The organism is Microbacterium aurum (assembly GCF_016907815.1).
GTDB lineage: Bacteria > Actinomycetota > Actinomycetes > Actinomycetales > Microbacteriaceae > Microbacterium > Microbacterium aurum.
Genome location: NZ_JAFBCQ010000001.1, coordinates 1970231 through 2027901, shown reverse-complemented (window position 1 = coordinate 2027901; position 57671 = coordinate 1970231). Strand labels below are relative to the sequence as shown.

Sequence of the window (57671 nt, the reverse complement as noted above, 5' to 3'; positions counted from 1 at the left end):
CCTCGGTCGCCGGCGCCGACTCATCGCGGTGTCCCTGGCGGACGGGAACGGGATGCTGCTCGTGCGTGGCAGGGGTCTGGTTGTCGTCGTTCATGTTGTCTCCTCCGAGTCGGGGCCGGTCATCGCCGGCCGGGCGAACCAGCGGCCCACCGTGGACGGGTGCACGCCCAGGTGGCGGGCGATCTGCTTGTTCGACCAGCCCTCCTCGTCCCGCAGCAGCACCGCCGCCTCACGCCCCTCACCCCGCGATACCGCCGCCGTCGCCACCGGGACGGACGGCATCACCGGCTGACCCACGGGGACATCCGCCGCTGTCGGCGGCTCGGCAGAAGGGTCGGATGCGGGCGCGGGGACGGGGCGGGTGAGGATGACGGTGAGGTGGGTGATCGCCAGCAGCACCAGCGGGGGCACCGCCGCGACGGACGCGGCGAGCACCGCCGGCACGTCGGCGTCGGCGGCGACGACGGCATGGATCGCGTTGGCCGTCACCGACACCACCGCTCCGGCGGCCAGCAGCCCCCACGGGTACCACGCCTGCCGGTGCCCGGCCAGGGCGACCACGGCGACGGTTGCGACCACGATGATGCCGTCCACGATCAGCGGCCACGCCCACGCCTGCCCCGCCTCGATCCCGGAACGCCGGGCCAGGTCCGCCAGAGCGGTGAACGACAGCCAGAACGCTCCCGCGGCGATGAACACCGTCCCGCCCGCCGCGGTCACCACCGCCCACCGCCTCCCCGCCTGAACCGCCATCACAACCCCCTCCCCGGTACGGCCGGGCGGGCCGACCCGGGGCGGCGGTCGAACCAGCCGACCCCTGCCGGTGACGCGGTCTGCGTCGCGGAGGTCGTCGTGCGCCTGACGGGGTCGGGGTGAACGGCGCGGTAGGCGGATCGGACGGTCGCGGTGATCTCCCGCGGCCCAAAGTCCGACTTCGCTGCCGTCAGCACCGCATCGAGGGCATCAGCGAGCGGGACGCCGCCTTCGGCCAGTCGGCACGACGCCCAGAACAGTTTGAGATTGCGGTCGGTGTCCTGCCGGTCCACCCACCGCGCCAACCGCTCCGCATCCTCCCGACCCACCCGCTGCCCGCCGACCGGACGGGGGCGGATCGGAGGGTGGGGGTCGAGGAAGTCCCGCAACCTGCCCGCATCCGGCTCGCGTCCCGGGCCGGGGGCGACCTGGACAATGCGGTATCCGACCGTGGCGGCGCCGATGGGTCGGGACGAGGGCGGGACGATGATGTATCCGCCGTCGCCACGGAAATCGACTCCCGCGCGCCCGGCCTGCCAGGACCGTTGCGCGGTGCCCGGTGTCGCCGGGTAGTAGGCGTGCATGCCGCCCGTGGGGGTGCGCACCAGCAGCTCCCAACCCTCGACCAGACCCGCGTCGCCGGCACGGCGGAAGCTCGCCCGCCCGTCGACCGGGCCGTGCACGTCCACATCCACCACCACCAGCCCGGACGGCGCCCCCGTGGGGACGGCGATGTTCGCGCCCGGCCACCGTCGCCACCACGCCGACACCTGGGCGGGATCGGTGCTCGCGTCGTGGAACCCGTGCCCGGTCAGGGGGCGCTTGCCGCCCGGCACGCACGGGAACACCGGCACCCCAGCGTCCGCGAACCGTGCCGCGGCCGCAGGCAACGGCAGGCCCGCTGCCTCGGTGAACAGCGACGCGGCCCGCATCACAAGCCCCTCACCGCGGTATCCGCCGCCCGAGACGCCCGCGCCGGCTCCACCCGCGCCGCCGTCGCAGGCCGCTCCGCCCGCGCAGGGCGTTCGGTACGCGGGGCGTCGCGGTTCAGGCCGGGCGGGTCGCCTCCGCCGAGCTGCACGGTCGGGAGGGCATCGAGGATCGCCCCGGCGGTCTTGCGGACCCGCTCTCCGGTGGCCTGCACCACCTCGGCGGGGTCCTTGTCCTTCACCGTCCCGGCCCACCCCGACACATACGGGATCGTGTACGAGCTGGTGTCCATGCCGTGCGCGGCGCCGATCATCAACGCCACCGACTCCGCCTCCACCTCCCCGATCCCGCGATGCCGTGTCGCATCCGGGTTGTCGGGGCCGTGCAGGCGCACATGCGCGAGCTCGTGCGCGAGGGTCTTCACCTGCGCGGCATCGTCCATGTCCATCCGCACCGAGACCGTGCGATTCGTGTAGTCGGTCAGGCCGTTCGCGCCGTGGATCAGCCCGGCGCGCTCGACCCGCAGCACCGCGAATCCTTCCGCTTCCACCAGGCCGGCCAAGCCCTCCCATAGCCCTTCGGGCGCGGCGCCTTCCAGCAGCACCGGCGCAGCGCGCTCAGGGATCGGATCACCCGTCGTCTGCGACACGTCCCAGACATAGGCCGGCTTCGCGCCGACCATCCGGGAGCGCACCGCCTCGCCCGGCTTCGGCTTCTCGAACCGCCCCAGCCGGCGCCACGACAACGAGTCCCGCGGGGTCGAGGACGCGAACCGGCCCGTCACCGGGGCGAAGATCATGTACCCCGGCTGGCCCTTCTCCACCTGACGGCCGAGTGTCTGCCACTGCTTGTACCCGGCGACATACGTCGGCTCCGGCGCCGACACCCGCCCCTGCTCGAAAGCGTCGAGATGCTGAGCCCAGATCAGCAGCGTGTTCCCAAACGACCGCGACCGGAACCGGGCTGCGAACTCGAGCGCGCGACGCCAGTCGTCCCCGGAGGAAAGCTGACCGACCGCAGCCGCCAGCCGTTCATGCAGCGCGTCGAGCTTCGCATCCCGCGCGGCCCGCTGATCCTCGGTCGCGGCCATCGGTGTCCTCCTCCCGGCGTGTCACACCGCACACGGCGGATGACTCCTGCGACCAGAAGGTGCGCCAAGAGGAACAGCGAAGGTCGAGACGGACGACGGGCAAAGTTGGCGACCGCCAGGCGCAGCGCTGAACCCGACGTGGTGACGTCCCCTGGGGTGGTGGGTTTTCCGGCAGGGTCGTCGGCGTCGTAGACGTTGGTGAGCCATCGTGCGATGGTCAGTGAGTACCGATCAAAGTCACTCACAGGAAGACACAAACGCACGATGGCTCTTAACCAGTCTGCCCTCCTCGAGCTCCTCGGGGAACTGAAACTCACCGATGTCACCGACCGGATCCGAGTCGCGACCGAGACGCTCTATCAGGAGCTGATCGACGCGGAAGCGGCGGCGTTCATCGGCGCCGCCCCGTATGAGCGCACCGAGGGCCGCGTCGCGGTCCGCAACGGCTCCAGGCCCCGCACCCTGTCGACGACAGCCGGGGATCTGGAGCTGCGGATCCCGAAGCTGCGGGCCGGGTCCTTCTTCCCGTCGCTGCTGGAACGCCGCCGGAGGGTCGATCAGGCGTTGTTCGCGGTCGTGATGGAGGCCTACGTCCACGGCGTCTCGACCCGCAAGGTCGACGACCTCGTCAAGGCGCTGGGCGCGGACACCGGCATCTCCAAGTCGGAGGTGTCGCGGATCTGCGGCAACCTCGACGAGGACGTCGCGGCGTTCCGGGACCGGCCCCTCGCCGACAGCGCCTACCCGTACGTGTTCCTCGACGCGACCTATTGCAAGGCCCGGGTCGGCCGGCGGGTGGTCTCGCAGGCGGTCGTCGTTGCCGTGGGAGTCGCGGCCGACGGGCGGCGGGAGGTGCTCGGCTTCGAGGTCGGAGACACCGAGTCGCAGCCGTTCTGGACCACGTTCCTGCGCTCGTTGAAGGCGCGTGGGCTGGACGGGGTGAAGCTCGTGATCAGCGACGCGCACACCGGGCTGATCGCAGCGATCGAGACCGTGTTCGTCGGCTCCGCCTGGCAACGCTGCCGAGTGCATTTCATGCGGAACGTGCTCGCCAACGTCCCGAAGACGGCTGGCCCGATGGTCGCGTCGATCATCCGCACGATCTTCGCGCAGCCGGACACGGAGCACGTGTTCGCGCAGTTCCACGAGGTCGTCCGCATGCTCGCCAGGTCGCATCCGAAGGTCGCGGACATGCTCGAGGACGCCAAGAACGACATCCTCGCGTTCTGCGGATTCCCGCAGCAGCACTGGCGGCAGATCTGGTCCACGAACCCGCTCGAACGCGTCAACAAGGAGATCAAACGCCGCACCGACGTCGTCGGAACCTTCCCCAACCCCGCCGCGCTACTGCGCCTGGCCGGGCACGTCCTCATCGAGCAACACGACGAATGGGACGGCGCCGACCGCCGCTACTTCAGCGAACACTCCATGAAGCTCCTGCAAGTCGAAGCAGAGGAGGTCGCGATCCCCGAACTCGCTGCGGCATAATCACAGAAGCTGACCCGCACGGTGTCGAGAAACTCCACCAACCAGCGGGACGTCACCCCCGACGTGGTCAAACTCGGTCTACATCATCCGCTGGCGCCCTGGCGATCTGAGCACCAAAACATGAGCGTTTCGCCTGGGCATACGCGCGTTCAGTCAGGGTTTGAGCGTGCCGGAGCACCACTGCTGATTCTGCGATACTCCGACGGGCACACGCCGATGCTCCTGCGGAACTGACGTGCAGCGAAGTCAGGGTCGTTCCAACCCACCCTGGCGGCGATGTCCGAGATAGGTGAATTCTCCACGCGCAGGAGGTGGGCCATTCGTTCGGCACGGAGCATCGTCAGGTACGAGATCGGCGATTTCCCAAACGCATCGACGAAAACTCGACGCAGCTGAGACACCGACAGATGCGCTCGCGCCGCGAGCTCGGTCACCGTCCAATGACGATCCAACTCCACACGCAAGGACCGTGCAATATCCAACGCCTCAGGACGTACAGGGCGGAAGAGGCGATGCCGCGGCACGGTGGGAACCGACGCGTTTCGCCGCGCGACAGCGGTTCCCTCATTGGCGACCACGAGAAACGGAACCAAGACATCGAATACGGCAGAAACTAGCGATTGCGCCCGATAGAAACGATCAGGAGGCACGCCCTCGACACTCAACGCAGCCAACTCGTCAAGCCACGGCATCATCAGCCCCGCCCGGTGCTTACCGATGCGCAGAACCTGGGTGGGTTCCGCATAATGCGTATCGAGGAACTGGCTCGCGTCGAGTCGCTCTTGGAACCGTGAAGCGTACTGCCAAAACACTTGGTCAATGACATAGTCTCGGTCGAGATAGAGCGTCGTGGTCGCTACCCACCCGTCGGGTTCAGCACCACAGAGAGTGTTTGCCGCCAGAACAACGACATCACCGACGCTGACAAAGTGCGCGCCAAACTCACTGAAGAGTCGAGCCCGACCCGCCCGTATGACAATGAACTTGACGCAATCGAAAGCGATTGGCTCAACCGGATCGTGCGCGACTTGCGTTCGGGCGAGCAACGGCGAGAACGCGGCCACCGGCGCCGCCGGCACACCAGCAGACTCCGTAGGCCCCTCCCACCGAACATCGCCAGTCATAGTTGGCAATCGAAGGGCACTCGCGTCTGAGAATCGAGTACCCCTAACGGTACTCATATGACGCTTGCCAGAACCCTAACGGCTACCTCACGTTGAACAGTTTGCGTGCAGTTTGCGCCGAGGTAAGGTCACCAGACCATCGGGAGGAGAGATGCGAGGAATCCTACTGCTGCGGTGCAGAGCATGGTGATCGCTAGGGTCTGGCAGAGACGTTCCGGGTGGGAGCGTTTGTGCAGGCGGAGTCGGTCGGGCCGGCGTTCGGGAACGTATCCGGTGACGGTGGTCGAATCGTGGTCGCGAAGATCATCGCGGGGTGTGAGGGGGCGCGTATAGGTGCGTTCCTTCGCGCTCCATATCGCGATCTGCTGCTGATCGAGGTCCTCGACGATGGTGACGTTCGTTGGGGTGCGCGGACCATCGATGGCGGCGATGATGAGCGCTGCGATCAGGAAGGGGATGCCGATGATTGCACCGATCCAGGACAGCATTTCGCCAATGATGCCGATGGTGTCGGTGATGCTCATCGCTGCGGCGTGCTTTGAGGCTAGATGGTCATGCCGTCGAGCCGGTAGCCCATGCCGGGTTCGGTGAGCAGGTGGGCAGGGTTGCTGGGGTCTTCTTCGAGTTTGCGGCGGAGTTGGGAGACATAGAGGCGGAGGTAGCCGGTGTCTTCGGCGTGTTCGGTGCCCCAGATGGTGGTGAGGATGGTTTGGCGGGTGACGAGTTTCCCGGCGTTGCGGATGAGGATGTCGATGAACTGCCACTCGGTGGGGGTGAGCCGAATCTGTTTCTGCCCGTCGGAGGTGTCGCGGGTGACGCTGTGGGCGGCGAGGTCGATGGTGACGTTGCCGAGGTGCACCACGGGCGTAGCGTCTTCTTGGGGAACACGCCGTGTAAGGGCGCGGATGCGAGCGAGGAGTTCTTCGACGGCGAAGGGTTTGGTGATGTAGTCGTCGGCGCCGGCATCGAGGGCTTCGACCTTGTCGGCGGCACCGGCGCGGCCGGACACGACGAGGATGGGGGCCTGGGACCAGCCGCGGATGCCGTGGATGACTTCGATGCCGTCGAGTTCGGGCATGCCGAGGTCGATGAGGAAGATGTCCGGGTGATGGTCGATGGCTGCCGTAATCGCCTGGGCGCCGTCGGCTGCGGTGAAGATCTGGTACCCCTTGGCGGTGAGGGTGATGCGCAGGGCGCGGAGGATCTGGGGGTCGTCGTCGGCGATGAGGATCTTCATGACGGCTCCTGGCTCGTGGAGATCGTGGGGAGGGAGATGACCATGGTGAGTCCGCCACCGGGGGTGTCCTCGGGGGTGAGGGTGCCGTGCATGGCTTCGATAAAACCGCGCGAGAGGGCAAGGCCCAGGCCCAGGCCGGTGGTGTTGTCGGTGTCGCCGAGGCGTTGGAACGGCAGGAAGATATCGTCCAGTTTCTCGGGCGGGATGCCGGGTCCGCGGTCGACGATACGGATTTCGAGACGGTCTCCGAACGTGCTGGTGCTGACGTGGATGGGGGTGCCGGCCGGGCTGTAGCGGTGCGCATTGGTGAGGAGGTTGACGAGCACACGTTGAAGCAGGACCGGGTCGGCATGCGCCACCGCGTCACCGTGATTCAGCGCGAGAGTCACGTCGGTGGGCCCGAGGTGGAGTTCGTCGAGGGCGGGCGCGATGGTCTCGGCGGGATCGGTCGGGATCTCCGCGATAGTGAGCACGCCCGCCTGCAGCCTGCTGACATCGAGGAGGTCAGTGACCAGAGTCGCGAGAGCGCCGAGGCTCTCCTCGGCGGTGTCGAGCAGTTCCCTCTTCTGCGCGGACGCCAAGTCGGGCCCTGCCGCTTTGAGACCCCCGACAGCGGCGGATGCAGCCGCGAGCGGGCGACGCAGATCATGACTGAGCGCGGACAGGAGCGCACCGCGCACCCGATCCGATGCCGCGATCGGCTCGATCTGCTTCGCCGTCTCGGTGAGGTGCTCGTGTTCCAAGGTCGCGGCGAGTTGCGCGGTGACGACGGCAAGGAGGCGTTGCTCGGACGCGGCAAGGTCCGGGCCGTGCAGTTCTAAGGTGGTGTCGTCGGTGATCCGGATACTGGCGTGATAATTGTCGGGCAGCGGTTCCCCGGACCGGGCGAGGACGTCTTCGCCGCGCATGAGCCGCACGCCGGGGAGTTGGAAGGCTTCGCGGGTGCGGTCGATGAGTGCTTGGATCGCGTTGTCTCCGCGAAGGACGCTGCCAGCGATGGTCTGGATGAGTTCAGATTCGGCGGCGGAGCGTCGGGCGGCTCGGGTGTAACGGGCAGCCCGGTCGACGACGAAACTCACCAGGCCCGCGATAAGGACGTACAGGACCAGGGACAGCAGATGATGCGGCTGGTGAATGTGGATCGTGTACAGCGGTTCGATGAACAGGAAATCGAGCGTGATCCCCGACAGGACGGCGGCGAACAGGGCTGGCCAGATCCCTCCGACAAGTGCGACGACGACGACCAGGAGCTGGTAACTGAGGACGTCGGTGGTGATCGAGTCTTCGCTGCGGAACACGCTCAGCAGTGCGGTAAGCGCGGGCCCGCCCAGGAGCGCGACCACGAACCCGAGGATGCGTCGTTTACGGGTGAGCGCTCCGGTCAGAGGGGGCAGGGTGAAGCGTTTGCCGGCGGCAGCATGGTTGACCATGTGCACGTCGATGTCCCCGGATTCACGGACGACGGTCGCGCCGATCCCGGGTCCGGTAAACGCGGCGGTGACGCGTCCACGGCGGCTGGCACCGAGAACGAGCTGCGTGGCGTTGACCGAGCGGGCGAACTCCACCAGCGCGGTGGGGATGTCCTCCCCGATGACCTGATGGTAGGTGCCGTTGAGTTTCTCGACGAGCGCACGCTGCTCGGCAAGGGTCGCCGGGTTCCCGCTGCGGAGCCCGTCTTGACTGGTGATGTGCACAGCGATGAGCTCGCCGCCGGCGGAGCGGGCCGCGATCCGCGCCGCGGCGCAGCAGCGTCTCGCCTTCGGGGCCGCCGGTGAGGGCGACGACGACGCGTTCGCGGGCTTCCCAGGTGCTGTCGATGCCGTGATCCTTGCGGTATCCCTTCAGCGCCTGATCGACCTCGTCCGCGAGCCAGATCAGGGCGAGCTCACGCAACGCGGTGAGGTTCCCGAGGCGGAAGTAGTTCGACAAGGCGGCGTCGATGCGTTCAGCCGGGTACACGAATCCGCCGCTGAGCCGGTCGCGGAGCGCTTGCGGGGCGAGGTCGACGACCTCGATCTGTTCCGCACCGCGGAGGAAGCTGTCGGGGACGGTCTCTCGTTGCGGGACGCCGGTGATCTGTTCGACGACGTCGTTGAGGGATTCGATGTGCTGGATGTTGAGGGTGGAGATGACGTCGATGCCGGCGGTGAGGAGTTCTTCGACGTCTTGCCAGCGTTTGTCGTTCTTCGAGCCGGGCGCGTTGGTGTGCGCGAGCTCGTCGACGAGCGCAATACCGGGGCGACGATCCAGCACCGCCTGCAGGTCCATCTCCTCGAGGGCAACCCCGCGATGTTCGATGCGTGTGCGCGGGACGGCCGGGATTCCCGCGGTCATCGCCGCCGTCGCGGCGCGGCCGTGGGTTTCCACGATCCCGACGACGACATCTTTCCCGTTCCCGAGGAGGCGTCGCCCTTCTTCCAGCATGGTGAAGGTCTTGCCGACGCCGGGGGCAGCGCCGAGCAACACCCGAAGCTGCCCCCGTTTCGGCATGATCAGTCCTCCAACTCGTCCAGGGCGAGGTTCAGTTCCAGAACGTTCACCCTCGATTCTCCCAAATACCCGGCATCCGGGCCCTGGGTGTGTGCCGCGACGAGCTCCCGTACCTGCTCCACGGGGATCCCGCGTGCGTCGGCGACCCGGTCGATCTGGATCTGCGCGTACGCGGGGCTGATGTGCGGGTCCAGTCCCGACGAGGACGCGGTGACCGCATCCACGGGGACTTCGGCCTCGGTGACGCCGTTGAACTCTGCGACCTGGGCTTTGCGTTCGGTGATCGCGGCGATCAGGTCCTCGTTCTCCGGCCCGTAGTTCGACCCGGAGGAGGCGCCTCCGTCGTACCCGTCGCCGGCGGCGGAGGGCCGCGACTGGAAGTACTCGGGCAGCGGGTTGCCGTCCGCGTCGGTGAAGGACTGGCCGATCAGCGACGACCCGACCGGGTCACCGTCCTGGTTGGTGATGATCGACCCGTTGGCCTGGGCGGGCAAAGCGACCTGCCCGATGCCGGTGATCACCAGGGTGTAGCCGACACCTAGGACAAGGGTCAGGAGCGCCATGGCGCGGGTGGCGACCCAGATGGTGCGCCCGACTCCACGAGCTTGTGTGTTCATGATGTTCTCTTCTTTCCGAAGGTGTGTCAGAAGCCGGGGATGAGCCGGACGAGCAGGTCGATCAACCAGATCCCGACGAACGGGGCGACCACGCCGCCCAGCCCGTAGATGGCGAGGTTGCGGCCGAGGATGCTGGACGCGTTCCCGGGCCGGTACTTCACTCCACGCAACGCGAGCGGGATGAGGAACACGATCACGATCGCGTTGAAGATGATCGCCGACAGCACCGCCGAGGCAGGCGAGTGCAGGCCCATGATGTTCAGCGCGGCGAGCTGCGGGAACACGCCCATGAACATCGCGGGGATGATCGCGAAGTACTTCGCGATATCGTTCGCGATCGAGAACGTCGTCAACGCCCCGCGGGTGATCAGCAGCTGCTTCCCGATCCGCACCACGTCGATGAGCTTGGACGGGTCGGAATCGAGGTCGACCATGTTCCCGGCCTCTTTCGCCGCCGACGTGCCGGAGTTCATCGCGACCCCGACATCGGCCTGCGCCAGCGCCGGGGCGTCGTTGGTGCCGTCACCGGTCATCGCGACGAGATTCCCGCCCTCCTGCTCCTTACGGATGTAGGCGAGCTTGTCCTCCGGGGTGGCTTCGGCGAGGAAGTCGTCGACGCCGGCTTCCTTCGCGATGGCGGCCGCGGTGAGGGGGTTGTCGCCGGTGATCATCACCGTGCGGATACCCATCGCCCGCATCTCGGCGAACTTCGCCGGCAGCCCCTCCTTGACGACATCCTTGAGGTGCACCACCCCGAGCAGACGCCCCGCACCGGTCGCGTCCTTGGTCGCGACGACGAGCGGGGTGCCGCCGGACTGGGAGATGCGCTCGACATACTCGTCGAGCTCCGCGACCAGCGACGACGGCAACCGTTCACCGCCCTCTTCCAGCCACGCCATCACGGCAGAGCCGGCGCCCTTACGGATCTGGGTGCCATCGGGCAGGTCCAGGCCCGACATGCGCGTCTGCGCCGTGAACGGGACGATCTCTCCAGTGGTGTTCCGGTCGAACTCTCCGTGCTCCTGCTCGGCGAGCTCGACGATCGACACGCCCTCTGGGGTCGGGTCCGCCAGCGAGGACAACGCGGCGGCACGGACCAGCTCCTGCTCCCTCACCCCGCCGAGACGGACGAACGCGCTGGCGCGCCGGTTGCCGTAGGTGATGGTGCCGGTCTTGTCCAGCAGCAGCGTCGTCACATCGCCGGCCGCTTCGACCGCACGCCCGGACATCGCCAGCACGTTGCGCTGCACGAGCCGGTCCATCCCGGCGATACCGATCGCCGACAACAGCGCCCCAATCGTCGTCGGGATCAGACACACCAGCAGCGCGACCAACACGGTGACGCTCACGGGGGCGGCCGCGTAGGACGCGATCGGGTTCAGGGTGAGCGCGACGACGACGAAGATGATCGACAGGGACGCGAGCAGGATGTTCAACGCGATCTCGTTCGGCGTCTTCTGCCGCGCGGCACCCTCGACGAGAGAGATCATCCGGTCCACGAACGTCTCACCCGGCTTGGAGGTGATGCGCACCACGATCCGATCCGACAGCACCCGTGTGCCACCGGTGACCGCGGAACGGTCGCCGCCGGACTCGCGTACCACCGGGGCGGATTCGCCCGTGATGGCCGACTCGTCTACCGACGCGATGCCCCACACGATGTCCCCGTCGCCGGGGATCAGCTCACCCGCGGTCACGACAACCACATCACCGAGCGTGAGATCCGAAGAGGACACCTGCGTGGTTGTGGCCCGCTCCGCAGCGGCATCGGCCTTCGGGTCGTAGCTGGTGACTCGGCTGGCCATGGTGCTGGTGCGGGTCTTGCGGAGGGTTTCCGCCTGCGCTTTGCCGCGGCCTTCGGCGACAGACTCGGCGAGGTTCGCGAACAGCACGGTCAGCCACAGCCACGCCGCGATCGCCCAGGTGAACGACCACGGCACGACCGTGCCGCCGGAATCGGCAGGTCCGCCGATGAACGGCTCAGCGACGGCGAGGACCGTGGTGAGCGCGGCACCGACCCAGACGAGGAACATGACGGGGTTGCGCCACTGCTCTTTGGGGTTGAGTTTGCGGAACGCGCCGGGCAGGGCTGCCCGGACCTGTTCCCAGGTGAACCCGCCCTTCCGGGTGGGGGTACCCGCCGTTTTCGGGCGGGGTTCGGTGATGGTGGACATGGTTTACATCAGCCCTTCCGCTAGCGGACCTAGCGCGAGAACGGGGAAGAAGGTCAGTGCGGTCACCAGGATCGTGACCACGGTCAGCAGCCCGATGAACATCGGACGGTGCGTGGGGAGGGTGCCGGAGGTGCTAGGAACCTTGTCCTGAGCGGCCAGAGAGCCCGCCAGGGCGAGGACGAACACGATCGGCACGAACCGTCCCAGCAAGATCGCGAGACCCAGCGTGGTGTTCAGCCACGGCGTGTTCGCGGTGAGACCCGCGAACGCGGAACCGTTGTTGTTCGCCGCAGACGTGAACGCGTACAGCACCTCGGACATGCCGTGGATGCCAGGGTTCCAGATCGAGGTGTTTTCCACCTCTTCCCGGACACCGGGGATCGCGAAGCTCAGCGCCGTACCGGCCAGCACCAGGGTGGGCATGACGAGGATGTAGAGCGCGGCGAGCTTGATCTCGCGCGGGCCGATCTTCTTGCCCAGGTACTCCGGAGTGCGTCCGATCAGCAAGCCAGAGATGAACACGGCGATGACCGCGAGGATCAGGATCGCGTAGATCCCGGAGCCGACGCCGCCCGGAGTGACTTCACCGAGCATCATGTTCAGCATCGGCATCATCCCGCCGAGCCCGGTGTACGAGTCGTGCATTGCAGCGACCGCACCGGTCGAGGTTCCCGTGCTGGTGGTGGTGAAGAGCGTCGAGCCGATGATTCCGAGTCGCTGTTCCTTGCCTTCCATCGCGCCACCGGCAAGCTCGGGAGCGGTGCCCATGCCGGCGGATTCCAGCGCGGTGAGGATGCTGAACGACGCTACGTACAGGATCGCCATCACGGAGAGGATCGCGTACCCCTGACGGTTGTCACCCACCATCCGCCCGAAGGTGCGGGGAAGGGAGAAGGGGATGACGAGCATCAACAGCACCTCGAACACGTTCGTCCACGCTGTGGGGTTCTCGAACGGGTGCGAGGAGTTTGCGTTGAAGAATCCGCCCCCGTTGGTGCCGAGCAGCTTGATGACCTCCTGCGAAGCCGTCGGCCCGCCGGGGATCGTCTGCGTGGCGCCGGTGATCGTGGTGACGGAGGTGAATCCGTTGAAGTTCTGGATCACCCCGCCGATCATCAGCACGATCGCACCGACGACGGCGATCGGCAGCAGAATGCGCAGCGTGCCGCGGATCAGATCGACCCAGAAGTTCCCGATCGTGCCGGATCGTCGGTAGGCGAAGCCGCGCACCAGGGCGATCGCGACCGCGATACCCACGGCGGCGGACACGAAGTTCTGCACCGCGAGACCCGCGAACTGTACGGTGTAGCCGACGGTGAGCTCCGGCGAGTAGGACTGCCAGTTCGTGTTGCCGACGAACGAGGCTGCGGTGTTGAATGACAGATGCTCAGACGGAGCCTCCAAGCCCAGCGAGTACGGCAGCCACTGTTGGAGACGTTGCAGACCGTATACGATCAGCAGGCCGATCGCGGAGAACGCGAGCACGCTGCGCAGATACGCCTGCCAAGTCTGCTCGGTCTTGGAATCGACGCCAATGATCTTGTAAATCCCGCGTTCGACCTTCCAGTCCTTGCGGGACGTGTAGACCCAGGCCATGTAGTCACCGAACGGGCGGTAGAGCACGCCCAGGATGATGGCGACGGTGGCGAGGGCGAGAAGCGCGTACACCCAGGTCATCAGAAGCGCTCCGGTTTCACGAGAGCGAACACGAGATACACGATCGCCGCGACCCCGAGACCGGCGGCGAGAAGTTCAAAGACGATCACAGCTTCTCCACCGCCTTCCCCAGCAGCCCGACGACCACGAACAAGGCGATCACGCCGAGCACGTAGACGATGTCAAGCACAACAAGCTCCATTCGGATAACAAGCGACAGCAGGACCACTAGCCGCGCAACCCGAAACAGCGGGCGCAACTCACGATCAAACACCCGCCCACACCCCCGAAACAGGCGTCCTAACAGAACCCATACGAGGATCGGACGGACTCTGACAGCCCGCTAACACGACAGCCCGCAGAGCGCTCTGATGGCACGGGTCCTGGTCGCCGCCCCTCAGGGTGGTGCTGTTAGCGGCAGGCCGAGAAGGCGCATGAGTTCCGTCAGGGGATGTTCCCTGCCTGATGGGTGCCGCGTAGAAGTGGAGGCATGACCCTCACCGCCATCCTCCCCACCCTCAGACTCAGCATCCCCGACCCCCTCCAACCCCGACATTGGCCCGAACACACCGTCCCCACGGTCTCAGATGTCGTGATCGGCGGAGTATCCCTGACAAGGCTGGTGGAGATCAGCGGCACCCCGTCGCTGCTCACCGGAGACCTGCCCCACCCGAAACCGGCCGAGGCGCGCGCTCAGGGGATCGGCAACGATGTCACTGTCCTCATCTTTCAGGTCACCCTCCGTATCGACACCGACACCGATAAACGCGTCGCCCTCACCGACTGCGGATTCGACCGGGTGACCCCGTGCTGGGACGAGTGCCGGCTCATCGGCCGCACCTCGACCGCGAAGAGCACCACCATCGAACTCATCCCCGGCGAAACCGGGTCTGCGCCCTGGCCGTACCCGATCGTCACCCTTCCTACAGACGTCCACCAAGGCGACCTCCTCGCCGTCCCCTGCGCCGGCGCGGTCACGCTCAGCGACGTGCGCCCACGCCCGCAGGAAGCCTTCGCCCCCGCCGAACGGGTCCGGGAACTCGCGGTGACCCGATGAGCATCACGCACACGCTGATCTCCTCTCGGGCGATGGCTCTTGCCGCCCTGTACGAGGACTGCCCGCCCTGGCCCGCAGACACCGCCTTCACTGACCACGACATCAGCATCGGCGCGCAATCACTCACCGCCCTCGCAGCACAGCGCGGCACCCCCTGCCTCCTTATCGCGCCCAGCAGCGCATCGGCGCGAGGAGAGGAGTACCGAACTGTCGTCATTACAACGATTCTCGACCGCACACCGCGCCGCGGGCTACGGCACCCCATGGAGCTGACGGTCAACTGCGACCTTGGCGCCCTCGACTCCCGCGTCCTCGACGTCCTGCCCCTGCAGTGCCCGAACGCGCGGCACCGCAAGACGACCCTGCTGCGCTCCCCGCACACGCAGACCGCCATCAGGGTGCTGCTTCCGCAGACCTGCGCCCCCGGTGACCTCCTCGCCCTCACCTGCGAAGGCACGATCGCACTCGGGCAGATCACCAGCCACCCCGCCCGCATCCACCCGGGCAGTGACGACGAGCCGTGGCAAGGCAGGTGCCTCAAATAATGGACACCATCCGACACACCACCCGCTCGTCCCCGGCAGGCCCGCAGCCTGGGCAGGCTCGTTTGCTCCTCTACGGCGACTCGCTCGACAGCCTCGCCTATCTTGCTGCGGCCGCTCCTCACAGTCACGGCGCACTCGACGATCGGAGGGCGCGAACCATGATCGTGGGAATCCGCGTGCCCGACACCAACCACCCTCGGCAAGCGCTCCGGAGTCAGCTCCGAGCAGCGCACGACATCCTCACGAAACCGCTGCGCACGCACCCCCTGGTGCGGCACATCTTCTACATCGTCGAAGTCCCCTCTGACTCACCGACCCCTGACCGCGCCGTCAACGCATTGTCCGCAGCGATCTGCGCACACCACGCCGAGATCGAAATGCGCCACGGTCGCGACATCTGCATCACCGGAATCGTCACCACCTGCCGCACCGACCCCGAAGCACTCGCCGAACGCGTAGACCAGAGGGTCACCACAACACCCCTCGAGAGCCACTACGCGACCTCCTGGGATCAGATCGCACACAGATCCATTGCCGCCGCCGCCGCAGAAGCACTTCTCTAGCGTCGCGGAAGCCCTACCTTGGACCCATCGATGGTCACGGGCGCCGACTCTCAGGGCGAGTCCGGGTGCTTACTTGTCTCTCCCAGGAGACAGTGCATGCGTCTCCTCGTAGACGGCCATCCACACGTGGTCGTACACGCTTCGCGTGATCCTCCCTCGACGAAGATCCTCTGTTGCGCGCTCCATCAGCAACGACAGCGTGATGATCATCTCTTCACGATCCTCATCATCACGACGAGGCCAGAGCACGAACCGGCTCGACCATGCTGTTGCCACGCGTCCGCGAAGCGGACGCGCCTTCCACCAAAGGAACGCACCGGTCGAAACCCCTGCCAGCACGATACCGACCGCCGACGCCTCAGGAGACGCGCCAACCGCGACAAGCAGAATCCACAGCAATAGGCCCACGCTTAGGGCCACCGGCGCGAAAGCACTCGCCAACCGAGCCCAGAACCGTTCACGCTCTGACGACACCGGCGAGTACACGACCAACCGGGACGTCCCGACCCCGTGACGCGCAACAGCGTGATAAACGGACCCCCAGTGCACGGGTCGTGGAAGCCGGGAGCCGCTATGAAATGGTGCCCGGCTATCTGTGGGACCTACGAGAGACATGCACTGATGCTTGCTCGATCACGAAATCACCGCGAGAGCACCATACGGACCCCATGCAGCAAACCCACAGATCGCCTCGGCTTGCTAACGCAATCCCAACACCAACGCCCGCGCGCCGCTCCGCACAAGACAGTAGGAGCTGCTCCCTGTTTCCATCCGTTGGCTGTCGCATCTCAATCGAATGCGACACCGGGAGCAGCTTAGCCGCGCTCAGCCTCGGTGAACATGCCGGCAACCAGCGGGTCCTTGCAAAGCAGGAGTCTCTCAAGAGTTGAACATCTTCCGGGCAGTTCTCAAAGCCGCGACAGCTTGCCTCGGGAGAACACCATTCCCGAGCGACGCAAGTTGTTGGTTGGTGGTGAGCCCATGACTTGCATCGGTCACCCATCCCGACGGTAGCCCCATAAGCCATTCGACGAATAGGGGCGCCGGACGAGGGCCGGTCTCGTCGCTCAGAATCGCCGGAGAAGGAGCAGCGCGGCTAGTGATCTGCTCCCACCGAGTCACGGCTTCGGCGTATCGTCCCCAGCGTCGAAAAGCTGCCCGATCAACGACCACAGGCTCTCGGACTCGTCTGGGCGCGGGTAGCCGTTCGGACCGTGGAGGGCAAGGTCGATGATCTGATGGCTCAGCGCAATCGTGCCCCGCCGTGCTTTCACCTGCTGCAAACTCTCCCCGCCACGGGACGCGTCCGACGCCAGTGGGGTTCGGAAGAGTGCGATGGGCGAGGATGAAGACCCGGTATCGGGGATGGGGTGCGCCGATGGCGGTGGCGGGTAGACCGATCCATTGCGCGTCACACCGGAGGTCGGCCAGGTCTCCCAGAACTGCTCCTGCTGCCCGAAGAGGTCGAGCTGCGGTTTCTCCCACATGCCACGAGTCGGATTCCACACCGCGAGGGGTTGCGCCGCTGGGAGTTGCACCTCTGGGGTTGCGTTGCTCATCGTTGTCTCCTTCGGGGATCGTGCGGATCGCGGGTGCAGATAGCAGCCCGCGGACGTTCTCGATCACGACCCACTCCGGTTGCAGAGCATCGATTGCTGCGGCCATGTGAGACCAGAGTCCGGAGCGAGTGCCGGGCTTGAGGCCGGCCATCTTCCCGACCGTCGACACGTCCTGGCAAGGAAAGCCGCCGCAGAGGATGTCCACCGGCGGGACGGTATTCCAGTTGATGGTGGTGATGTCGCCGAGATTGGGGGCGTCGGGCCAGTGGTGGGAGAAGACGCGGGCGATGGGCTGGTTGATTTCGGAGAACCAGATGGTGCGGGCGTGGAAGATTTCCTCGACGGCGAGGTCGAGCCCGCCGTAGCCGGAGAACAGCGACCCTACCCGTAGGCGACCGTCGTTAGTGTTCTCGACTTCTGACATACGGACTCCGCCGATCGGGTGATCCTGGCGGTCCTCTGCACACGAGTTCAACGCCGGGCTGGTCACCTGCCAGGTGCTCACCGCGCTCCCCGGACCCCGTCACCCCGCCTGCCGTCTAATCCCGGAGCCGTCGCTTACGTCCCCGCTTCTGAGCTGCCACGCGTCTTGCAGATCGAGGGCGCCGCGCGATTCGCCGTGTCGCATCTGATGCGACAGACCGCCTCCGCTCACCTCCTCAGCGAGCGGGAGGGAGGCGGCCTGAGTGACGGTCTCGATGCGTGTGATGTCGGCGGGTGACGGCTATAAGTACCTGCTGCGCACCGTCGCTGCGGGCGACGGCGACAGGTCGCTCTCGACGCCGTTGACGCGCTACTACGCCGAGGAGGGAAGCCCGCCCGGTTTCTGGCTCGGTTCCGGCGTTGGGACTCTCGGTGGCGGGCAGATCGCACAAGGCGATCAGGTCTCCGAAGCCCAGCTCCAGCTCTTGGTCGGCATGGGGCGTGACCCGATCACCGGGGCACCGTTGGGCCGGGCGTACCCCGAGTACCGGGCGGTGGCCGAGCGCGTCGCGGAGCGTGTCTCGGCCCTCGATCCGACGATCGGGCCGGCCACCCGGACCGAGGCGGTCGCAGCGATCCAGGCCGAGGAGGCGGCGCGCGGGACGCGCCGCGCGGTCGCGGGATACGACTTCACGTTCTCAGTGCCGAAGTCCGCCTCCGTGTTGTGGGCGGTTGCCGACGCCGGGACGCAAGCGCTGATCGCGGACGCGCATCATGCGGCGGTTGCAGAGGTGGTTGCGTTCATGGAGCGGGAGGTTGCAGCCACCCGCGCCGGTGCAACCGGCCGCGACGGCGCGGTTGCGCAGGTCGATGTCCACGGGCTGATCGCCACAGCGTTCGACCACTACGACTCCCGTGCGGGTGACCCGCATTTGCACACGCACGTCGTCATCTCGAACAAGGTGCAGACCGTCCTCGACGGCAAATGGCGAAGCCTGGACGGCCGTCCGATGCACGCCGCGACCGTCGCTCTGTCGGAGCTGCACGAGGCGGTGTTCGCCGACCACCTGACCCGCGCGTTCGGCGTGGAGTGGGAGGCGCGGGAGATGGGCCGCGACCGCAACCCCGCCTGGGCGGTCGCCTCGGTACCGCAGGAACTGGTCTCAGAGTTCTCGTCCCGGTCCCGGCACATCGAGGTCGAGAAGGATCGACTGATCGCCGAGTACGTCGCCCGGCATGGTCGGCAGCCGTCTGCGGCGACGATCATCAAACTGCGCGCGCAGGCCACGCTCAGCACCCGCCCGGAGAAGCAGGTTCGTTCCCTCGCGGACCTGACCGCTGAGTGGCGGGCGCGGGCCGGGCGCATCCTCGGGCAGAACGCAACCTCATGGGCGCGCACCGTGACGGCGAACGACGCGCCTCTGCTGCTGCGCGCGGACGACGTGCCGTTGGACGTGATCGGCACGCTCGGGCAGTCGGTCGTGGATGTCGTGGGCGAGAAGCGATCGACGTGGCGGCGGTGGAACCTCACGGCCGAGGCGGCGCGGCAGACGATGCGCTACAGGTTCGCGTCCACCACGGATCGGGAAGCGATCGTCGGGATGGTCGTGGACGCCGCCGAAGCCGCATCCCTGCGGCTGACCCCGCCCGACCTCGCATCCAGCCCGGCCGTGTTCCGCCGCCCGGACGGGAGCAGCGTGTTCCGGCCGAAGAACTCGGCGGTGTTCTCCTCCGAGACGCTGCTGGCCGCCGAAGACCGACTCCTCGAGCGTGCCCGCACGACCACCGGCCCGACCGTCCCGCTTGCCACCGTCGAGAAGATCGCGGCGCGACCGGACAGGAAGGGCCACGCCCTCGGTGATGACCAGGCGGCCGCGCTGGCGAAGGTCGCCGTCTCCGGCCGGCTCGTCGATGTCCTCGTCGGCCCTGCCGGCGCGGGCAAGACCACGGCCATGTCCGCGCTACGCCGCGCGTGGGAGCACGAACACGGCGCAGGCAGCGTGGTCGGGCTGGCGCCGTCCGCGGTCGCGGCGCAGGTCCTCGCCGACGACCTCGGCATCCAGACCGAGAACACCGCGAAATGGTGGCAGAACCACCTCATGTACGGCGACACGTTCGGCATAGGGCAGCTCGTCATCGTGGACGAAGCCTCCCTCGCCGGCACCGTGTCCCTTGACCGCATCACCAGCCTTGCCGCCGAGGCCGGGGCGAAGGTGCTGCTGGTCGGCGATTACGCCCAACTCCAGTCCGTCGATGCCGGCGGTGCGTTCTCACTGCTCGTCCGCGACCGCGACGACGCCCCGGAACTGGTCGACGTGCACCGCTTCGCCAACGAGTGGGAGAAGACCGCTTCCCTGGGCCTGCGGCATGGCCGCACCGAGGTCATCGACACCTACCTGGACCACGAGCGCGTCCACGGCGGTGAGACGGAGGCGATGGTCGATGCCGCATACGCCGCCTGGCGGGCCGACCGGCAGGCCAGGCAGGCGACGGTGCTGGTCTCCGACTCGAACGAATCCGTCCTCGCCCTCAACCAGCGTGCCCGCACGGACCTGATCCTCGACGGCACCGTGAACCCCCGCCGCGAAGTCGAACTCCACGACGGCACCCGCGCCGCGGTCAGTGACAGCGTCATCAGCCGCCGCAACGATCGCCGCCTGCGCGCCGGCCGCGGGTGGGTGCGCAACGGCGACAGGTGGACGGTCACCGAGGTCCGAGACGACGGCTCTCTCACACTCCGCCGCGCCACGGCCCGCTGGGGAGCATCGGTCGTCCTCCCGGCTGACTATGTGGCCGAACACCTCGACCTGGGGTATGCCGTGACCTCGCACCGGGCACAGGGCATCACCGTCGACACCGCGCACGTCGTGGTCGACGCCGCCATGACCAGGGAGAACCTGTATGTCGCGCTCACCCGCGGCAGGCAAACGAACATCGCCTACGTCGCCATCGACAAGCCCGACGACTCCCACGACGGCCCGCACCCCGCCGACAACACCGAAGCGACCGCACGAAGCGTGCTGTTCGGCGTGCTCTCACATGTCGGCGCCGAGCTCTCCGCACACGAGACCATCACCGCCGAGCAAGACACCTGGGCGAACATCGGCCAGCTTGCCGGCGAGTACGAGACGATCGCCGCCGCCGCACAACGCGACCGATGGCTCACGCTCATCTCCTCCTCCGGGCTCACCGACGAGGAGACAGAAGCCGCGATCCATTCCCCAGCGTTCGGGGCACTCACCGCAGAACTACGCCGTGCCGAGGCCAACAACCACGACATCGAGAACCTGTTGCCTCGCCTGGTGCGAGCACGCGGGTTCCAGGACGCCGACGACATCGCCGCCGTCCTCCACTACCGCCTCGCCCGCGCGACACAACGGCCTGCCGGATCGGGCCGGACCCGGAAGACCCCGCGGCTGATCGCCGGGCTCATCCCCGAGGCCACTGGCATCATGAGCGCCGAGTTCCGCCACGCCCTCACCGAACGGCGCGACCTCATCGAGGCCCGAACCGACGCACTCCTGGACACCGCGCTCACCGAACACGAAGGCTGGACCAAGGCACTCGGCGCTCCTCCGAAGCAGCTCCGCACCGTGGCCGCATGGCGGCAGGCCGCCCGCACCGTCATCGCGTACCGCGACCGCTACGACATCACGGACGCCGCACCGCTCGGCGCACCGGCCGAGAACGACGCGCAGAAGATCGACGCCGCCCGCGCCCGCGCAGCCCTCGACCGCGCCCGCACGCTGTCAGACACCGGCCGAACCGAACGCGAACGGCCTCGACGCACCACGACGCGACCGCTCGGACCGAGGCTGTAGGCACCCTGCTGGCGGACGGAACCCGTAACTGCCCTTACGAATGTCGCCGGGAAGTCGTACCCTGGAAGGGAGGCAGCGTTTCACATCTCTGCGGGTCCTTCGGGACAGTCCCTTCGGGGCCACTCATCAAAGTTTCTGCCTCCTCGACGGAGAAACACGTCCTGATGAGAGGCCCGACCATGTTCCGACTGCTCTGGGCGGCCAGCGTCCGCACCCGCTACTTCCTGCGCCGCTACATGCCCGCCAACGTCCTCCTCGACCGCATCCGCACCCGCCGCGGCCTCAAGTGGGGTCTGCCCGCGATGCTCCTCGCCGCCCCCTACCTGCTCGCCGCGAGCATCTGCACCAACCTCATCGCAGACGGCGGCCCCGGCTGGCTCAACCTCCTCGTGATCCTGTTCATCTGGAACGCGCTCAAGTTCATCCTCATCGGGCCGGTCAGCCTCGCCCACCTGGTTCGCATCCGACTCCACGAAGCGGCCGAACGCCGCCGCGCACGCCGGCGAAGCGACGCGATGAAGTCCGCCCGCTACGCAACCATCGGGTCTTAGTGGCTAGGACAGCAACCGCTGTCCCCCTGACTGGTCAATAGGCTCAAATCACGCTCATGCCGGATGGAGACGACTACCGCACCTGCCCGCAGTGCGGGCTCGACTGCGAGCCAGTTCTATTCGACAGCGCCGGTGCCGGCGTCCGTGTTTCGTTCATCTGCCCCACCCACGGAGTCCACACCGTCGTGGACCCGTTCGCCGATTGTCGGTAGAAGCGGATCGCCACAGCTTCCCTATCCCGGCCCGGTCCACCTCTGAATGAAGCGGTCGAGGAGGTCGAGCGATCTACTAGGAGTCGCCTGACCTGCGTCGGGCAAGCATGCCGACATCGATGCGGTACTTGGACAGTTCGTTGTCGTACCTGCGTTCGCGGTTGACGAACGCCCGGACGCCACCTTCGAGGAGCTCTTGGATGCTCTTACGCACCTCAGGATTGTCGATCGGTCCAGTGGTGACCTCACCCTCCCGCTTCATGATTCGGAGTTGGCCTTCTGCATTCTCAAGCACGACGACCACCTCAGCGTCAGTGTTGACCGGGATGTTCGCTTCGTGGGTTACCACGATGAGTTGGCGTTTCCAGCGCGCCTTCCGGAACTGAGTAACGATGAGTTCGCTCACGAGCGCGCTATCAAGGTCGTCCTCGGGCTGGTCCAGTACCAGTGGGCTATCGCCATAGCTCAGTGTGAAGGCGAGCATCGCGGCGCTGCGTTGACCGGGGCTACCGTCAGTCACGGTTTGCCACGATCGCTCATCCGCTGGGTCGTTGCCCTCTTTAAGGAAGCGCATGTCGAGTGCGTCATCAGCACTCAGTGTCGCCAAGCCGATGCGTACCGTCTCAGTCGCCTGCTTGAGCCGCGAGACGAAGGAGCTTGACAGGTGGGCGTCGGACAACGGCGTGTAGTCGTTGCTGAGCAGCGCATCTCGCCAAACCTGAGACCGCGCGAGGCGCGTATCCAAATCGAGGCTGGCTCCCCATATCCACTCAGCAACGCTGAGCAGCGAATCAACGTGGTCACCCTGTCGAAAGCCGAGCTCGGTGTGAATGGCCTGGCGCCAGCTCGCATGATCCGCATGGGCATCGACAGAGAATCGGAGGCCAGGCGTCCGCGACGAAACAAGCTCAGTGAAGGAGTCACGGGCTGACCGTCTTTGGGCGAACAGCTCGTTGATCGCTGCCCAGGCGGCCGCTTCGTCCTCAACCTGCTTCGGCTGTTGCTTGGCGAGGTCATCAAGAGTCGCGAGTTCATCTGTGAACGCAACCTTCTCCACGCCGAGCGCGCCGTATTGAGAGAGATCGACGCCCAGTTCAGCAAGCCTCGCTTCGTAAGCCGTCTTGACGGCTTCGGCGGCGGCAATGGTCTTCGCGAACTCGTCCGTTTCCGAGTCGAGCCCCGCCCGCGCCGCACCCGTGACCCGTCGAATCTCTGTGACAAGGTCCGCGACCGCGGATGACGCGCGCTCTGCCAACTGCTCCAGTGGGGCGAAGAAATGAGCTCCTGCGTCGGTGGTGAGATTCGGGCGTTCAGGCTGAACGATCTGCTCTAGTGTCGTTGCCAGCTCGTCGGCCTTGGACGAATAGCGGAGGATTCCAGCCTTGTCGGTAAGGACAGCTTGGGCGGATGTGAGTTTCTTCTTCTCTTCCTCGTCGTCAAGCGCGGCGAGCTTGCGGTTCACTTCGGCGAGGTCATCCTCGACCTTCTTGCGTCCCGCGAGCTTGGCTTCGGTCTCAAGCCTGAGCGCGGACGCCTCGGTAAACCGGCGGCGCCGATCGTGCAGTTCCTCGGCGAACTGGTCTACGCGCACGGATGTGACATCGACTCCTCGGGCGACGAGTTCCACTGATACCTGGTCGTCATCCAACGCTTCGTCGACCAAGGCAAGCATGTTGGCGCTTGGGCTTTGCGTGCCTGGACGGTCTCCGCTAGTTCGCTCGAACAGTTCCTTCTGGCTGACTACTCGCACATTGATGAGCGAATGGTCGAGCGCCGTTTGAGTCCCGGATGCGAGCTGCCACGTTGCTGTGTCCTCGGCACTGCTCAAGGACTCAACGAAGGAGCTGGTGATGGTGGCATCGCGGAACACCTCTTCTTGATAGCGTGCCGACTCCTGATGGACTGATTCAGGAAGGTTCGTGTCTCCGCCATAGAGCGCTCGAAGCCCTTGGATAATCGTGCTCTTACCCGAACCGCGACTGCCGATGACGACCGTGATGCGTGGATCGAACTCAACCTCGAGCGTACTGCTGGAAGTTGACAGTCCTTCCAGCCGGATGGACCTTACATACGCATGTTTGACGCCGTCGGGGTCACCCGCCAGGCGTGTGTCCCAATCGCAGAATATCCGTGCCTCGTGATCGAGGAGTGCCTGGCGCAGGGAGGCCAGGTCTGGCTTATGCATACGGACCCACGTGTGACGCTCAAGTTGCTCGGGCGAGTATGCGTCTGAGGTGGAGACGTACGCCATCCGATGGACCGCCGGGAAGTTGTCGAGCTCACGGGCACGGAACTTCGAGTTGAATCCGCTTTCGCTCTTGCCGTTCGGTGCACCAACGTCAACTGCCTCCAGTCGATCGTGGTGAAGGCAACGCCACTTGATCGAACTTTCTTTGATCGAGTCACCGCTTGCAACACCGTTCTCCGTGAGGATGTGAGGCGCGATCGCGAGAGTGTCCTCAGGCAAGCTGTCAAGAATGTCAATCATCGACCTATGACTCGGCAGATGCTGCCCTTGGTCGTTGAAGGCTGGGTGATCCTTCGAGAAGTCGGCCGCTTTCATCCACTCATTGGTGAGTTGCTGGATGTCGGCATCAGGGTCTCCGAGTAGAAGAAGGTGAACTCCATCCGAGCCCGTGCCGGTGCTCAGCTCCATACCCGGGAACATGACCAGGCCTGCGGTACGAGCTGCTGTCCGCACTTCCTCCAACATCGCCGTCGAGTTGTGATCCGTGACTGCAAAGACCTCGATGCCCGCTTCCTTGATGAGAGCGACGTAGCTCGCTGCCGCCGTTGCCCTCCCCTCGGGTGTGAGGAGGTCCGCTCCGGGGAGCTTGAACCCACCCATTGGGCTGGCGACCTGGAAGTCGGTGCGGTACCACCGGGAGTCACCCGATGGTAGATCAACGGGTGCTTCTGCCATTGCCGGCCTCGCTCTCTGGCGGTGCTCGGCTGGGCGGATCGCCTAGATCGTCATGGAGTCATGTCACCAACAATCATGGCCTGCGCCTCCACCTCCCAGGAACTCGACACGCCAGGACCGCTGACGGCCGGCGTTCCAGCGAGGATGTCCTTGAGGGTTGTCCCAAAACGGCCGCGTAGCGGCGTCAGATAGTCCATGTGGTATTCGCTGCAATCCCCCTTACATTTTCTCGCAGTAATGCTCGCCTGATCTGGGACTCACGCGACACCGCTATGCATGAAGGTCGGATGGGCCTCGATAGCGAAGTTCGACGACATTGGCAGGGCTGGCCCCGGCGACTGTGAGCAAGCCGCGCCGATTCGGATTGAGCGGTTCCTCAAGCAGACCGGCCCGTCGACCGTCAGCGGCCTGGAGAATGGTCTCCCCGTTCGCAAGGGACACAGCCCGATACGGCGTCCCACTACTCGGCTGATGATCGGGGAGCCAGGCCACTGCGGCATCCTCGATCGTGTTGATCCAGGTCCTCTCCGGCGCAGCAGTGCTACGGCCGATGAAACCGACCCAGAGATCGTAAGATGACACAGTCGGCCAGTGCGAGTCGCCTGCGCGTCGCCGGACCTCCTCCGAGTTCATCCACTGGTGAAGCTCCGACACGGTCGTGAAGGCGCCATCTCCGGCAGTGACCGCGGCGAGAGCACCGGCTCGGGAAGAGAATCCGGCCTGCATGAGCAGCGCGGCCGAACGGTTCAGCGTCCCTGTTTCTAGCGCCGCAACTGCGAGTCCGTGCTGGTCGGTGAGGAGCGCCCAAAGATCGCCGAGAGGCTCTTCGTGGGCGGTCGCTCGGACCCGGACCGCTTCCAGCGCCCATGGCAGCCTGTACGCCAGCGAGTCCTCAATGAACTCCAGCGTGTCCGTGACCTCCTCCCCCGCTATCTGCGAGGGGTCCTCGCCGCGAAGCCAACCAGCGAGGACGCCTTCCCAATGTGGAGGAAGAGCGCGGGGCGCGAAGGGGTGAATGCCGAATGCGATCCTGGCGAAGCTCGTTAGGGCATCGATTGCGGCATCGGGGTCGCCGATTCGGATGTCCTCGTCTGCGTCGCGCAGATACTGCTCCAAGATGCTGGCGTGCTCATCGAGTTGGCGTCCGGTCTCGAGACCGACCCCCGCAAGGAAGTACCCTCGGCGCTGGGCCGCAGTTGACTGGCTCCAGAGGAAGCGCGCACGCGCGGTCAGACCGGCTCGAAGCGCTGTCTGAACGGGCTCCTGCCGTCGAACCAAGCTCCTAGCCCAAAGGGACGAGGCGAGCACGTCATCGAGAGCCCCCTCGACTCCGTCCTCCGCAACCGCGGAATCGTTGAGCAGACTGAGGAGGGCGTTGTCGAGGCTAGCGAGCTGCGAGCGCCACGCAGTTCGGGAACGCTCAGCTTCCTCCTCGCTCTCGGCTACAACTTCTGGGTAATCCCACGCCGCTGTACCGGCGACGTATTCCAGCAGCGCGTCCAGGTTCCGGAGACCGTGCTTAGCCTGCATCCGGGCGAACAGGTTCACCACCAGTTGCAGTAGGCCGCTTTCCATGTCGCGCAGAGCCGTGTCCTCGACCAGCTGCCTCCAATTCCGCCTCCCTCGGGACACATCCTTGAAGATTGGGTGGACGACGAGGCCGACGGAGTCCACGAACGCTCGGCCGGCTCTGCCGACGATGTTGCGAAACTCAGACGCCTTGATCAGTTCCCGGTTGCGCCAGAGGCTGTGCATTACGAGCGCACTGGCCGAGAGGTTGAGTCCCTGGGTGAGGGTCGGTGAAGAGACCGTAACCTTCAGCGCTCCTCGCTGTAGCAGCCTTTCAACCTCTCGTCGGTAGGGTGCGGGCAGCGATCCGTGATGAATCGCTACACCGAGTCTCAGACAGGCGAGGATCGGGTGATCTCGGCCGAACCATTCCTCTCCGATCGTGATGGCGGAGGCGAGGTCGCCCGGATCTCCTTCGAAGACACTCCCGAGTGCTCCGCGGGCATGAAGGTCGACGATGACTTTGGCAAAGGCGTTCACCGATGACTTGAGTGGGCAGAAGATCAGGACGGTCTGCCCCTCGTCGACGAGCCGCCAGGCGGTAGCCAGCGTCAGCTCCTGCGGATCCTTGGGGAAGGGCGTCGTCCTGCGACCGATCGGTGGAACGAAGGGTTCGAGGAACCGGGGCACGAAGGGCTCCTCGTCTCCCACGATGATGCTCAGGCGGGCTCGATCGCCTTGCCAAATCACTTCGCCATAGCGAAGTTTCGTCGGCCGCCACGAGCTCGCGATGAGACCGTCGGGTTGGTCATCGGTGAGCCAGTTGACGAAGTCCTCGACTTCGTCTCCGTCTGGCAGGATCGCCGAGAGGCAGATTATACGTCTGGTGGCCGCATCCTCACGGCGCAGCAGTCGTTGTACCTGAACTTCGTATCGGACCTCACGTTCATCCGCCCCGATCATGTGCCCCTCGTCGAGGACGACAAGCCCTACGTCGTCGAGGAGTGTTGGGTCGTTGCGCAGGGCGAAGTCGAGCTTCTCGGGAGTGGCGACGACGATGTCCCTCTCTCGCAGCAAATCCTCGTCGGCGCTGCTGGCCCCGATCGCGCCGTAGAGGGATGTGACGGTCTTCCCCAGAGGGGTGAAGGTGCGTTGCAGGGCCGTTTCGGTCTGGGCTGACAGCGCCCGCAATGGGGTTACGAACACAACCCGCCGGCCCTCGGCTAGGCACGCGAGGATGCAAAGTTCGGCAATCCGGGTCTTGCCGGCGCTCGTCGGGAGAGACAACACCAGGTTCTCGCTGGTGTTCAGTACCCGCTCTGCGGCGGCGAGCTGCGACGGCCATAGGTCGATCTCCGAGCGTCGCCTCCGGAAGAGGGATGCGATGAACGTCGCACGCAGCCGTGCCCAGTCGCCGCCATCACCGTCGATGGGACTGTCCGGGAGCAGGCGATGGAAACTGGCCTCCCAGAGGCCGCGGAGTAGGTGAATCGCAAGTCGATGGCACCACCACTGCGGAACCATGTTCAGTTCGCTGGCGGCTCCTAGACCGACCTGCAGTGTACTGAGGGCCTCATCCAGCAGCGCTTGCTCGCCCCGCTCGAACGCAAGCAGCGCCATGCTGATCGCACCGACGAACGCGTCCGTCAGTGCGAGGTCGACGACGTCGATAACATCGGTGTCGCCGCTGTCAGCGTCCTGGTCCTCATCGCTCGTGGGCTCGAAGAGCCCGCGCAACGTCTCAACCAGGTTGGCGTCTGCTGCCACGTCCTCCTCGCGGTGGCTCAGGATGAGCGCGTCCAGGGTGTCGAGTTCTCTGCGGATGATGTGGATGAGGGATCGCTCGCCAATCGTGACTTCACCGGAATCGAGCGCTGTCTGAAGCAGCGAGTATGCCCGCGCGGAGTAACTGCCGAGGTGGTAGGCGGCTGCGGCGACGACACGGTGGAAGCCCCGTTCGCGCGAGTTAGGTCCTCTGGCGACGACTGATTCGATGGCTGTGGCTGCGCCCTCGAAGGCGCGTTGGGCGAGGCTTCGCGACCCATTCGCCTCCACGAGACGTAGCCCCAGGCCCAGGAGCGAATAGCCGTAGGAGAGAAGGTCGTAGCTGAGCAGCTGATCGAACGCGGGCGAGCCCTCGGGCAGGACGCCGTCACGCCATATCATCGACCGGGCTTCGCCGCGCGCGAGAAGCTGTTCGCGAAAGCCGGGGGTGGTCGCCTCCTCGATCGCGGCCTCAATGTTCTCAACTGTCTCGGGCATTGGCGATCGCTTTCGAGTACACGTTCGCGATGAACGCTTGATGCTCTGAGACCTGCAGGCCGACGGCGAGGCGCTTTACGCCGCCTCGATATGCGGTCGTGTTTGTCCGAAGGAGGTTGCGTGGGTCGTTGCCCGTGAAGGTGAAGAGCAGTTGCACCACCTGCCGTTGGCTGATCCCTGTAGTCAGTTGAGCGTCGTCGACAAGGTTCGCCAATGCATGCTCGCCGAGTTCGTGAAGTCGGTCAGCGACGAAGCTGAGAGCGTGAGGCGATGGGCGTCCTCGATCGCGTCTGAGCGCAAGGTCCGCGTCTATGACCGTCGCCGTTCCGAGCGTCGCACGGCTCTTGGCTTCGCCCTTCAGCAATTCGAGCGATCCGTTGGTGGCCGCGCGCACCCCAACCAGGTCATCGCCACGCATCGACATCTCGCGGTGGTCCTTCCACCGCAGGCGTTCTACGACTCGAAACCCCAGCTCAAGCGCCGCGTACTGCGCTCCGAGAATCTCTCCGAGGTCGCCTGAGCGGGTGCGCTTGCTTGTAGGGAGCTTCCCTTCCAGGTATTCGGCCGCAGCAGGCTTCCCCAGATCGGCGAGGATCGCGGCGACGCGGTCCGGACCCGTGTACTGGTTCGGGATCTGTGACGCAGCCCAGTCGACCCCCGACCCGATGGTCGCCGGCGGGGCAACCATGTGCACCATCGCGTGCCGCCTCAGCGGCTCGCGCGTGGAAGTCGTCCACGAAGAAAGCGGTGCCATCCCTCAATCGTGGCAGAAGCTCAGCTACTGAACTCAAACCATCCCATTGCCTCCGAAGCAAAGCGGCGCTCCGCGAAGGGGACAACTAGATCCTGAACCCGCCGGGTTAGGAACTGTTTGACTCTAGGTAGGCGAGGACGCTGCGCATCGCGAGGATCGCCTGTGTGGCGTCGGGTTGCTCGACCCGCGTGTCGCCCTCATGGACGGCGATATGGCGCTTCCCGTACAGCGCATCACCCGCAGCCGCGACGTCAGCAGGAGCATCAGCAAGCCGGCGCTTCACATCCGACCCACGTCCGCCGCACGCCGTCTCCACAGCAAGTCGCGCGGCGAGCACGGCCTCGCGGTAGCGGCCCGTGTCGAAGTGCGTCTGTGCGGTACGTGCGTGCGCCTCGGGCGCTGACTCATCCGCGAGCTCACGGAACGCGTCCCTATATGCGGTGTCGGGTGTCGGGCCAAGCAGATAAGTGAGCTCGGCGCCGTCGTTGAAGAGCAACACGTCGTAGGAGTCCGTGGCCGCACCTCCGGAAACCAGCACGTAGTCGTCAAAGCCGTCCTTCTGGTAGATGTTCGGCATGTGCTTGTCGGCACCTGTGAACTGCGGACTGCTGAGGAATGTGAGCAAGTGGTCCTGGTTCTTGCCGTACATCTCAATCTTCCGGCCCGTGACCTTCTGGCGAAGACGTAGACCAAGGCCTTCGTCATCGAAGGGGTACTCCTCGATGTAGGCCCACACGGATGTCGGAGGAGATGCGACGTCCGCCTTCACGATGTGAACCTTCACCGAGAAGCCCTCGAACGCCACAGCGATCTCTTGAGCGCCCTGTTTCACGATCGGCGCGGAGATAGCGATGTACTCTGTGCGACTCCGCGGCTCAACGAGCCCGCCTCCATGCGCGTAGCAGTCGTGCAACAGGTTCGACAGCGGAGCGAATGACCTGAGCATCTGGTTATCAGTCAGAACTCGCACGAGCCGTTTGGTCGACTTCTCGCGAAGACGGAGGTCAGGCGCGCCGACCGCATTCTCGAACCGCTCGACGTAGCACTTGACGATGCCGGAACTCTGGGCACTACGAGCAGTCACGCTCGCTGCCCGAGCATCTCGCCGGGTCTTCGAGCTTGATCGGCTCATCCCCAGTCCTCCGTCTCACGGCTGCCGAATCCCATCACCGTTGGGCGACGTCGTTGCCTTTCCGGAGAGCCGTCATCTGGCGCGCTACTCCTCGACCTCGGCGACACCAGTCCAGCCCTATTCGGGTGAAGGATCGGTGACAAGCTTCAATGTCGGCCTGGGATCGTCGATACCCAGGACTTCGCGCACACGTGCCGGGTGCCATCGCAGCTCGCGGGCGAGGTCTATCTGCGCGAAGCCGATTTGATCGGCAAGCCGGGCAGCCTCGGCCAACATCGACGGCACCTCTCCCGGATATGCGTTCACCGGCTCAGGGGCGTCCAGTGAGGAGCTGCGCAGCTGGTTCAGCTTCTGGTAACCGCGACGGATCGAAGCGTCGGAGACCGTACCGGTCTCTTTCATCCGTAGCAGCAGCGAGTCCACCGACACACCCCAATGCCGCGAGAGCTCATCGAGCCGGGAGAGGTTCACCGTCCGCGGCAGCAGGTTCACAATCTGGGAACGTGGAGTCAGGAGCTCAGCAGCGAACTGATCGGCTTCTCGCTCCTGCTGCTGATCGCCCGGTACTGCTTCTCCGTGCAGCAGCAGATGACCCAACTCGTGGGCAACCGTGAACCGGTAGACGAACACCGACTTTGCACGTTCGGGCGTCACCACGATGACCGGGCGAGCCAAGCGAGACGTCGAGAACGCGCCCACCCGGGCGACATCGGCGTTCGCCAACGTCAGCAGGCTCACGACGATCCCGTGCGATTCCGTCAGCGCGACTAGGTGCTTGACCGGCTTCACGCCCAGACCCCAATGTTCGCGAAGCGCCTGCGCTGCGGAAACCGGATCTGCTTGCTGCCGATCCACCACCGGCAAGTCGACATTGGGGAACCGGACCTTCTTCTCCAGCGCGAAGGTGAGCTCCCACACCTGCTCGATGAAAGCGATCGCCTTGGACCGATCCCGGGCCGTGGTCGAGCGCAGGCTCCGGAAATGCGCCTCCGAGCCGTCGACCCGGCCGATCGGTCGCCCCGTGGCGAAGTAGTCCACCGGAACATCGAGCTCGCGCGCGAGCACCGGCAATACATCGCGACGCGGTGTTACCACTCGCGACTCGTACTGGCCAATCGCCGCAGGCGTAACCCCAACTAGCTCGGCAAGCCTCGCCTTCGACAAGCCAGCCGCGAAACGCGCCTGAGTCAGACGGGCCGGATCGAACGCATCCGCGACGGCATCGAGATCGGGACGGTCGGTTACTCCGAGCAGAGAGAAGAGGGTGTCACGGTCGTCCATCAGCCTCTCCGTCCACCTCGTCGCCCTTCACCCCCAGATCCGGGCGCGGGATCGGCCCGTCGAAGAACGACTCGTCCGTCAGGTCCACATCCACCAGGGAGCCCGCGCCTACTTCGAGCAGAGATTCCATCGACGCGAAGGTGAGGTAGCCATCGCTCCCCAGCGTCGCCTCACCCCAGTCGACGCTGTAGAGCGCGAACGGGTTGCTCGCATACGGCACGACAACCACGCGGGAGTGGGTTGACAGCGCCTCCTCGAGCGCCTTGCTCTCGGCGTCGAGCAGCTCCCGCTCTTCCTCGGTCAACTCGGGGTGCTCGAACTCGATGTCCAGACGCTGCTGGGTCGATTCGCGCTGCTCACCGAACAGGGAGACCCGAGTGTCCGAGACGGCGAACGGGCGCGAGCCGATGTCCGTGGACCGCTCCCGCGCGAACCGCCACGGGAACAGGATCACACCGTTGAATGCGACCAGCTTGTATCCCCGGCGCGGAACGATCTCGGCCGAGGGCAGGCGCCCGAGCACCGTCACGAACTCGTCCAAACACTTCCGCCAGATCTGGCCATACACGCCGGTGTGCTTCATATCAGCCTCGGCCTGCGCGTTCACCATCTTCTCGTGGCAGTCGCGGATGATGGCAGAGATCTGCTCTCGCACCAGCACGCCGTCGGCTCCCAGCGTCCGCAGCGCCCACGCGCGCCCCTCGTCGATCGCCATGGTGGGCTCCCTTCATTCGGATACCCCAAACATAGCACATCGCTTTAGTTTTCGACGCCAAACGATCACGCGGAGCTGTCGCGTTTTGCGACGCGGGGTTTATTGGGGTCAGAGATGCCACGTGGTATTGCCCGCGTGCGTCGCGCCCGAGACGAGGACGTTGCGCCCCTCGGCCATCGCTGCGCGCAGCAGCTCGGCGGCAGCGGCCGGCAGCGATCCGGCCGCCACGAGGTCGTCGAGCGTCCGGCGCGCGGCGAGGAACTTGCGGATGTTGACCGCCAGATGGGTGCGGGTGATGTCGGGGATGACGACATGAAGACGACTGCCGTCCGGCAGCGAGGCGTCGACGAAGGGCTGGCTGAGATCGACGCGCCGCCCCGTCGCATGCAGCATCTTCTCCACGAGGTCGCGGACAGCCTCGTCGCTCAGCCGCAGGGGCACGCGCTCGCTGCGACCGGCGCGTGCGACGTACACCGTCGCGGGATCGTTGATCCAGATCTCCTCGACCTCGGGGTCCTCCAGCAGCGCCTGCAGCGGGCCGAAGCCGGTGACCCGGGCGAGCACGTCCCGGACGCACGCCGCCTCGTCCTCGATGAGGTCGAGCCCGCGCGCCAGCGCGTAGTCGTTGTGGCGGCGGACCTCGGCGAAGGCCACCTGCTGCGCCCGATCGGGATGGCGCAGGGGGTCGGCCTGCTCTTCGCGGAGACGATCGCGCACCCGGTCAGCGACGGTCTGCACGGCGGCAGACTCGTGGGAGAAACCCGCCGCCGTTCCGTACGCCCCGGCGCCCGCCGCGGAGACACCGCGAACGGCGGCGGGGGTGGGAGCGGCGAACGGCGTCACTCCGGCATCCTGACAAGAACCGGCCCCGCGCGGGCAACTTATCCACAGCCATTGCCGTGTGGTCTGACCACAGACTAGACTGGGACGGTGCTGACCATCCCGGAAACCCTCGACGCCCAGGCGAGCGCCGCCGTGCACAAGGTCCAGGCGCTCCACCATCCCGGGCGGTTCCTCGTCTCCGGGATGCTGGCGGGCGCGTACATCGGCATCGGCGTCGTGCTCATGGTCTCCACGGCCGGCCCGCTCGCCGCCGCCGGCGATGGCCTTGCGAAACTCGTGGCCGGCCTCGTGTTCGGTGTTGCACTCACGCTCGTGGTCTTCGCCGGCGCCGACCTGCTGACGAGCGCGATGATGATCCTCCCCCAGGGCGCGCTCATGCGGGCGATCGGACCGTGGCGCGCGCTGGGGGCCCTCGCCGCGACCTTCGTCGCCAATCTGGTCGGCGCGCTCGTCTTCGCGGCGCTCATCGTCGCCTCGGGTGTGCTCCACGCCAACGCACCCGCCGGCACGATGATCGCAGACATGCTCGCGGCCAAGGCCGAAGAAGAACCGCTGCAGCTGTTCGTCCGCGGCATCCTCTGTAATCTTCTCGTCTGCCTCGCGATCTGGATGTGCGCGCGCGTCCGCTCCGACGTCGCGAAGATCCTCCTCATCGTCGCGGCGATCCTCGCCTTCATCTCCTCCGGGTTCGAGCACGTCGTGGCGAACATGACGACCTACGCGATCGGCCTGTTCACCGGCGACCCGAACGCGACGCTGGGGCTGTTCGCGAGCAACATGCTCTGGGTGGGGCTCGGCAACCTCGTCGGCGGCGGCGTCATCGTCGGGCTCGGATACTGGATCATCGGCGGCTCGCCCCGGATGCCCGCCGCCGCTCTCCGCGACGACGTCGCGGAGCGGGTATCGGCCGCCGGATAGACTGAACGCTCCGCGGGAGTGGTGAAATCGGCAGACACGCAGGATTTAGGTTCCTGTGCCTTCGGGCGTGTGGGTTCAAGTCCCACCTTCCGCACGGGAACCAGCGGGTACTCTTCTTCTGGCCCTGCCGCCGACCGCATGACCGACCGACGGGAACTCCGTGCACTCTCTCGCCCTCATCCCCTGGCTCGACCCTGAGCTGATCATCAACGCCGCGGGCGCGTGGGCCCTGCTGGTGGTCTGCTTCATCGTCTTCGCCGAGACGGGACTGCTCGTCGGCTTCCTGCTGCCCGGGGACACGCTGCTGATCATCTCGGGCCTGCTCACGCACACCAACGACATCTTCGGCGTCAACATCTGGATCGTGTGCCTGCTCATCGCCCTGGCGGCCTTCGTCGGCGGCGAGGTCGGCTACCTCATCGGCCACAAGGGCGGCCCTGCGGTGTTCGAGCGCAAGGAATCGGGCCTGTTCAGCCGCAAGAACGTCGAGCGCACGAACGCGTTCTTCGAGCGCTACGGCGGTCTCACCGTGATCCTCGCCCGGTTCGTCCCGATCGTCCGCACGTTCGCGCCGGTCGCGGCCGGTGTCGGCCACATGCCGTGGCGCCGCTACTCGCTGTACAACCTCATCGGTGCGATGCTGTGGGGCTTCGGCCTCACGATGGTCGGCTACCTCATCGCCTTCATCCCGTGGGTCGCGCACATCGTCACGCAGTACATCGACGTCATCCTGCTGACCGCGGTCGGCGGGACGGCGCTCGTGACCCTGTGGCACTATTTCGCAGAACGCCGCAAGGTGCGCAAGGAACTCGCCGACGGCGAGCCTGCGACGACGGATGCCGAGGCGGCAGCCGACCTGACCCTGCCGGCGACCGCGTTCGAGGCCACCCCCGCCGTGCACGAGCTCGCCCCAGAGGTCTTCGAGACGCCTCCCGCGGAGGGCGAGACCCGCCGCAGCCGCCGGGGCGACGCGGCGTCCTGATTCAGGACGCCTTCTTCGCCTTCGACTTCGGCTTCGCCTTCTTCGGCGCGCTCTTCGCCGCCGATTCCTCGGTGTCTCCACCCCGCGCCGCGCGGCTGCGCTCGACGCTGGCCTTCAGCGCCGCCATGAGGTCGATGACCTCGCCGCCGGCATCCTTCTCGGCCTTCTCGCCGAACGTCTCCGAGGTGTCGAGCGCGTCGCCCTTCTCGAGCTTGGCGTCGATGAGGGTGCGCAGCTCCTGCTGATACTCGTCGACGAACTGGTCGGGCTCGAAGTCGCTCGAGAAGCTGTCGACGAGGGATGCCGACAGTTCGAGCTCCTTGGCGGAGATCTTCACCGGCTCGTCGAGCGCCGGGAACGCGGCCTCGCGCACCTCGTCGGCCCACAGCAGCGTCTGCAGCACCAGCACGTCGCCGCGAACCCGCAGAGCGGCCAGCCGCGTCTTCTGCCGCAGAGAGAACCGCACGATAGCGGTGCGCTCGGTCTGCTCCAGGGTCTTGCGCAGCAGCACGTACGCCTTGGGCGAGGCCGAGTCGGGTTCGAGGTAGTACGCCCGGTCGAGGGTCAGCAGGTCGATCTGCTCGGTCGGCACGAACTCCACCACCTCGATCTCCCGGGAGCGCTCGGCGGGGAGGGACGCGATGTCGTCGGCGGTGAGCACGACGGTGCGATCGCCGTCGTCGTAGGCCTTATCGATCTCGGCGTACGGGACGACCTCGCCGTCCAGCTCGCAGATGCGCTGGTAGCGGATGCGGCCGCCGTCACTCGCGTGCACCTGGTGCAGCAGCACATCGTGATCCTCCGTCGCGGAGTAGACCTTGACGGGCACGTTCACCAGGCCGAAGGTCAACGCGCCTTTCCAGATCGCTCTCATCCCCCCAGTGAACACCGGCCACAGCCATCACCGCCAGGGGTTGCGGCTAGCCTTGCGCACATGGCAGGCGCGGGGCAGGTCGTCGAGGTGGGGGGCCGTCGCCTGCGGCTGACCAATCTGGACAAGGTGCTCTACCCCGAGGCGGGCACGACGAAGGCCGAGGTCATCGACTACTACTCGCGGATCGCGCCGTGGATGCTGCCACACCTCGCCGGCCGTCCGGTCACGCGCCTGCGCTGGCCCGAGGGGACCGGACACGCCCCGTTCTTCGCGAAGGATCTCGAAGCCGGCGCCCCCGACTGGCTGCGACGCCGGGCGATCGACCACTCCTCAGGGGCGAAGGACTACCCGCTCGTCGACGACGTCGCCGGACTCGTGTACCTCGCCCAGGTCGCGAGCCTCGAGCTGCACACGCCGCAGTGGCGTTTCGACGCCGCGGGGAGCTCCGCCGGTTCGTCACGGCGCGCGCCGGACCGCCTCGTCCTCGACCTCGATCCCGGACCCGGTGCGGGCCTCGCCGAATGCGCCGAGGTCGCGCGGTGGGCACGTGAGATCCTGCAGGGTGTCGGCATGGATCCGCTGCCCGTGACGAGCGGGTCCAAGGGGATCCACCTGTACGCGGCGCTGGACGGCACGCGCTTGAGCGACGAGATCTCGGCATTCGCCCGCGAGCTCGCCCGGGCGCTGGAGGCCGACCACGCCGATCTCGTCGTGAGCGCGATGACGAAGGCCGTCCGCGACGGCAAGGTCTTCGTCGACTGGAGCCAGAACAACGGCGCGAAGACCACCATCGCGCCGTACTCGCTGCGAGGACGCGCCCAGCCGATGGTCGCAGCGCCCCGCACGTGGGACGAGCTCGACGATCCGGTCCTGCGACACCTGCGCTTCGACGAGGTGCTCGAGCGCGTGGCGACCACGGGCGATCTGCTCGCCCCGCTTGCTCCCGCGGCCGCCGATCCGCTCACGGCCTACGTCGGCAAGCGCGCGGCCGACGCGACGCCGGAGCCGTTCCCGACCTCCGCCGCTCGCGTCGCCGCTACGGGCGCGTCCGGCGCCGCGCTCCGGTTCGTCATCCAGGAGCACCACGCACGGCGGCTGCACTTCGATCTCCGGCTCGAACGGGACGGCGTGCTGGAGAGCTGGGCGGTCCCCCGCGGCATCCCCGAGACGACCGATCGCAACCATCTCGCGGTCATGACCGAGCCGCACCCGATGGAGTACCTGACCTTCGCCGGCGAGATCCCCGCCGGACAGTACGGCGCGGGCAGCATGACGGTGTGGGACACCGGCACGTACGAGGCCGAGAAGTGGCGCGAGGACGAGATCATCTTCACGCTGACCGGCCGCCCCGGCGGGCCGCTCGGTGTCGTGCGCCTGGCCCTCATCCGCACCTCCGGCGCCGGCGAGAAGTCGCAGTGGCTGCTGCACCTGATGGCCCCTCGCCCCGCGGCGGCGCCCTCGCCGGCGGGATCATCGGCGGCGCCGGAATCGCCGGCAGCGCCAGCGTCTTCGCCGGCGACGGTGCGCCCGCGGGGCGCGACGGCGGCGGACGACGCGCCGATGCTCGCGGTGAACGCCACGCCGGCACGGGCACGCGCCGCCGCGGCGCGTCGCAGTGAGGCGTGGGTGGAGTTCAAATGGGACGGCATCCGGGCGATCGGCACGTGGGACGGTCGGCGGCTGCGCCTGCGCGCGCGCAGCGGCACCGACATCACCGCGCGCTACCCCGAGCTGACCGCCGTGGACGCGGGGCTCGGCGCCGCCCCGGCCGTGATCGACGGTGAGATCGTGGCGATGGATGCCGCGGGGCGGCCGAGCTTCTCCCGGCTCCAGTCGCGCATGCACCTGACGACGCCCCGCGAGATCGAACGAGAGTCCCGCCGGGTGCCGGCGACCTACATCCTGTTCGACGTGCTGCGCGCCGCGGACGCCGACGTCGCCGCCCGGCCGTTGCGCGAGCGCCGCGGCATCCTCGAGGAGATCGCCGCCGACGCCGTTCCCGCGATCGTGCTGCCGCCGGTCGCGGCCGACGTGGATGCCGCCCTGCAGACCGCGCGGGAGCTCGACCTCGAGGGCATCGTCGTGAAAGACCCCGACGCCCCCTACCGCCGCGGCGCCCGCAGCGAGGAATGGCTGAAGGTCAAGCTGACGCGCACCCAGGACGTCGTGATCGGCGGCATCCGCCCCGGCAAAGGTGGTCGCACCGGCGCCATCGGCTCCCTGCTGCTTGGCATCCCGGAGGCCGGCGAGCTGCGCTATGTGGGGCGTGTGGGGTCGGGCTTCAGCGAACGGGAGCTGACGCGACTGGCCGACGTGCTCACGCCGCTTCGCACCGACGAGAACCCGTTCACGGGCGTTCCCGCCGCGGACGCGTCGGACGCCCTGTGGGTGCGTCCACAACGAGTGGCCGAGGTCGAGTTCGCCGAGTTCACCCCGGGCGGCACACTGCGCCATGCGCGCTGGCGGGGGCTGCGCCCCGATGTCGCCCCCGACGCCGTGCGCCGCGAGGTCTGAGCGCTCACCCCGCGACGATGGATGCCGACACCGACGGTGTCGGTCGCGGCGGATCGGCGAAGACCCCGACCCCTTCGGGCGCGAGTACGAACTGCAGCGAGGTGCCGAGGCCGAAGGCCTCCTGGAGCTCGTCGGGTGAGGTCTCCGAGATCGTGAACTGCGCGACCGCGGGGAACGCCCCCGCCGCGCAGCCGTAGTACATCTGACCCTCGATGGTGGTGCCGTCCTGACTGACCGCGCCCGCCGGGACCACGGTCAGGCAGTCGGCGTCGATGTCGGCATCTGGCCCGTACGCGCGGGCACGCAGCGCGCGGAGCTCGATCAGCGTCTCGTCATCCATCATGAGCATCGTCGCACAGCGGGCGCCGGCGTCAGGTGTGCGCGTCGTGTTCGCGGTGGCCGGCCGGTTCCATCTGGAAGGTCGAATGCTCGACGTCGAAATGCTCCGAGAGGCAGCCCTGCAGCCGCGACAGCAGGGCAGCCGAGCCGCCGGCGAGGACGCCCGGCTCCACCACCACGTGCGCGGTGAAGACGGGCGCCCCGCGGGTGAGCTGCCACACGTGCACGTCGTGCACGTCCACGACGCCGGGCTCGCGCAGGATGTGATCGCGGATCGCCCCGACCTCGGTGCCGCGGGGAGCCCGCTCCCCCAGCACCGAGAACGCCTCGCGGAGGAGGCCGATGGCACGCGGCACGATCATCACGGCGATGACGAGCGAGGCCACCGCATCCGCCGGCATCCATCCGGTCGCCCAGATGATCGCCGCGGCGACGATGACGACGGCCGAGCCGATGAGATCGCCGAGCACCTCGAGATACGCGCCGCGGACGTTGATGCTGCGCCGCTGCGCCGCCGACAGCAGGTACATCGAGACGGCGTTGGCGACGAGGCCGACCGCGGCCACGGCGAGCATGAGGGGGGCGGCGACGTCGGCCTCGACCGGGGCCAGCAGACGCTGCAGCGCCTCGACGGTGATCCACGCCATCAGCGCGATGAGGATGACGGCGTTGATCAACGCTCCGAAGACCTCGGCGCGTTGATATCCGTACGTGTTGCGGTCATCGGCCGGCCGCGCGGCGACGATGGAGGCGATGAGCGCGATGACGAGCGCCGACGAGTCGGCGAACATGTGCGCCGCGTCGGCGAGGAGCGCGAGCGATCCGGCGAGGACGGCGCCCGCGATCTGCACGAGCATGATCGCCGCGGTCAGGCACAGCGAGATCGTCAGCAGTCGCTGATTGCTGGCGTTGCGGATGCCGGAGGGCGCGTGATCGTGCATGACGGCAGGTTATTGCCGCCACGGGGCGAACCGGCCGATGCCGCCGCAGTCGGGAATGATCGTGATTCTCACTCGCCGTGCCGAGCCTCCCGCGCGGCGTCGTCAGCCCGGCAGGCGCTCCAGCAGCGGCACCAGGGCGGCGAAGGCGCGGGCGCGGTGCGACGCGGCGTTCTTCTCGGCCGCCGACAGGTCTGCCGCACTGCGGCCGCCTTCGCCGTCGGGGAGGAACACCGGGTCGTAGCCGAAGCCGCCGGTGCCGGAGGGAGCGGTCGCGAGGCGACCGTGCCACACGCCTTCGACGGTGTGCTCGGCCGCGCCCGTGCCGTCGGCATCCGGCACGACCAGCGCGATCGTGGAGACGAACTGCGCACCGCGGTGCGGCTCGGCGATGTCGGAGAGCTGATCCAACAGCAGGTCGAGGTTGGCCCCGGCATCCTTGCGGTGCCCCGCCCAATACGCCGAGAACACCCCGGGGGCGCCGCCCAGCACGTCCACGCAGATGCCCGAGTCGTCGGCGAGGGCGGCGAGCCCCGTGTGCGCAGCGGCAGCGCGGGCCTTGATCAGGGCGTTCTCCGCGAAGGTGATGCCGTCCTCCACCGGTTCGGGGCCGTCGTAGCCGACGACCTCCAGATCGGGCCGGACGGCCGCGACGATCGCGGCGAACTCCTCCACTTTGTGCGGATTGTGCGTCGCGAGGACGATTCTCTGGCTCATCACGCTCGATTCGAAGGAGTTGGACACATCCGACGCACGGTCAGCCGGCGAGCGCGGCGGTCTGCGCCTCGCGCAGGTCCGCGCAGCCGGCGACGCCCAGCTCCAGCAGGGCGTCGAGCTCACGCTTGTCGAACGGGGCACCCTCGGCGGTGCCCTGCACCTCGACGAACAGGCCCCGGCCGGTCACCACGAGGTTCATGTCGGTCTCGGCGCGCACGTCCTCGACGTAGGCCAGGTCGAGCATCGGCTCGCCGTCGATGATGCCGACGGAGACGGCGGCAACGGAGTCGATCAGCACTTTCGCGTTCTTGCCGACGAGGCCCTTCGCGCGCCCCCACTCGATCGCGTCGGCGAGCGCGACGTAGGCGCCGGTGATCGCGGCGGTGCGGGTGCCGCCGTCGGCCTGCAGCACGTCGCAGTCGATGACGATCGTGTTCTCGCCGAGGGCCTTCGTGTCCACGACCGCACGCAGCGCGCGACCGATCAGGCGGGAGATCTCGTGGGTGCGTCCGCCGATCTTGCCGCGCACCGACTCGCGGTCGTTGCGCGAGTTCGTGGCGCGGGGCAGCATCGCGTACTCCGCCGTGACCCAGCCCTTGCCCTTGCCGGTCAGCCAGCGCGGCACGCCGCCGGTGAAAGACGCGGTGCAGAGCACCTTCGTACCGCCGAACGAGATGAGCGCGGAGCCCTCGGCGTGCGCACTCCACCCCCGCTCGATCGTCACGGGGCGGAGCTGGTCGACGGTACGGCCGTCGGCGCGGGCGGTGGTGGACTCGGTCACGGGAGTTCCCCCTTCGGGAGGTCGATGGCGCCGGTCTGGACGAGGCGGACGGCGGAGACGCCGCGCCCCATCAGCCGATCGGCGAGGTTCAGGAAGTGGTCGGCGGAGTCGCCGGTGGCTTCGTAGACGTGGGTCGGCACGGCGTCCGGCCCCGCGAGGAGGTCGCGGGAGACCAGCTGGCGGTAGACGTCCTTGGCCGTCTCGGTGTCGCTGGAGACCAGCGACACGCCTTCGCCCATGACGTAGCTGATCGCCCCCTCGAGGAACGGGTAGTGCGTGCACCCGAGCACGAGCGTGTCGACGCCCGCATGACGCAGCGGTGCGAGGTACTCCTCGCACGCCGCGAGCACCTCGGGCGAGCCGGTGACGCCCGCCTCGACGAAATCCACGAAGCGCGGGCACGCCTGCGCGAACACGGCGAGGTCCTCGTTGACGCCGAGCATGTCCTGGTAGACGCCCGATCCGATCGTGCCGATCGTGCCGATGACGCCGATGCGGCGATTGCGGGTCATCGAGATCGCGGTGCGCACGGCCGGGCCGATGACCTCGACGACCGGCACGTCGTACCGTTCCCGCGCATCGCGGAGCATGGCGGCGGATGCCGTGTTGCAGGCGATCACGAGCATTTTGACGCCCTGGTCGACGAGGGTGTCGAGCACCTCGAGGCTGTATCGGCGCACGTCGGCGATCGGCTTCGGACCGTAGGGCGAGTGCGCCGTGTCGCCGATGTAGAGAACGGACTCCCGCGGCAGCAGCTGCGAGACCGCCCGGGCGACGGTGAGTCCGCCGACGCCGGAGTCGAAGATCCCGATGGGAGCGTCCCGTCCCTGAGCGCGCCGAAGGATCACGCTCCCAGCCTACGCCGCCGTCGATAGGGTGAATCGCATGACCCCCCGCGACGCTCAGGCACCGTCGACCGCGCTGCTCACCGACCGGTACGAGCTGACGATGATCGATGCGGCGCTGCGCGACGGCACGGCATCCCGCCGCTGCGTCTTCGAGCTCTTCGGTCGGCGCCTCCCGGGCGCCCGCCGCTTCGGCGTCGTCGCCGGCACGGGACGCCTGCTGCAGCAGCTGCGCGACTTCCGGTTCGGCGACGACGAGCTGCGCTACCTCAGCGACCACCGCGTGGTCAGCCGCGAGACGCTGGACTTCCTCGCCGGGTATCGCTTCAGCGGAACGATCCGCGGCTACCGCGAGGGAGAGCTGTACTTCCCCGGCTCCCCCATCCTCATCGTGGAGGGGACGTTCGCCGAGGCCGTCGTGCTGGAGACCATCGCCCTCAGCATCCTGAACCACGACTCCGCCGTCGCGAACGCCGCCGCACGCATGAGCATCGCCGCCGGCGACCGCCCGCTGGCCGAGATGGGGTCGCGCCGTGCCGCCGAGCAGTCCGCCGTCGCCGCGGCGCGGGCGGCCTACATCGCCGGGTTCGACGCCACGAGCAACCTGGAGGCCGGACGCGCCTGGGGCATCCCGACGATGGGGACCGCCGCGCACGCCTGGACCCTCCTGCACGACACCGAGGAGCAGGCCTTCCGCAGCCAGATCGACGCGCTCGGCACGGAGACGACGCTGCTCATCGACACGTACGACATCCGCGAGGGCGTCGCGACGGCGATCCGGGTGGCCGGCACGGCGCTCGGCGGGGTGCGCATCGACTCCGGCGACCTGCCGGCCGTCGCGGCGGCGGTGCGCGCGCAACTGGACGATCTGGGCGCCACGGCGACGAAGATCACGGTCACCAGCGATCTCGACGAGTTCGCGATCGCGGCCCTGGCGGCATCCCCCGTCGACTCCTACGGTGTCGGCACGTCGGTGGTCACCGGCTCGGGGGCGCCGACGGCGGGCATGGTCTACAAGCTCGTCGCGCGCCAGGACGCGGGCGGCGGGTGGGTCGCGGTGGCGAAGACGTCGACGGACAAGGGGTCCAAGGGCGGACGCAAGGCCGCCTTCCGCACACTCGATGAGGGGACCGCGACGAGCGAGCTCATCGTCGTCTCGGACGGGTTCGAGGAGCTGTCGCCGGCGAGCCGGCATCCCGACGCGCGACCGCTGCTGGTCACCCTGGTGGAGCAGGGCGAGACGGATGCCGGGTATGAAGGCGCCGCCGGAGTGGCCGCGGCCCGTGCACACCACGCGCGGGTGCGCGAGGAGCTGCCGGTGCGCGCCCTCGCGTTGAGCCGCTCCGACCCGGCTCTGCCGACGGTCTACACCGACGCCGGCTGACGGGTCAGATCATCGACTCGTAGATCTCCTTGCACGTGGGGCAGATGGGGAACTTCTCCGGGTCGCGTCCCGGCGTCCACTTCTTGCCGCAGAGCGCGCGCACCGGCTTGCCGGTCAGTGCGGACTCGAGGATCTTGTCCTTCTTGACGTAGTGCGAGAAGCGCTCGTGGTCGCCCGGCTCGATGTTCTCCTCGCGCAGCAGCTCTTCGAGCTCGCGGTCCAGGGTGGCGACACCGCCGTCGTCGGGGCGATCCAGTGGGGTGCTCATGGTGTTCGAGTTTAGCGGCGGACACCGCGCGCGAGGCGGGTTCCACAGGCGCAGGAGTCCACCGGGTCAGGTCGACTCGGCGAACTCCATGAGACGTCCGCCGCTGCGGTCGAAGACCGCGCCGCCGCCGAGGATGCCCGCGATCAGCACCACCACGCCGATGCCGATGCCGCCCCACAGCGCCGTCCAGGCCCATTCCGCATCGACGCTGAGGGTGAGCCATCCCCACCACAGCGACGGCAGGCTCAGCAGCACGGCGCCGACGAGCACGACCCCCTGCGACAGCCCGCCGCCGGTGCGCTGCGGCTGCTGGAAGGGACTGTCACCGGGGCGCGAGACGGGGTAGGGGGCGACGACGGAGGCGACCGACGACAGGCCGAGCCCGCAGAGGAACAGGCTCGCGCACACACCGACCATCGCGGGCAGGATCGCCCACCGCCCGTGCAGTGAGACCGTCACCGGGATGGTGACGGCGAGGATCAGGATGCCGAGGGCCACCACCGGAACGAGCCGCCCGGCACGGTCGGCGCTGCCGCGGACCGCGCTCGCGATGTGCATCCACAGCGCCGTGGAGTCGTACGCAAGGTCGTTGTGCGCGAGCCAGCCCAGGAAGAGCGCCATGAGGGGGGCGGGCAGCAGCACTGCCGTTGCCAACGGCACCCCGACGAGCACGAGCGGGACGATCGTCACGATCGCCGCGACCGGCACGATCGCGACGTTGACGAGGTAGCGCGGATCGCGGAGCCAGTAGATGAGACTGCGCGCCGCGATGCCGCCGGCGGGCGTGCCCCCGGTGAGGTCGAACCAGCCGAGGCCCCGACGTTCCCGCGCCGACCCCGGCCGCTCCGTCGTCGTCAGGAGTCGGTCGACGAGCCACAGCCACAGCGCGGTCTGCGCGAGAAGCGTCACCACCGCCACGAGCAGGGGCGCCGCGAACGACCCCGTCAGTTCCCTCCCGGGGAGAGACCACGCCGCACCGAGCGGTGTGAGTGCGAGCACGTCGACGGCCTGGGTGAGCGCCGAGGGAACCTCGCCACGCCACTCCAGCGAGGCGAGGAACACCACCACCGGAACGACGACGACGAGCATCGCGATGAGGAAGACGCCCGTCAGCTCTCGCGAACGCCGATCACGCAGGACGAGCCCCACGATCGCGAGGGCGATCTTCGCGAACAGCATGCAGGTGAGGACGCCCAGCACCGCCGACGCCACGGCGACCGCGGTCGTCGCGCCGTGCGCGATCCACATCGTCGCAAGTGCCGCCGCGACCACCACGACACCGAGGACGGGGACGCTGATGACGCTGGCGGGAAGCGTCGCCCACGCGGTCGCGCGCGGGGTGGCGCCGAACACGGCGAACCGCCGCGGATCGAGTTGGTCGTCGGCTCCCCCGACGATCGCCGCGACGAAGAAGCCGAGCGTCAGGGCCGAGCACCCGATCATCGTCACGGCGAAGGCGACGTCGTCGGGCGCGGTGCGCAGGCTCAGGATGCCGGCGCAGACGACGCCGACGGCGACGATGAGGAGCACGAGCGCTATCGCATGGCGGGTCACCCGCCGGCGGTCACCGCGCAGCGCACCGATCAGGAGGTCGAGCCTCAGTCGGAGAACGTGTGCAACCACTCCAGGCCCTCCACGTCGCTGATCCCGCCCGCCAGCTCGATGAAGCGCTCCTCGAGCGTGCGCTCGCCGCGCACCTCGTCGACGGTGCCTTCCGCGAGCACGTGACCCGCGACGATGACCGCGAGGCCGCTGCACACCCGCTCGACGAGCTCCATGCCGTGGCTGGAGAGCACCACGGTTCCGCCGTGCTCGACGTAGGCGGTGAGGATGTCGAGGATCACGGCCGAGGAGACGGGGTCGACGGACTCGAACGGCTCGTCCAGCACGAGCACGCGCGGCGAGTGGATCATCGCGCCGGCCAGCATGAGCTTCTTCGTCATGCCTGCCGAGTAGTCCGAGACGGTGCGCCCGAGCGCGTCGGTGAGGTCGAAGGCGCGCGCAAGATCGGCGATGCGGCTCTCGACGACCGACGCGCGCAGGCCCCGCAGCACGCCGTAATAATGGAGCAGCTGCCGACCGGTGAGCCGGTCGAAGGTGCGGAGTCGGTCGGGGAGGATCCCCATCTGACGCTTTGCGCGACGCGGCTGAGCCTTCAGGTCGACGCCGGCGACCGAGATCGTGCCGCTGTCGGGGCGCAGCAGCCCCGCGATCATCGACAGCGTCGTGGTCTTGCCCGCGCCGTTGGGCCCGACGATGCCGTAGAAGCTGCCCGCCGCGATGGTCAGGTCGATCGCGTCGACGGCGGGCACTCCCCCGAACGCCTTGGTGACGCCCTGCAACCGCACCGCGGGCACCGCGGCATCCACATCGAGGTCGGTGATGACGTCCACGTCGACATCAGTGACGATCTGCAGCAGCGCGTCGGCGTCGTCGGGCACATCCGCCGGCGTGTCCGCGGCAAGGACGTCGTCGTGAGTGGGGTCGACGACAGGCTCCGACTCGAGTCTCGGCTCGACCTCGGGTTCCGATTCGACCTCGGGTTCCGGCTCGATCTGGGGCTCTGGCTCGACCTCGGGTTCTGGTTCGGGCTCGAGCTCGACCTCGGGCTCCGGCTCCGGCTCCGGCTCGAGCGCGACTACGGGTTCAGGCTCCGGCGCCAGGACGATGTCGGGCTCAGGCTCCGGCTCGAGCTCAACCTGGCTCTCGGGTTCCGGCTCCACGACGGTCTGCGACACGGCCTCGGTCTCGGGCGGCAGGGCGACCGCTTCTCGGTCGTCGACATGCGCGGCGGCCTCGAACTGGGCCGCGGCGACCTCGGCCGCAATCTCCGGAGGCGGCGGCGGGACGACGGCCTTCTTGGCCCGCGGAGCGCGCTTCGCAGCGGGCTTGCGCGGAGTCGTCGCTCGGGCGGCGGGAGTCTTGCGCGGCGGGCGCGGGCGGGGTGCCGACTCGTCCGGAGCGGGTGCGGCATCTGCTGCGGCGGAAGCCTCGGCATCCGTCGCGGCGTCGAACCGTGCCGCCGCCTGCGAGGCGGCGACGGGGGGCAACGGCGGCAGCGCGTGCACGCCCGCGTCGTCCTCGGGGAGCGGCAGGGAGGCGGTCACCCGTCAAACCTAGCAAGCCGCCCCGACGTCCAGATATCGTCTTTCGGAGGGTGTGAGCGTACTCCGATTGTCACGAATCGACAACGGACCAGGGCCTTCCTGCGCCTTCTCAGGTGCCTTCGCTACCATAGCGACGGCACGAAGGAGTGTCCGCACGTCGAACTGACAGTGAACACCTTCCCCAGGAGCACCTCTTGACCCTTCAGACCGTCATCCTCGCCGCCGGCATGGGCTCGCGGCTCGGGCGCAGCCTGCCCAAGCCCCTCACCGAGCTCAGCGACGGGCGCACGATCATGGGTCAGCAGCACGACAACATCCGCGCCGCGTTCGGCCGGAACGCCCGCATCACCACCGTCGTCGGCTACCGCGCCGAGACCATCGTCGACGCGTTCCCGCACGTCGAGTACGTATACAACGAGCGCTACGACCAGACGAACACCTCCAAGAGCCTGCTGCGCGCCCTCAAGGCGACGGGCAAGGGCGGCGTGCTGTGGATGAACGGCGACGTCGTGTTCGACCCGCGGGTCCTGGGACGCGCGATCGAGCTGATCGAGCGCGACCAGTCGTTCGTCACCGTGAACACCGCGAAGGTGAGCGACGAAGAGGTCAAGTACACGGTGGATGCCGAGGGCTACATCAAGGAGCTGTCGAAGACGGTCAAGGGCGGCATCGGCGAGGCCGTCGGCATCAACTACATCTCCAGCCGCGACAAGCGTGCGCTCATCGCGCAGCTCGGGCGGGTCGACGACCAGGACTACTTCGAGCGCGGCCTCGAGCTCGCAATCGTCGAGAACGGCCTGCTGCTGGAGCCGCTGGACATCTCCGACCTCTACGCCGTCGAGGTGGACTTCGCCGAAGACCTCGAGCGCGCGAACCAGTTCGTCTGACGCGCACCGGCCCTCGCGCCCGGCGCACCGGGCCTCGGGTCCTACAGCGCTCGCTCAGCGGGCCTGCTTAGGATCGAGCCGATATGGCCAAGGTCCACCGCATCCACTCGCTGCCCGACGATTCCCCGTGGGATGGCGGTCTGCCGCCCGAGGGGTCGACTGAGCATCCCCGCACGATCCGCGCGCTCGACCGCGTGCTGCAGGTGCAGCGCCCGGTCGTGATCGCGCATCTGCGCAGCATCCGCCTACGCCACCCCGATGCGACGACCGCCGAGATCGTCCGGATGCTCGAACGCCGGTATCTCGCCGCCGTCACGACCGGCGGCGCAGCCGTCGGGGCGACAGCCGTCGTCCCGGGCATCGGCACCGGCGTCACGCTCGCCCTGTCGGGTGTCGAGACCGTCGGCTTCCTCGACGCCACCGCCCTGTTCGCGCAGTCCCTCGCCGAGTTGCACGGCATCCGGGTGGACAATCCCGACCGGGCGCGGGCGCTCGTGCTGACGCTCATGCTCGGCAAGGAGGGTGTCGACCTGGTTGCGCAGCTCGGTCGGCAGCTGGCCGGCAAGGGCGTCAGCCGCGACCGGTACTGGGGCGAGCTCATCACCAAGTCGCTCCCCCGCGCCGCAGTCGGCCCGCTCGTCGATCGACTGAAGACGACCTTCGTCCACCAGTTCGCTGCGAAGGGTGGCGCGTCGATCATCGGCAAGGCGCTGCCGTTCGGCATCGGCGCCGCCGTGGGCGGGACTGGCAATCATCTTCTCGGCCGACGGGTCGTGATCGGCTCGCGCCGCGCGTTCGGCGTCCCGCCCGTGCAGTACCCGGCCGAGCTCGAGCCTCGCCCGGGCGCCACGCGCCTGGAGACCGCGGCCGCGGGCCGCCTCCGTCGCGCCGGCGCAGCCATGACGGCGGGCTCGCGACGAGTGACGGATGCCGTGGGCACCGCGGTCGCGAAAGCGACACCGAAACGGCGCCGCGGCAATGACGAGGACGGCGACGGCGCGGCTCTCCTCGCCGACTGACACGGCACCGGTCTCTCCCCAGACACGCTCGTCCACGGAGTTTCCACAGATCGGCGCTCGGCCACCGGATTCCGGCCGTGGCGGGTCGGTGGCGGCTCCTACCGTCGCGGGCATGCTGAGAGCCCTCGACACCGGAAGACCCCGCCCGTACCGCGTTCCCTGGTCCGTGCACCGCGCGGAGGATCGGCACCCCACCGTCACGAACACGAGCGCCGAACCGGCGGATTTCGTCCGTGTGTTCCGCTCCGATGGGGTCTCCGAGCACCTCGGGCAGGTGCTGCCCGGCGAGGATGTCGCACTGTGCCTGTGCGGCACCGACCCCGACTCCCTGGTCGTGACCGTCGCCTGGTATCGCTGGCGAACCGACGAGGAGTACTGCTGGCGCTTCGTCCTGTGATCACGCGGAAGGCGCACAATAGGCGTATGGGAATCTTCCAGAGCCGCCCCGAGGAGCCGACCGAGTGGGCCGGGCTTCCCGCCGAGCCGTGGGAACCGCGCGAGCTCACGGAGGTTCTGCCTCCTGCCGTCGATGACATCGGCGTGCTCGGCGCCGCCGGCGTCGCCTTCTCGGTTCCCATCGAGGTCCTCGTCGAAGAGGCCGAGCAGGATGCCGCGGCAGATCCGGATTCCGACGCGCCCCGCCCCTGATCTTTCCCCGTCGCCCCGCGAGGAGCGCCAGCGACGTCCGCGCCCCACCCCGGTCGCCCCGCGAGGAGCGCCAGCGACGAGCCGACCGTAGCCGGCTCGCCCGACCCCCGGTCGCCCCGCGAGGAGCGCCAGCGACGAGACGAAACGCCCCTACCGTCCCATGAGAGAACTCTCATGAAGGAGTCTGGTTTCTCAGGTTCGATCGGGGGTTTTCCGGCCGGTGAATGTCGGTGGCCCCGACCACAATGGAGGGTATGGACCTCCTCACCGCCCCGCTGGATGACCTGCTCGCGCAGGCATCCCAGCTGGTGCGGGAGTGCGCGGACGGGCGGATGCTGGAACGGGCGACGGAGCACGAACTCGCCCGACACCTATCCGCGATCGGGGAGTTGTCCCGTCTGACGGAGGCCCTGCTGGTCGACGCGGTCGGTGAAGTGTCCCGCCGCTCCGAGCACGGGTATCGGGACGACTTCATGACCACGCACCTGGGGTGCGCGAGCGTGACCGAACTGGTCGAGACCCTCACCCGCGTCGACTCACGCACGGCAGCTCGCCTGCACCGCGCCGCCCGCGCGGTCCGCCCCGACGTGTCCACCACGACCGGGGAGATCCTCGCCCCGCCGTTCCCCGACGTCCGCGAGGCGATGCTCGACGGGGTGGTCGGCGTCGACGGAATCCTCGCGATCGCCGATCCGCTGCAGGCGTCGTCCCCGCGGATCGCGCCTGCCGCGCGGCGGGACGCCGAAGCCGTCGTCGTCGCCGAAGCCCGCGGCACCGGCGCCGATGGGGCACCGCCGGCATCCGCGGGGATTCTGCGGGTGCACGCGCAGGCGTGGGCGCTCGCGCTCGACCCCGACGGCGCCGAACCCCGCGAACGCGCAGCGCTGCGCGCCCGCGGGATCACCCTCGGCACCGCAACCCCAACCGGCGTCCCCCTCCGCGGCACCCTGCTTCCCGAAGTCGCCGCGCAACTGCAGACCATCTTCGACGCGCACCTCGCTCCCAAAGTCACCTTCGACGACCCGACCGCAACGTATGAGGACGGGGAACCTTTCCTCACCGCCGAAGACACCCGCACCCGCGCCCAGAAACAACACGACGCCCTCGCCGCCGCCCTCACCGCCGCTGCGTCCAGTGGGCTGCTGCCCACCATCGGCGGACACGCCCCCACCCTGGTCGTCTCCGTCACCGCAGAAGACCTCGACACCGGCCGCGGCTACGCGCACGTACAAGGGTGTGGCCAACCCGTCACCGTGGACCTCGCCCGCCACGTCGCCTGCGCCGGCACCATCCAACGCGTCACCAGCCGCGACGACGGCCGCATCATCCGCATCGACACTCGCGACCGCGTCTTCAACCGCTACCAACGCCGCGCAATCACCCTCCGAGACGGCGGCTGCATCATCCCGGGCTGCACCGTCCCCGCATCCTGGTGCGAAATCCATCACGTCACCGAACACGCCGCGGGCGGTCCCACCCACACCGACAACGGCGTCCTTCTCTGCTGGTACCACCACCGATTCCTCGACCGCATCGGCTGGCAGATCCGCATGAACCACGGCATCCCCGAAGTCAAAGCACCCGGCTGGTGGGGCACCGACCACCAGTGGCGACCCGCCACCACCTCACCCACCAGACTCCACCGCACCATCCTGAAGACCTGATCTCGGTACGCCCGCTCGTCCCTCGCGGGCACTCGATCACCGGAGGCGGAAGCAGCCCCACGCGCGCACCCGATCACCGGAAGCAGCAGCCACCCCACGCGCGCACCCGATCACCGGAAGCAGCAGCCACCCCACGCGCGCACCCGATCACCGGCGCAGCGCCGCGCGGGCACTCGATCACCGGGGGAAGCGCGACGCGATCGCCGGCGTCCGACTCTCTTCGCCCTCTCCACAGGCGGGCACTTCCGGGAGTTATCCCCCGTTCGCCATGGTCGGCTCCCACGCGCGCGGCGTCGGCGCGACCATGGCCGCATGGATGAACCGACCACCATCATCAAAGCCGTCACGACCGCTGAGATCGTCGCCCTCACCGAAGTGTCCTGCGGGCTGGAGCTGCGGGCGTGCCTCGCGGTACTGCCGTTCTGGGACAAACGCAGCAGCGGCGCTTTCCGCACCGCGTTCCCCCCGCTGCGCGATGTCGACGAAGTGCCCTCCGTCGTCGCGAGGCTGGCCCCCAACCTGATCTCGACCCTCGCCCGCCTCGACTGCGACGGCGTCACGCTGGTCGCCTACACCGATGATCCGTTCGTGATCGCCGAGCACCCGCTCATCGAACTGCTCGCCGGCCTCATGGAACGCCTCGCCGATGCCGGCTACGGCACCAAGGACGCCGCCATCGTGGCAGACGACGCCTGGTGCGGGTACTTCGAGCAGGCGGGCGAGCGCGACCTCGCCGAGCTCGACGCCGCGCGCGCCGCGATCCCGGCCGAGCTCCACCATCGCCCCGCGCCCGAGCGACTCCCCGCCCGCGATGCCGAGTTGGCCGAGCACGTCGACCTCGCCCTGCTCGATCGCTTCGTCGACGACGGCGAATGCGACGCCTTCGGCGTCGTGCGCCGGTGCGCACCGCCCGATCCGATCGACCTGCTCGAAGACCTGCTCGCCCGCGACCCCGACACCGTCGGACCGCTGAGCCTCGCCCGCCTGCTGTCGACGATGCTCACGGAGGGCGACGTCGATCGCACGGTGCTGCAGATCGCCTTCGGTCGGGCAGTCGCCGATGCATCGTGGCAGGTGACGCTCGCGACACGGCAACGCGCGGCCGAAGCCGGAGTGCAGCCCTTCGAGATCCGCCGCGAAGACATGGAGAGCGGACGGATGCCGGCTGACGAACTCCGCAGAGCGCGCATGCTGGTCGGCGACACACCGACGATCCCGGACCCCGACCGCCTGCACCGGGGCGCGCTCCTGCTCGGCCGGGCCGTCGTCCACTGCGGACTCCCCGAGCGCTCCTGGGCCATGTGCGCCCTCGCCTGGGTGCGCTGGGCGGTGGGCATCGCTTCGGCGGCCGACACGCTCGTCCGCGAAGCCGCTCGCATCGACCCCGCCAACTCCCTGGCCCCCGTTTACGCCGCAGTCCTGCACTCCACCTACCCCGCCTGGATCTTCGACCGCCGCCCGCCGCAGAACCGCAAGGGCCGTCGCGCCGCGGCCCGCGCGGCACGCCGCGATGCGCTGGTCGGCGCGCTCGGTAGGCTCGGGGAGTGACTGCCGTCCTCATTGCCCTGCTGCTCGTCAACGCCGTCTTCAACGTCGTGGTCTGGCCGCGCTTCTACACCCGCGTCGCGAAAGACCCCCGCGCTCGCGGGGCGGACGGCAAGCCGACCCGGTTCCTCATCGTGCACGCGGTCCTCATCGCGCTGGCCCTGACCATCGCTCTCGCCTCGGCCATCGCGGCGATCGCGGCGATGTTCTCGCCGGCCGCGTAAGGGCCTCCGGACACGCCGGGCGCGGCGCCGGCTCACCCTCCCCTCACGGCGCTCCGCGCCACGCTCGACACGTCTGCGCACCGCTGACTACTCTCGATCCATGAACAGCACGCTGGCAGCCCTGACGGCATGGATGCCGCGCCAGCGCTGGTACACCTCCACCGACGGCATCCCCCGCCTGCGCGTGCTGTCCGACGAGCTGCTGCCGTCCGACGATCCCGGCGCCGAGGTGCGCGTCCTCGTCGTCGCCGATGACGCGCCAGGGGCGCCCATCGTCTATCAGGTGCCCCTCGTGGTCAGGACGGCGACGGATGCCGCGACGTCGGCATCCTTCATCGGACTGACCGATGCCGGGCGCCGCCTCCTCGACGGCCCGCATGACCCGGCCTACACCGGAGCGCTCTGGCGCACGATCGCCCCGGATCAGGACGTCGCGCGCGCAGAGGTGCTCTCGGGCGAGCAGTCCAACACGTCGATCATCTTCCACCCCGGGCACGGCACCCCGATCATCTGCAAGGTGTTCCGCCGGCTCCACGCGGGACTCAACCCCGACATCGAACTGCAGACTGCGCTCGCGGGAGCCGGCTCGCCGCACGTGCCGCGTGTGATCGGCCGCGTCGACGGCGAATGGTCCTCCCCCGGGCCGATCAGCGCTCGCGAATCGGGCTCGCTGGCCTTCGCCCAGGAGTTCTTCCCGGACGTCGCTGACGCCTGGCGTGTGGCCTTGACGGCCGCCGCCGATCACGCCGATTTCTCCGCCGACGCCCACAGCCTGGGACGTGCCACGGCCGAGGTGCACCGCGACCTCGCCCGCCTCTTTCCCGCACCGGCCGCCGACGCGGACGCGCAGGCGGCCATCACGGGCGCCTGGCGTCGCCGGCTGGCCATCGCCCTCAGCGAGGTGCCGCAGCTCGCACCGCACCGCACCGCGATCGAGAGCACGTACGTCTCCGCCGCGAGCACACGGTGGCCGGCGCTGCAGCGGGTGCACGGCGACTACCATCTCGGCCAGGTGCTGCAGGTACCCGGTCGCGGCTGGGTGCTGCTGGACTTCGAGGGCGAGCCCATGCGCCCCATCGACGAGCGTCGTGCGCCCGATCTGGCGCTCCGCGACATCGCGGGCATGCTGCGCTCGTTCGACTATGTCGCCGGCTCCCTCGCGGTGGCGTCCCCCGACGCCCGCGAATCCGCCGATGCGTGGGCGGATGCGGCGCGAGAGTCGTTCCTCCGCGGGTACCGGGATGCGTCGGGGGTCACGGCCTCGGGTGCACTCCTCAACGCGCTGGAACTCGACAAGGCGGTCTACGAAGCGATCTACGAGGCCCGCCACCGACCGGCATGGCTGGCGATCCCGCTCGCGGCCATCACGCGACTCGTCGCCCGCTGAACGCGACTCGTCGCCCGCTGAGCGCGGCTCGTCACGCGCTGAGCGCGACGTGTCACCCGCTGAGCGCGACTCGTCACCCGCTGAACGCGACGCGTCACCCGCTGAGCGCGGCTCGTCACGCGCCCGAAGTCACTCGTCGTCGAGCTCGGCCTCGCCCGCGTCATCGTCCTCGTCGCTCGAGGCGAGATGCCAGGTCTCCCACCGCGCCATGAGCTCGCCGATCGCCGCCGCGAACCGCGCCGAGGCCGCGCCGGGGGCGGTGTCACCGAAGTAGTGACGCACCCACACCTCCAACCGCGACACGGCATCGGGGTCGGACAGCACCCGGGCGGTCTCCTCCAGGATGCGGGGCGCGTCGTCGGCATCCAGCCATTCCGCATCGGAGAGGTACCCGTGCGTGTCGACGATCGCGGCCGGGTCGACGGGCCGCGTCACCATCAGCGGCCGGTCGGCGGCGAGCCGGTCGTAGACCATGGCCGAGATGTCGACCACCGCGACGTCGGCCGCGGCCAGCTGCCAGCCAAGGTCGGGCTGGTCGTCGAAGACGTGCTGCGCACGGGGGTCGGCGGCGTTGGCCGCCGCGATCGCGGCGATGATCCGCTGGTTCGCGGCGCCGTAGGCGCTGTCGACGACACCGGACCGCGGGTGGGGACGGTAGATGAGCCGGTGCGCCGGCGAGGCGAGCACCGCCGCGGCGAGCGCCTCGCCGTGCGTCGCGATCGAGCCGTAGTGCGCCGACGGACGATCACCCTCCCAGGTCGGCGCGTACAGCACGACCGTGCGCTCGTCCGGCATGTAGGGCAGGGTCCCGGAGTAGTGATCGGCCTGCGGCCGGCCGATCTGCATCGTGCGGGTGTCGAGGTCGTAGTCCCAGAGCACCCGCGCCAGCCGCCGGCGCGCGGCCTCACCGGCGACGAACGCGACGTCGTACGCCTTGAACTGGTTCGTCGTCATGTACATCTTGTCGGACTCGCCGTGGTTGATGAACACGTGCCAGCGCCGCCCGTAGCGGAACATCTGGAAGTTGCGCGTGTTCTGGTTGACGTACAACACGACACGGATGTCCTGGTCGGCGACGTAGCGCTCCAGGTCGCGCACCGTCGGCACGAACGCGACGGGCAGCGCATCGTCGGCGAGGATCGCCCGCGCCCCCGTCGCGTTGCGGCTGAGCACGACGACGGGCCATGTCTTCGCGATCTCGGCGAGCGGCTTGTACCACTGCCGGATCTGGTACATATTGACGTCGCCGTCGGCGAAGTACACCGCGATGCGGAAGTGCTGGGCCGGATGCCGCGGCTGTTGCGCGAGGCGGGACCTCACGTCGATGACGGCGCGGCGATTGCGCAGCGCCTTGCGCAGCAGCGCGACAGCCTTGCGCCCGTCCGAGAGGAATCCCACCCCTCCAGGGTACGGCCCCGCCGGGCCGGCCCCGCCGTCGCGGGCCCGCGGCGCCCTCCCGGGCCCGAGTGGCGTGGCATGATCGACGGGTGCACGACGACGATCACCGCCAGCGGGACGCCCCCGTTCCCCCGGCGGACGCGGGGGTCAGTTTCGTCATGCCGGTGCTGAACGAGCGGGCGTACCTCGAGCGCGCGGTGCAGAGCGTGCTGGAGCAGGAGCTCGACGGCCCGGCGGAGGTCGTGCTGGCTCTCGGCCCGTCCACGGACGGGACGGACGAGATCGCCGAGCGCCTGGCGGCCACCGACCCGCGGGTGCGCCTGATCGCCAACCCCGAGGCCGACATCCCGGTGGGCCTGAACCTCGCGATCCGCGCCGCGATCCACCCCACGATCGTGCGCGTGGACGCGCACTCCGAGCTCGAGCCCGGCTACACCCGACGCGCGCTGGCCACCCTCGCCGCGACCGGCGCCGCCAACGTCGGCGGCGTCATGCGCGCCGACGGCCGCACCCCTTTCCAGCGCGCCGTCGCCCGCGCGTACAACTCCCCCATCGGTCTCGGTGGCGGCGCGTATCACTCCGGTGGCGCCGCAGGCCCTGCCGAGTCGGCGTATCTGGGCGTCATGCGGCGGGCGGTCCTCGATGAGGTGGGGCTCTTCGACGAGACGATCCGCCGCGGTGAGGACTGGGAGCTGAACCTCCGCATCCGCCGCGCCGGGTATCGCGTGTGGTTCGACCCGGCCCTCGCCGTCACGTACTGGCCGCGCGAGCGGTGGTCGCGCTTGGCCCGTCAGTTCCGCTCGACGGGCACGTGGCGGGGTGAGCTGGTGCGCCGCTACGGCCGCCGCAACTCCCTGCGCTTCTTCGCACCGCCGGCCCTCGTGCTGCTCGTGCTGATCGCCCTGGTGGTCGGCCTCCTACAGGCGACGGGCGTGCTCGCCGGTACGGCCGCGCTCGCAGCATCCGTCGTCTACCTGCCCCTCGTGGCGTACGCCCTCCTCGTCCTCGGGTACGCGTGCAGCCGCCGGGCCGGCCCGGGCCTCCGTGAGCGCCTGTGGACCCTCGTCGTCATCCCGACGATGCACCTGGCGTGGGGCAGCGGGTTTCTCATCGGCGCGGCGCGCGGCGCCCGCGAGAACGTCGACACCTCACGGCTCGACCGCAACACGCCGCTGCCCTGAACGCGCGCGCTCAGGCGCGATCCACGAACCCCTGGTCGAGGATGCGGGCGACCACGCGCTCCGCCGCGTGTCCGTCGTCACGTGCGTTGAACCGGTCGCGCCAGCGGGCGTAGCGGTCGGCGACGGCCGAGACCGCGTCGGGATCATTGAGAGCGGCGGTGAGCTCGGCCTGGGTCGCGGTCAGGGGTCCGGGCGCGTGCGCGGCCAGATCGAAGTAGAACCCGCGCAGCTCCCCCCGATAGTGCTCCACGTCGGGCGTGAAGAAGTACACGGGCTTCCCCGTCGCGGTGAAGTCGAACATGACCGACGAGTAGTCGGTGATGAGCGCGTCGGCGGCGACGA

At 68.1% G+C, this 57671-nt stretch carries 51 protein-coding genes, 1 tRNA gene and 2 pseudogenes (2 of these 54 running past the window's edge); 20 read left to right on the top strand and 34 right to left on the bottom strand.

Going from position 1 to position 57671, the window contains the following annotated elements:
• The 4 genes in view from JOD60_RS10040 to JOD60_RS10025 are tightly spaced (each overlapping or abutting the next) and all read right to left on the bottom strand, a layout consistent with a single transcriptional unit that may run on beyond the window.
• On the bottom strand, positions 1–94 hold the beginning of the coding sequence (locus JOD60_RS10040; protein WP_076690488.1) for a hypothetical protein. It extends 368 nt beyond the left edge of the window; the window shows 94 of its 462 coding nt (coding positions 1–94); the start codon lies at positions 92–94; its stop codon lies off the left edge, out of view.
• Positions 91–753, bottom strand: a complete 663-nt coding sequence (locus JOD60_RS10035) for a DUF2637 domain-containing protein (RefSeq protein ID WP_076690487.1) — start codon at positions 751–753, stop codon at positions 91–93. The genes JOD60_RS10040 and JOD60_RS10035 overlap by 4 nt, the downstream gene beginning before the upstream one ends.
• Positions 753–1685, bottom strand: coding sequence for a bifunctional DNA primase/polymerase (locus JOD60_RS10030; RefSeq protein WP_076690486.1), 933 nt, complete (start codon positions 1683–1685; stop codon positions 753–755). The genes JOD60_RS10035 and JOD60_RS10030 overlap by 1 nt, the downstream gene beginning before the upstream one ends.
• Positions 1685–2773 carry an ArdC family protein gene (locus JOD60_RS10025; RefSeq protein ID WP_076690485.1) on the bottom strand — a complete coding sequence of 363 codons (1089 nt, stop codon included), beginning with the start codon at positions 2771–2773 and terminating at the stop codon, positions 1685–1687. The genes JOD60_RS10030 and JOD60_RS10025 overlap by 1 nt, the downstream gene beginning before the upstream one ends.
• 264 nt (positions 2774–3037) lie before the next feature.
• On the opposite strand from JOD60_RS10025, the gene JOD60_RS10020 reads away from it, so the two are divergent.
• Positions 3038–4261, top strand: coding sequence for an IS256 family transposase (locus JOD60_RS10020; RefSeq protein WP_076688550.1), 1224 nt, complete (start codon positions 3038–3040; stop codon positions 4259–4261).
• 149 nt (positions 4262–4410) lie between these two features.
• Here JOD60_RS10020 and JOD60_RS10015 read toward each other — a convergent pair whose 3' ends face one another.
• From JOD60_RS10015 to JOD60_RS17345, 8 genes and pseudogenes are all read right to left on the bottom strand, one after another.
• The gene (locus JOD60_RS10015) at positions 4411–5340 is read right to left on the bottom strand and encodes a helix-turn-helix transcriptional regulator (RefSeq protein ID WP_232321743.1); all 930 of its coding nucleotides are present in this window, start codon (positions 5338–5340) and stop codon (positions 4411–4413) included.
• A gap of 173 nt (positions 5341–5513) precedes the next feature.
• Entirely contained in the window at positions 5514–5909 is a 396-nt protein-coding gene (locus tag JOD60_RS10010; RefSeq protein ID WP_076690484.1) for a hypothetical protein, read from the bottom strand.
• Positions 5910–5929: 20 nt separating this feature from the next.
• Positions 5930–6622, bottom strand: a complete 693-nt coding sequence (locus JOD60_RS10005) for a response regulator (RefSeq protein WP_076690483.1) — start codon at positions 6620–6622, stop codon at positions 5930–5932.
• Positions 6619–9112 (bottom strand): annotated as a pseudogene (locus tag JOD60_RS10000) (ATP-binding protein). Before JOD60_RS10000 ends, JOD60_RS10005 begins: the two are co-directional and overlap by 4 nt.
• Positions 9113–9114: 2 nt before the next feature.
• Positions 9115–9729: a potassium-transporting ATPase subunit KdpC gene (gene kdpC / locus JOD60_RS09995; protein WP_076690481.1), complete on the bottom strand. Its 615-nt coding sequence runs from the start codon at positions 9727–9729 to the stop codon at positions 9115–9117.
• 26 nt (positions 9730–9755) lie between these two features.
• On the bottom strand, positions 9756–11903 hold the full coding sequence (gene kdpB / locus JOD60_RS09990; protein WP_076690480.1) for a potassium-transporting ATPase subunit KdpB: 2148 nt from the start codon (positions 11901–11903) through the stop codon (positions 9756–9758).
• 3 nt (positions 11904–11906) lie between these two features.
• Positions 11907–13580, bottom strand: coding sequence for a potassium-transporting ATPase subunit KdpA (gene kdpA, locus JOD60_RS09985; RefSeq protein ID WP_076690479.1), 1674 nt, complete (start codon positions 13578–13580; stop codon positions 11907–11909).
• Positions 13580–13669 carry a potassium-transporting ATPase subunit F gene (locus JOD60_RS17345; protein WP_035731468.1) on the bottom strand — a complete coding sequence of 30 codons (90 nt, stop codon included), beginning with the start codon at positions 13667–13669 and terminating at the stop codon, positions 13580–13582. The genes kdpA and JOD60_RS17345 overlap by 1 nt, the downstream gene beginning before the upstream one ends.
• Positions 13670–14049: 380 nt before the next feature.
• On the opposite strand from JOD60_RS17345, the gene JOD60_RS09975 reads away from it, so the two are divergent.
• From JOD60_RS09975 to JOD60_RS09965, 3 genes are read left to right on the top strand one after another with little or no spacing between them, the layout of a single operon-like run.
• Positions 14050–14616 carry a hypothetical protein gene (locus JOD60_RS09975; protein WP_076690478.1) on the top strand — a complete coding sequence of 189 codons (567 nt, stop codon included), beginning with the start codon at positions 14050–14052 and terminating at the stop codon, positions 14614–14616.
• Positions 14613–15161 carry a hypothetical protein gene (locus JOD60_RS09970; protein WP_076690477.1) on the top strand — a complete coding sequence of 183 codons (549 nt, stop codon included), beginning with the start codon at positions 14613–14615 and terminating at the stop codon, positions 15159–15161. The genes JOD60_RS09975 and JOD60_RS09970 overlap by 4 nt, the downstream gene beginning before the upstream one ends.
• Entirely contained in the window at positions 15161–15724 is a 564-nt protein-coding gene (locus JOD60_RS09965) for a hypothetical protein (RefSeq protein ID WP_157127927.1), read from the top strand. Before JOD60_RS09970 ends, JOD60_RS09965 begins: the two co-directional genes overlap by 1 nt.
• A gap of 69 nt (positions 15725–15793) precedes the next feature.
• Here JOD60_RS09965 and JOD60_RS17340 read toward each other — a convergent pair whose 3' ends face one another.
• The 3 genes and pseudogenes from JOD60_RS17340 to JOD60_RS16750 form a co-directional block, all read right to left on the bottom strand.
• Complete coding sequence (locus tag JOD60_RS17340) at positions 15794–16339, bottom strand: DUF6611 family protein (RefSeq protein ID WP_372430959.1); 546 nt, start codon at positions 16337–16339, stop codon at positions 15794–15796.
• Positions 16340–16842: 503 nt separating this feature from the next.
• The gene (locus tag JOD60_RS16755) at positions 16843–17283 is read right to left on the bottom strand and encodes a hypothetical protein (protein WP_232321804.1); all 441 of its coding nucleotides are present in this window, start codon (positions 17281–17283) and stop codon (positions 16843–16845) included.
• 31 nt (positions 17284–17314) lie between these two features.
• Positions 17315–17707, bottom strand: a pseudogene (locus JOD60_RS16750) (DNA cytosine methyltransferase); the annotation flags it as partial.
• A gap of 274 nt (positions 17708–17981) precedes the next feature.
• On the opposite strand from JOD60_RS16750, the gene mobF reads away from it, so the two are divergent.
• Together mobF and JOD60_RS09950 are read left to right on the top strand one after the other, a co-directional pair.
• Positions 17982–21527: a MobF family relaxase gene (gene mobF, locus JOD60_RS09955; protein ID WP_076692163.1), complete on the top strand. Its 3546-nt coding sequence runs from the start codon at positions 17982–17984 to the stop codon at positions 21525–21527.
• Between the two features lie 179 nt (positions 21528–21706).
• Positions 21707–22078: a sulfate permease gene (locus JOD60_RS09950; protein WP_076690474.1), complete on the top strand. Its 372-nt coding sequence runs from the start codon at positions 21707–21709 to the stop codon at positions 22076–22078.
• A gap of 288 nt (positions 22079–22366) precedes the next feature.
• Here the strand turns inward: JOD60_RS09950 and JOD60_RS09945 are convergent, their stop codons facing one another.
• The 8 genes from JOD60_RS09945 to JOD60_RS09910 form a co-directional block, all read right to left on the bottom strand.
• Positions 22367–25213, bottom strand: a complete 2847-nt coding sequence (locus tag JOD60_RS09945; RefSeq protein WP_084201979.1) for a TrlF family AAA-like ATPase — start codon at positions 25211–25213, stop codon at positions 22367–22369.
• A 50-nt stretch (positions 25214–25263) separates the two neighbouring features.
• Positions 25264–25410 (bottom strand): hypothetical protein, encoded by a 147-nt coding sequence (locus JOD60_RS09940; protein WP_157127926.1) that lies wholly within the window; start codon positions 25408–25410, stop codon positions 25264–25266.
• A 73-nt stretch (positions 25411–25483) separates the two neighbouring features.
• Positions 25484–28984 (bottom strand): DEAD/DEAH box helicase, encoded by a 3501-nt coding sequence (locus JOD60_RS09935; RefSeq protein WP_076690472.1) that lies wholly within the window; start codon positions 28982–28984, stop codon positions 25484–25486.
• On the bottom strand, positions 28968–29681 hold the full coding sequence (locus tag JOD60_RS09930) for a Hachiman antiphage defense system protein HamA (RefSeq protein ID WP_084201978.1): 714 nt from the start codon (positions 29679–29681) through the stop codon (positions 28968–28970). The genes JOD60_RS09935 and JOD60_RS09930 overlap by 17 nt, the downstream gene beginning before the upstream one ends.
• A gap of 163 nt (positions 29682–29844) precedes the next feature.
• Positions 29845–30822 (bottom strand): hypothetical protein, encoded by a 978-nt coding sequence (locus JOD60_RS09925; protein ID WP_076690470.1) that lies wholly within the window; start codon positions 30820–30822, stop codon positions 29845–29847.
• Positions 30823–30987: 165 nt separating this feature from the next.
• Positions 30988–32151, bottom strand: coding sequence for a helix-turn-helix domain-containing protein (locus tag JOD60_RS09920; protein WP_076690469.1), 1164 nt, complete (start codon positions 32149–32151; stop codon positions 30988–30990).
• On the bottom strand, positions 32138–32866 hold the full coding sequence (locus JOD60_RS09915) for a hypothetical protein (protein ID WP_076690468.1): 729 nt from the start codon (positions 32864–32866) through the stop codon (positions 32138–32140). Before JOD60_RS09915 ends, JOD60_RS09920 begins: the two co-directional genes overlap by 14 nt.
• 108 nt (positions 32867–32974) lie before the next feature.
• Positions 32975–33709, bottom strand: coding sequence for an ATPase, T2SS/T4P/T4SS family (locus JOD60_RS09910; protein ID WP_307823859.1), 735 nt, complete (start codon positions 33707–33709; stop codon positions 32975–32977).
• An 87-nt stretch (positions 33710–33796) separates the two neighbouring features.
• Between JOD60_RS09910 and JOD60_RS09905 the strand changes: the two genes are divergently transcribed.
• From JOD60_RS09905 to JOD60_RS09895, 3 genes are all read left to right on the top strand, one after another.
• On the top strand, positions 33797–34627 hold the full coding sequence (locus JOD60_RS09905; RefSeq protein ID WP_076690467.1) for a formate/nitrite transporter family protein: 831 nt from the start codon (positions 33797–33799) through the stop codon (positions 34625–34627).
• Positions 34628–34639: 12 nt separating this feature from the next.
• Positions 34640–34721: transfer RNA gene (locus tag JOD60_RS09900), tRNA-Leu, on the top strand.
• Between the two features lie 66 nt (positions 34722–34787).
• Positions 34788–35609, top strand: a complete 822-nt coding sequence (locus tag JOD60_RS09895; protein WP_084201977.1) for a DedA family protein — start codon at positions 34788–34790, stop codon at positions 35607–35609.
• Position 35610: 1 nt separating this feature from the next.
• On the opposite strand, the gene ku is transcribed toward JOD60_RS09895, so the two are convergent.
• Positions 35611–36483 carry a non-homologous end joining protein Ku gene (gene ku, locus JOD60_RS09890; protein ID WP_076690466.1) on the bottom strand — a complete coding sequence of 291 codons (873 nt, stop codon included), beginning with the start codon at positions 36481–36483 and terminating at the stop codon, positions 35611–35613.
• Positions 36484–36543: 60 nt separating this feature from the next.
• On the opposite strand from ku, the gene JOD60_RS09885 reads away from it, so the two are divergent.
• On the top strand, positions 36544–38997 hold the full coding sequence (locus JOD60_RS09885; protein WP_076690465.1) for an ATP-dependent DNA ligase: 2454 nt from the start codon (positions 36544–36546) through the stop codon (positions 38995–38997).
• Between the two features lie 4 nt (positions 38998–39001).
• Here JOD60_RS09885 and JOD60_RS09880 read toward each other — a convergent pair whose 3' ends face one another.
• The 5 genes from JOD60_RS09880 to murI form a co-directional block, all read right to left on the bottom strand.
• On the bottom strand, positions 39002–39337 hold the full coding sequence (locus tag JOD60_RS09880; RefSeq protein ID WP_076690464.1) for a hypothetical protein: 336 nt from the start codon (positions 39335–39337) through the stop codon (positions 39002–39004).
• A gap of 31 nt (positions 39338–39368) precedes the next feature.
• Positions 39369–40277, bottom strand: a complete 909-nt coding sequence (locus tag JOD60_RS09875; protein ID WP_076690463.1) for a cation diffusion facilitator family transporter — start codon at positions 40275–40277, stop codon at positions 39369–39371.
• A gap of 102 nt (positions 40278–40379) precedes the next feature.
• Complete coding sequence (gene rdgB / locus JOD60_RS09870; RefSeq protein WP_076692161.1) at positions 40380–40991, bottom strand: RdgB/HAM1 family non-canonical purine NTP pyrophosphatase; 612 nt, start codon at positions 40989–40991, stop codon at positions 40380–40382.
• A 40-nt stretch (positions 40992–41031) separates the two neighbouring features.
• The gene (rph, locus tag JOD60_RS09865; RefSeq protein WP_076690462.1) at positions 41032–41772 is read right to left on the bottom strand and encodes a ribonuclease PH; all 741 of its coding nucleotides are present in this window, start codon (positions 41770–41772) and stop codon (positions 41032–41034) included.
• A complete protein-coding gene (murI, locus tag JOD60_RS09860; RefSeq protein WP_198159154.1) occupies positions 41769–42620 on the bottom strand; it encodes a glutamate racemase in 852 nt (283 codons plus the stop codon). The genes rph and murI overlap by 4 nt, the downstream gene beginning before the upstream one ends.
• A gap of 37 nt (positions 42621–42657) precedes the next feature.
• Here murI and JOD60_RS09855 point away from each other — a divergent pair, with 37 nt between their 5' ends.
• Positions 42658–44001, top strand: coding sequence for a nicotinate phosphoribosyltransferase (locus JOD60_RS09855; RefSeq protein WP_076690461.1), 1344 nt, complete (start codon positions 42658–42660; stop codon positions 43999–44001).
• Positions 44002–44005: 4 nt separating this feature from the next.
• Here JOD60_RS09855 and JOD60_RS09850 read toward each other — a convergent pair whose 3' ends face one another.
• From JOD60_RS09850 to JOD60_RS09840, 3 genes are all read right to left on the bottom strand, one after another.
• Positions 44006–44269, bottom strand: a complete 264-nt coding sequence (locus JOD60_RS09850) for a DUF3039 domain-containing protein (protein WP_076690460.1) — start codon at positions 44267–44269, stop codon at positions 44006–44008.
• 66 nt (positions 44270–44335) lie between these two features.
• Positions 44336–45892 carry a hypothetical protein gene (locus tag JOD60_RS09845; RefSeq protein ID WP_076690459.1) on the bottom strand — a complete coding sequence of 519 codons (1557 nt, stop codon included), beginning with the start codon at positions 45890–45892 and terminating at the stop codon, positions 44336–44338.
• A complete protein-coding gene (locus tag JOD60_RS09840) occupies positions 45868–47376 on the bottom strand; it encodes an ATP-binding cassette domain-containing protein (RefSeq protein WP_084201976.1) in 1509 nt (502 codons plus the stop codon). The genes JOD60_RS09845 and JOD60_RS09840 overlap by 25 nt, the downstream gene beginning before the upstream one ends.
• Before the next feature lie 194 nt (positions 47377–47570).
• Here JOD60_RS09840 and JOD60_RS09835 point away from each other — a divergent pair, with 194 nt between their 5' ends.
• The 8 genes from JOD60_RS09835 to JOD60_RS09800 all read left to right on the top strand — a co-directional run bounded on the left by JOD60_RS09835 (position 47571) and on the right by JOD60_RS09800 (position 54750).
• A complete protein-coding gene (locus JOD60_RS09835) occupies positions 47571–48263 on the top strand; it encodes a phosphocholine cytidylyltransferase family protein (protein WP_076690458.1) in 693 nt (230 codons plus the stop codon).
• Between the two features lie 83 nt (positions 48264–48346).
• A complete protein-coding gene (locus JOD60_RS09830) occupies positions 48347–49282 on the top strand; it encodes a hypothetical protein (RefSeq protein ID WP_076690457.1) in 936 nt (311 codons plus the stop codon).
• 112 nt (positions 49283–49394) lie between these two features.
• A complete protein-coding gene (locus JOD60_RS09825) occupies positions 49395–49679 on the top strand; it encodes a hypothetical protein (protein ID WP_076690456.1) in 285 nt (94 codons plus the stop codon).
• Positions 49680–49705: 26 nt separating this feature from the next.
• Entirely contained in the window at positions 49706–49930 is a 225-nt protein-coding gene (locus JOD60_RS09820) for a hypothetical protein (RefSeq protein ID WP_076690455.1), read from the top strand.
• A 254-nt stretch (positions 49931–50184) separates the two neighbouring features.
• A complete protein-coding gene (locus JOD60_RS09815) occupies positions 50185–51594 on the top strand; it encodes an HNH endonuclease signature motif containing protein (protein ID WP_157127924.1) in 1410 nt (469 codons plus the stop codon).
• A gap of 312 nt (positions 51595–51906) precedes the next feature.
• Entirely contained in the window at positions 51907–53142 is a 1236-nt protein-coding gene (locus JOD60_RS09810) for a hypothetical protein (protein WP_076690453.1), read from the top strand.
• On the top strand, positions 53139–53363 hold the full coding sequence (locus tag JOD60_RS09805) for an SCO4848 family membrane protein (RefSeq protein ID WP_076690452.1): 225 nt from the start codon (positions 53139–53141) through the stop codon (positions 53361–53363). The genes JOD60_RS09810 and JOD60_RS09805 overlap by 4 nt, the downstream gene beginning before the upstream one ends.
• Before the next feature lie 100 nt (positions 53364–53463).
• Positions 53464–54750, top strand: coding sequence for a maltokinase N-terminal cap-like domain-containing protein (locus tag JOD60_RS09800; protein ID WP_076690451.1), 1287 nt, complete (start codon positions 53464–53466; stop codon positions 54748–54750).
• A 129-nt stretch (positions 54751–54879) separates the two neighbouring features.
• Here JOD60_RS09800 and JOD60_RS09795 read toward each other — a convergent pair whose 3' ends face one another.
• The gene (locus JOD60_RS09795; protein ID WP_076690450.1) at positions 54880–56148 is read right to left on the bottom strand and encodes a CDP-glycerol glycerophosphotransferase family protein; all 1269 of its coding nucleotides are present in this window, start codon (positions 56146–56148) and stop codon (positions 54880–54882) included.
• Between the two features lie 158 nt (positions 56149–56306).
• Between JOD60_RS09795 and JOD60_RS09790 the strand changes: the two genes are divergently transcribed.
• On the top strand, positions 56307–57329 hold the full coding sequence (locus JOD60_RS09790) for a glycosyltransferase family 2 protein (protein ID WP_076692158.1): 1023 nt from the start codon (positions 56307–56309) through the stop codon (positions 57327–57329).
• A 10-nt stretch (positions 57330–57339) separates the two neighbouring features.
• On the opposite strand, the gene JOD60_RS09785 is transcribed toward JOD60_RS09790, so the two are convergent.
• On the bottom strand, positions 57340–57671 hold the final stretch of the coding sequence (locus tag JOD60_RS09785; protein ID WP_076690449.1) for a CDP-glycerol glycerophosphotransferase family protein. It continues 1135 nt past the right edge of the window; 332 of the gene's 1467 nt are visible here — the last part of the coding sequence; its start codon lies off the right edge, out of view; its stop codon occupies positions 57340–57342.

Bases quoted from the DNA above. Each gene is read 5' to 3' on its own strand.
- JOD60_RS10035 (WP_076690487.1), bottom strand. From the start codon at position 753: ATGGCGGTTCAGGCGGGGAGGCGGTGGGCGGTGGTGACCGCGGCGGGC.
- JOD60_RS10030 (WP_076690486.1), bottom strand. From the start codon at position 1,685: ATGCGGGCCGCGTCGCTGTTCACCGAGGCAGCGGGCCTGCCGTTGCCT.
- JOD60_RS10025 (WP_076690485.1), bottom strand. From the start codon at position 2,773: ATGGCCGCGACCGAGGATCAGCGGGCCGCGCGGGATGCGAAGCTCGAC.
- JOD60_RS10020 (WP_076688550.1), top strand. From the start codon at position 3,038: ATGGCTCTTAACCAGTCTGCCCTCCTCGAGCTCCTCGGGGAACTGAAA.
- JOD60_RS10010 (WP_076690484.1), bottom strand. From the start codon at position 5,909: ATGAGCATCACCGACACCATCGGCATCATTGGCGAAATGCTGTCCTGG.
- JOD60_RS10005 (WP_076690483.1), bottom strand. From the start codon at position 6,622: ATGAAGATCCTCATCGCCGACGACGACCCCCAGATCCTCCGCGCCCTG.
- kdpC (WP_076690481.1), bottom strand. From the start codon at position 9,729: ATGAACACACAAGCTCGTGGAGTCGGGCGCACCATCTGGGTCGCCACC.
- kdpB (WP_076690480.1), bottom strand. From the start codon at position 11,903: ATGTCCACCATCACCGAACCCCGCCCGAAAACGGCGGGTACCCCCACC.
- kdpA (WP_076690479.1), bottom strand. From the start codon at position 13,580: ATGACCTGGGTGTACGCGCTTCTCGCCCTCGCCACCGTCGCCATCATC.
- JOD60_RS09975 (WP_076690478.1), top strand. From the start codon at position 14,050: ATGACCCTCACCGCCATCCTCCCCACCCTCAGACTCAGCATCCCCGAC.
- JOD60_RS09970 (WP_076690477.1), top strand. From the start codon at position 14,613: ATGAGCATCACGCACACGCTGATCTCCTCTCGGGCGATGGCTCTTGCC.
- JOD60_RS09965 (WP_157127927.1), top strand. From the start codon at position 15,161: ATGGACACCATCCGACACACCACCCGCTCGTCCCCGGCAGGCCCGCAG.
- JOD60_RS17340 (WP_372430959.1), bottom strand. From the start codon at position 16,339: ATGTCTCTCGTAGGTCCCACAGATAGCCGGGCACCATTTCATAGCGGC.
- JOD60_RS16755 (WP_232321804.1), bottom strand. From the start codon at position 17,283: ATGAGCAACGCAACCCCAGAGGTGCAACTCCCAGCGGCGCAACCCCTC.
- mobF (WP_076692163.1), top strand. From the start codon at position 17,982: ATGCGTGTGATGTCGGCGGGTGACGGCTATAAGTACCTGCTGCGCACC.
- JOD60_RS09950 (WP_076690474.1), top strand. From the start codon at position 21,707: ATGTTCCGACTGCTCTGGGCGGCCAGCGTCCGCACCCGCTACTTCCTG.
- JOD60_RS09945 (WP_084201979.1), bottom strand. From the start codon at position 25,213: ATGGCAGAAGCACCCGTTGATCTACCATCGGGTGACTCCCGGTGGTAC.
- JOD60_RS09940 (WP_157127926.1), bottom strand. From the start codon at position 25,410: ATGGACTATCTGACGCCGCTACGCGGCCGTTTTGGGACAACCCTCAAG.
- JOD60_RS09935 (WP_076690472.1), bottom strand. From the start codon at position 28,984: ATGCCCGAGACAGTTGAGAACATTGAGGCCGCGATCGAGGAGGCGACC.
- JOD60_RS09930 (WP_084201978.1), bottom strand. From the start codon at position 29,681: ATGGTGCACATGGTTGCCCCGCCGGCGACCATCGGGTCGGGGGTCGAC.
- JOD60_RS09920 (WP_076690469.1), bottom strand. From the start codon at position 32,151: ATGGACGACCGTGACACCCTCTTCTCTCTGCTCGGAGTAACCGACCGT.
- JOD60_RS09915 (WP_076690468.1), bottom strand. From the start codon at position 32,866: ATGGCGATCGACGAGGGGCGCGCGTGGGCGCTGCGGACGCTGGGAGCC.
- ku (WP_076690466.1), bottom strand. From the start codon at position 36,483: ATGAGAGCGATCTGGAAAGGCGCGTTGACCTTCGGCCTGGTGAACGTG.
- JOD60_RS09885 (WP_076690465.1), top strand. From the start codon at position 36,544: ATGGCAGGCGCGGGGCAGGTCGTCGAGGTGGGGGGCCGTCGCCTGCGG.
- JOD60_RS09880 (WP_076690464.1), bottom strand. From the start codon at position 39,337: ATGGATGACGAGACGCTGATCGAGCTCCGCGCGCTGCGTGCCCGCGCG.
- JOD60_RS09875 (WP_076690463.1), bottom strand. From the start codon at position 40,277: ATGCACGATCACGCGCCCTCCGGCATCCGCAACGCCAGCAATCAGCGA.
- rdgB (WP_076692161.1), bottom strand. From the start codon at position 40,991: ATGAGCCAGAGAATCGTCCTCGCGACGCACAATCCGCACAAAGTGGAG.
- JOD60_RS09855 (WP_076690461.1), top strand. From the start codon at position 42,658: ATGACCCCCCGCGACGCTCAGGCACCGTCGACCGCGCTGCTCACCGAC.
- JOD60_RS09850 (WP_076690460.1), bottom strand. From the start codon at position 44,269: ATGAGCACCCCACTGGATCGCCCCGACGACGGCGGTGTCGCCACCCTG.
- JOD60_RS09830 (WP_076690457.1), top strand. From the start codon at position 48,347: ATGGCCAAGGTCCACCGCATCCACTCGCTGCCCGACGATTCCCCGTGG.
- JOD60_RS09825 (WP_076690456.1), top strand. From the start codon at position 49,395: ATGCTGAGAGCCCTCGACACCGGAAGACCCCGCCCGTACCGCGTTCCC.
- JOD60_RS09820 (WP_076690455.1), top strand. From the start codon at position 49,706: ATGGGAATCTTCCAGAGCCGCCCCGAGGAGCCGACCGAGTGGGCCGGG.
- JOD60_RS09815 (WP_157127924.1), top strand. From the start codon at position 50,185: ATGGACCTCCTCACCGCCCCGCTGGATGACCTGCTCGCGCAGGCATCC.
- JOD60_RS09810 (WP_076690453.1), top strand. From the start codon at position 51,907: ATGGATGAACCGACCACCATCATCAAAGCCGTCACGACCGCTGAGATC.
- JOD60_RS09800 (WP_076690451.1), top strand. From the start codon at position 53,464: ATGAACAGCACGCTGGCAGCCCTGACGGCATGGATGCCGCGCCAGCGC.
- JOD60_RS09790 (WP_076692158.1), top strand. From the start codon at position 56,307: ATGCCGGTGCTGAACGAGCGGGCGTACCTCGAGCGCGCGGTGCAGAGC.